The sequence below is a fragment of the Psychrobacter sp. AOP7-B1-25 genome (assembly GCF_052376195.1).
Lineage (GTDB): Bacteria > Pseudomonadota > Gammaproteobacteria > Pseudomonadales > Moraxellaceae > Psychrobacter.
Genome location: NZ_JBQSVK010000008.1, coordinates 1 through 57671 on the forward strand (window position 1 = coordinate 1; position 57671 = coordinate 57671).

General features: G+C 41.7%; 43 protein-coding genes and 1 tRNA gene (1 of these 44 running past the window's edge). 23 read left to right on the forward strand and 21 right to left on the reverse strand.

Features of this window, described 5'->3' with window-relative positions:
- The first annotated feature begins 112 nt into the window (after positions 1-112).
- The 6 genes from ACT3QR_RS08110 to ACT3QR_RS08135 all read left to right on the forward strand — a co-directional run bounded on the left by ACT3QR_RS08110 (position 113) and on the right by ACT3QR_RS08135 (position 7491).
- Positions 113-1069, forward strand: a complete 957-nt coding sequence (locus ACT3QR_RS08110) for a helix-turn-helix domain-containing protein (protein ID WP_444520842.1) — start codon at positions 113-115, stop codon at positions 1067-1069.
- Positions 1070-1410: 341 nt separating this feature from the next.
- Positions 1411-2349 (forward strand): ABC transporter permease, encoded by a 939-nt coding sequence (locus ACT3QR_RS08115; RefSeq protein WP_444520843.1) that lies wholly within the window; start codon positions 1411-1413, stop codon positions 2347-2349.
- Positions 2346-3296, forward strand: a complete 951-nt coding sequence (locus ACT3QR_RS08120) for an iron chelate uptake ABC transporter family permease subunit (RefSeq protein ID WP_444520844.1) — start codon at positions 2346-2348, stop codon at positions 3294-3296. Before ACT3QR_RS08115 ends, ACT3QR_RS08120 begins: the two co-directional genes overlap by 4 nt.
- Positions 3293-4069, forward strand: coding sequence for an iron ABC transporter ATP-binding protein (locus ACT3QR_RS08125; protein ID WP_444520845.1), 777 nt, complete (start codon positions 3293-3295; stop codon positions 4067-4069). Before ACT3QR_RS08120 ends, ACT3QR_RS08125 begins: the two co-directional genes overlap by 4 nt.
- Positions 4066-5043, forward strand: coding sequence for a siderophore ABC transporter substrate-binding protein (locus ACT3QR_RS08130; protein WP_444520846.1), 978 nt, complete (start codon positions 4066-4068; stop codon positions 5041-5043). Before ACT3QR_RS08125 ends, ACT3QR_RS08130 begins: the two co-directional genes overlap by 4 nt.
- A 147-nt stretch (positions 5044-5190) precedes the next feature.
- A complete protein-coding gene (locus ACT3QR_RS08135; RefSeq protein WP_444520847.1) occupies positions 5191-7491 on the forward strand; it encodes a TonB-dependent receptor in 2301 nt (766 codons plus the stop codon).
- A 1414-nt stretch (positions 7492-8905) separates the two neighbouring features.
- On the opposite strand, the gene ACT3QR_RS08140 is transcribed toward ACT3QR_RS08135, so the two are convergent.
- Together ACT3QR_RS08140 and ACT3QR_RS08145 are read right to left on the reverse strand one after the other, a co-directional pair.
- Positions 8906-9778, reverse strand: coding sequence for a helix-turn-helix transcriptional regulator (locus ACT3QR_RS08140; protein WP_444520848.1), 873 nt, complete (start codon positions 9776-9778; stop codon positions 8906-8908).
- A 174-nt stretch (positions 9779-9952) separates the two neighbouring features.
- Positions 9953-11167 (reverse strand): MFS transporter, encoded by a 1215-nt coding sequence (locus ACT3QR_RS08145; RefSeq protein WP_444520849.1) that lies wholly within the window; start codon positions 11165-11167, stop codon positions 9953-9955.
- Positions 11168-11488: 321 nt separating this feature from the next.
- Here ACT3QR_RS08145 and ACT3QR_RS08150 point away from each other — a divergent pair, with 321 nt between their 5' ends.
- Entirely contained in the window at positions 11489-12589 is a 1101-nt protein-coding gene (locus ACT3QR_RS08150) for a class II histone deacetylase (RefSeq protein WP_444520850.1), read from the forward strand.
- Positions 12590-12736: 147 nt separating this feature from the next.
- Here ACT3QR_RS08150 and argE read toward each other — a convergent pair whose 3' ends face one another.
- The 4 genes from argE to ACT3QR_RS08170 form a co-directional block, all read right to left on the reverse strand.
- On the reverse strand, positions 12737-13882 hold the full coding sequence (gene argE, locus ACT3QR_RS08155; RefSeq protein WP_444520851.1) for an acetylornithine deacetylase: 1146 nt from the start codon (positions 13880-13882) through the stop codon (positions 12737-12739).
- Between the two features lie 36 nt (positions 13883-13918).
- Positions 13919-14851 carry a LysR family transcriptional regulator gene (locus ACT3QR_RS08160; RefSeq protein ID WP_444520852.1) on the reverse strand — a complete coding sequence of 311 codons (933 nt, stop codon included), beginning with the start codon at positions 14849-14851 and terminating at the stop codon, positions 13919-13921.
- Between the two features lie 83 nt (positions 14852-14934).
- Positions 14935-15609, reverse strand: coding sequence for a DUF1028 domain-containing protein (locus ACT3QR_RS08165; protein ID WP_444520853.1), 675 nt, complete (start codon positions 15607-15609; stop codon positions 14935-14937).
- A gap of 47 nt (positions 15610-15656) precedes the next feature.
- Positions 15657-16070, reverse strand: a complete 414-nt coding sequence (locus tag ACT3QR_RS08170; RefSeq protein ID WP_444520854.1) for a RidA family protein — start codon at positions 16068-16070, stop codon at positions 15657-15659.
- Positions 16071-16325: 255 nt separating this feature from the next.
- Here ACT3QR_RS08170 and ACT3QR_RS08175 point away from each other — a divergent pair, with 255 nt between their 5' ends.
- The 9 genes from ACT3QR_RS08175 to hisD all read left to right on the forward strand — a co-directional run bounded on the left by ACT3QR_RS08175 (position 16326) and on the right by hisD (position 28060).
- Positions 16326-17558 (forward strand): flavin-containing monooxygenase, encoded by a 1233-nt coding sequence (locus ACT3QR_RS08175; protein ID WP_444520855.1) that lies wholly within the window; start codon positions 16326-16328, stop codon positions 17556-17558.
- A 45-nt stretch (positions 17559-17603) separates the two neighbouring features.
- Positions 17604-19085 (forward strand): aldehyde dehydrogenase family protein, encoded by a 1482-nt coding sequence (locus ACT3QR_RS08180; RefSeq protein WP_444520856.1) that lies wholly within the window; start codon positions 17604-17606, stop codon positions 19083-19085.
- 204 nt (positions 19086-19289) lie between these two features.
- Entirely contained in the window at positions 19290-20738 is a 1449-nt protein-coding gene (locus ACT3QR_RS08185; RefSeq protein WP_444520857.1) for a Na+/H+ antiporter NhaC family protein, read from the forward strand.
- An 82-nt stretch (positions 20739-20820) separates the two neighbouring features.
- Positions 20821-21621 (forward strand): helix-turn-helix domain-containing protein, encoded by an 801-nt coding sequence (locus ACT3QR_RS08190; RefSeq protein WP_444520858.1) that lies wholly within the window; start codon positions 20821-20823, stop codon positions 21619-21621.
- Between the two features lie 331 nt (positions 21622-21952).
- Positions 21953-23101 (forward strand): tyramine oxidase subunit B, encoded by a 1149-nt coding sequence (locus ACT3QR_RS08195; RefSeq protein ID WP_444520859.1) that lies wholly within the window; start codon positions 21953-21955, stop codon positions 23099-23101.
- A gap of 131 nt (positions 23102-23232) precedes the next feature.
- Positions 23233-23658 carry a RidA family protein gene (locus ACT3QR_RS08200; RefSeq protein ID WP_444520860.1) on the forward strand — a complete coding sequence of 142 codons (426 nt, stop codon included), beginning with the start codon at positions 23233-23235 and terminating at the stop codon, positions 23656-23658.
- A 21-nt stretch (positions 23659-23679) separates the two neighbouring features.
- Positions 23680-24978, forward strand: a complete 1299-nt coding sequence (locus tag ACT3QR_RS08205) for an NAD(P)/FAD-dependent oxidoreductase (protein WP_444520861.1) — start codon at positions 23680-23682, stop codon at positions 24976-24978.
- A 147-nt stretch (positions 24979-25125) separates the two neighbouring features.
- Positions 25126-26538: an aspartate ammonia-lyase gene (locus ACT3QR_RS08210; protein ID WP_444520862.1), complete on the forward strand. Its 1413-nt coding sequence runs from the start codon at positions 25126-25128 to the stop codon at positions 26536-26538.
- Between the two features lie 226 nt (positions 26539-26764).
- Complete coding sequence (gene hisD, locus ACT3QR_RS08215) at positions 26765-28060, forward strand: histidinol dehydrogenase (protein WP_444520863.1); 1296 nt, start codon at positions 26765-26767, stop codon at positions 28058-28060.
- 243 nt (positions 28061-28303) lie between these two features.
- Here the strand turns inward: hisD and ACT3QR_RS08220 are convergent.
- The 7 genes from ACT3QR_RS08220 to ACT3QR_RS08250 form a co-directional block, all read right to left on the reverse strand.
- Positions 28304-28380: transfer RNA gene (locus ACT3QR_RS08220), tRNA-Ile, on the reverse strand.
- 94 nt (positions 28381-28474) lie between these two features.
- Positions 28475-29287, reverse strand: a complete 813-nt coding sequence (locus tag ACT3QR_RS08225) for a pteridine reductase (protein WP_444520864.1) — start codon at positions 29285-29287, stop codon at positions 28475-28477.
- A 37-nt stretch (positions 29288-29324) separates the two neighbouring features.
- Positions 29325-30506 carry a tRNA nucleotidyltransferase gene (locus tag ACT3QR_RS08230; protein WP_444520865.1) on the reverse strand — a complete coding sequence of 394 codons (1182 nt, stop codon included), beginning with the start codon at positions 30504-30506 and terminating at the stop codon, positions 29325-29327.
- Between the two features lie 169 nt (positions 30507-30675).
- Positions 30676-32994 (reverse strand): NADP-dependent malic enzyme, encoded by a 2319-nt coding sequence (locus ACT3QR_RS08235; protein WP_444520866.1) that lies wholly within the window; start codon positions 32992-32994, stop codon positions 30676-30678.
- Positions 32995-33344: 350 nt separating this feature from the next.
- Complete coding sequence (locus ACT3QR_RS08240) at positions 33345-34811, reverse strand: protein adenylyltransferase SelO (RefSeq protein WP_444520867.1); 1467 nt, start codon at positions 34809-34811, stop codon at positions 33345-33347.
- 334 nt (positions 34812-35145) lie between these two features.
- The gene (locus ACT3QR_RS08245) at positions 35146-36324 is read right to left on the reverse strand and encodes an acyl-CoA desaturase (protein WP_444520951.1); all 1179 of its coding nucleotides are present in this window, start codon (positions 36322-36324) and stop codon (positions 35146-35148) included.
- A 471-nt stretch (positions 36325-36795) separates the two neighbouring features.
- Entirely contained in the window at positions 36796-37524 is a 729-nt protein-coding gene (locus ACT3QR_RS08250; RefSeq protein ID WP_444520868.1) for a glycerophosphodiester phosphodiesterase, read from the reverse strand.
- Between the two features lie 330 nt (positions 37525-37854).
- On the opposite strand from ACT3QR_RS08250, the gene ACT3QR_RS08255 reads away from it, so the two are divergent.
- Positions 37855-38784: a hypothetical protein gene (locus ACT3QR_RS08255; protein WP_444520869.1), complete on the forward strand. Its 930-nt coding sequence runs from the start codon at positions 37855-37857 to the stop codon at positions 38782-38784.
- 129 nt (positions 38785-38913) lie between these two features.
- Here the strand turns inward: ACT3QR_RS08255 and ACT3QR_RS08260 are convergent, their stop codons facing one another.
- On the reverse strand, positions 38914-39510 hold the full coding sequence (locus ACT3QR_RS08260; RefSeq protein ID WP_444520870.1) for a cob(I)yrinic acid a,c-diamide adenosyltransferase: 597 nt from the start codon (positions 39508-39510) through the stop codon (positions 38914-38916).
- A 230-nt stretch (positions 39511-39740) separates the two neighbouring features.
- Between ACT3QR_RS08260 and cysS the strand changes: the two genes are divergently transcribed.
- The 5 genes from cysS to pdxH all read left to right on the forward strand — a co-directional run bounded on the left by cysS (position 39741) and on the right by pdxH (position 47423).
- A complete protein-coding gene (gene cysS / locus ACT3QR_RS08265; RefSeq protein ID WP_444520871.1) occupies positions 39741-41201 on the forward strand; it encodes a cysteine--tRNA ligase in 1461 nt (486 codons plus the stop codon).
- A 164-nt stretch (positions 41202-41365) separates the two neighbouring features.
- Positions 41366-43360, forward strand: coding sequence for a mechanosensitive ion channel family protein (locus tag ACT3QR_RS08270; RefSeq protein ID WP_444520872.1), 1995 nt, complete (start codon positions 41366-41368; stop codon positions 43358-43360).
- A 267-nt stretch (positions 43361-43627) separates the two neighbouring features.
- Positions 43628-45100: an IMP dehydrogenase gene (gene guaB, locus ACT3QR_RS08275; protein WP_444520873.1), complete on the forward strand. Its 1473-nt coding sequence runs from the start codon at positions 43628-43630 to the stop codon at positions 45098-45100.
- A 212-nt stretch (positions 45101-45312) separates the two neighbouring features.
- On the forward strand, positions 45313-46680 hold the full coding sequence (glmM, locus tag ACT3QR_RS08280; RefSeq protein ID WP_444520874.1) for a phosphoglucosamine mutase: 1368 nt from the start codon (positions 45313-45315) through the stop codon (positions 46678-46680).
- A 71-nt stretch (positions 46681-46751) separates the two neighbouring features.
- On the forward strand, positions 46752-47423 hold the full coding sequence (gene pdxH / locus ACT3QR_RS08285) for a pyridoxamine 5'-phosphate oxidase (protein WP_444520952.1): 672 nt from the start codon (positions 46752-46754) through the stop codon (positions 47421-47423).
- Positions 47424-47552: 129 nt separating this feature from the next.
- Here pdxH and ACT3QR_RS08290 read toward each other — a convergent pair whose 3' ends face one another.
- From ACT3QR_RS08290 to ACT3QR_RS08320, 7 genes are all read right to left on the reverse strand, one after another.
- On the reverse strand, positions 47553-48815 hold the full coding sequence (locus tag ACT3QR_RS08290) for an HlyD family secretion protein (protein WP_444520875.1): 1263 nt from the start codon (positions 48813-48815) through the stop codon (positions 47553-47555).
- 85 nt (positions 48816-48900) lie between these two features.
- On the reverse strand, positions 48901-50589 hold the full coding sequence (locus ACT3QR_RS08295; RefSeq protein ID WP_444520876.1) for an MFS transporter: 1689 nt from the start codon (positions 50587-50589) through the stop codon (positions 48901-48903).
- Between the two features lie 390 nt (positions 50590-50979).
- Entirely contained in the window at positions 50980-51609 is a 630-nt protein-coding gene (locus ACT3QR_RS08300; protein ID WP_444520877.1) for a glutathione S-transferase family protein, read from the reverse strand.
- A gap of 30 nt (positions 51610-51639) precedes the next feature.
- On the reverse strand, positions 51640-52317 hold the full coding sequence (locus ACT3QR_RS08305) for a type 1 glutamine amidotransferase domain-containing protein (protein ID WP_444520878.1): 678 nt from the start codon (positions 52315-52317) through the stop codon (positions 51640-51642).
- 255 nt (positions 52318-52572) lie between these two features.
- A complete protein-coding gene (locus tag ACT3QR_RS08310; protein WP_444520879.1) occupies positions 52573-53622 on the reverse strand; it encodes an NADP-dependent oxidoreductase in 1050 nt (349 codons plus the stop codon).
- A 168-nt stretch (positions 53623-53790) separates the two neighbouring features.
- Entirely contained in the window at positions 53791-55002 is a 1212-nt protein-coding gene (locus tag ACT3QR_RS08315) for an iron-containing alcohol dehydrogenase (RefSeq protein ID WP_444520880.1), read from the reverse strand.
- Between the two features lie 359 nt (positions 55003-55361).
- Entirely contained in the window at positions 55362-55961 is a 600-nt protein-coding gene (locus ACT3QR_RS08320) for a TetR/AcrR family transcriptional regulator (RefSeq protein ID WP_444520881.1), read from the reverse strand.
- Between the two features lie 429 nt (positions 55962-56390).
- Here ACT3QR_RS08320 and ACT3QR_RS08325 point away from each other — a divergent pair, with 429 nt between their 5' ends.
- Positions 56391-57671: the 5' portion of an aldehyde dehydrogenase family protein gene (locus tag ACT3QR_RS08325; protein WP_444520882.1), read on the forward strand. 198 nt of this gene lie beyond the right edge of the window; the window shows 1281 of its 1479 coding nt (coding positions 1-1281); the start codon lies at positions 56391-56393; its stop codon lies off the right edge, out of view.

Here is a 57671-nt window from a genome sequence, read left to right on the forward strand (position 1 = left end):
TAGTTAATAACTAACTACTCATTCAAGTAAACCTGTTTTATCTGGATATGTAATAAAACGTCTATTCTCTACTCACTTAAACCACATACTAAAGCATCGTGATTATATTTTTATGGCAGACTTGAACACATTTTATGACCACTATCAGACCAAATATTGGAATTTTGATCGCCCTGATTCTGATTATTTGATTAAACGTCCAATTTACGATGGTAGCTCTGGTTACGGTGACTTGCTGAGCTTGCATAACGGTATTGTGCTTGGTCGAAACTGCATCACTGATCAGCAACCTGTGGTTGAACCCGCTGCACCATTTTCTTGTGATGTTGGCATGCATTTGATTGTAGATGCGAACTATACTTTACATGCTAGTAATTTACCTACCGATACATACATTCGCTCGCAGCAAATTTGGCGACGATCAGGAGATTTTGGTGATATAAACTCTACTACCGATACTGAGTATTTGCAGAAACCATCCATAAATAGCCATGTGGTATCAATCGATTTTAATCAAGAGCTACTGTCACGTTGGGCAGAAAGCTTCGATTTGCCGGCTTGGTTATTGCCAACTGACGATCAAGACCCTGAAATGATTCAAGTTCGTTTATCAAACCAGTCAAGGCTACTTGCTCGCGCAGCTTATATTCTCTCACTGCCTTGCTACACTTTAAGTGATCGCCTGATTTTAGAGAGTCAAGCGCTGCTTCTCTGTCAAGATATGCTTGGTATTCAGGACAAATCTGGCCGACTAATAAACCAAAAAAGTCCAATTGATCACGCCGTTGATATTATTCGCCAAGAGTACCAGCATAAGCTAACAATCTCCTTGCTGGCTCAACGAGTGGGTATAAACGAATGCTATCTAAAACAACAGTTCAAACAACAAACGGGCAGAACAATAGGCTGCTTTATTCGTGAATTACGTATGCAGGAAGCAATGCGTTTATTGTTAGATGAATATAAAAGTGTTCAAGAGACGGCATGGTATGTTGGCTATCATGATCCTAGTAATTTCAGCAAAGCATTCGCCAAATTTTATGGCGTCACACCCACACAACTTATCTAGTCAGACTATTTATGTCAAGCTGCTACTATTCTCTAAAACACGCTAAATAAGCCTTGATTAAAGGTGAGTAATTTACGCCAATCTCAAGCTGTGTTTGAGTTTATCTAACTTTTTAACTTTAGAAAATGGTTAGATGCTATTCTGAATAAGTTCCCTTATTCACCGTACAATTTCCCAGTTTCACCCTATATTCAACGTATCTATTCAAACAAGCATAGTATGATTGACTCTCATTTATACTTTAATGAAAAAATTCCTAGCAAATCATTTTATAGACTTGTGATGGTATTTCGCAGAGTAAAAAGTCATTCGTATTTATATAAGTTAGAAGAGTTTCAATAATGCGCTCACTATTTTTGTTACTCATTTTGCTCTGTGCTGCTTCTCTAATGCTGGGCTCAAAGCAGGTGTCAATTGTAGCGCTCTTTAATTTTTCAAGCGATGCGTGGTTAACTTTAACGGCGAGCCGTATACCACGGCTTATTGCTCTAATACTGACAGGGGTAGGGTTGTCTGTCAGTGGCGTTATTTTACAACACATTGTGCGCAATAAGTTCGTCGAACCTGCCACATCAGGTGGTTTGGATGCAGCCAAGCTTGGTATTTTAGTCTCACTAACGCTACTTCCTAGTGCTAGCACCAGCTATAAAATGCTATTTTCCATGCTCTTTTGTTTTGCAGCGAGCCTGCTCTTCATTTTTATCATTAGTCGTATTACTTTCAAAAACTCTGTACTAATTCCTGTACTTGGGTTGATGTATGGCAGTGTACTGAGTTCGATAGCTGAGTTTTACGCCTATCAGCATAATATTTTACAAAGTATGCAAGGCTGGTTGTTAGGAGATTTTTCAAGGGTTGTACAAGGTCAATATGAGCTTATTTATATTATTTTACCCATCATTGTATTGGCTTATTTTTATGCGCATCGTTTCACGGTAATGGGCATGGGTGAGGAAATGGCGGCCAGTTTGGGATTGCGTTATGCTGCGACAGCCACATTGGGGCTTATTTTAGTGTCGGTGACCGTCGCGGCATCGGTTATTACTATCGGCGCGATACCTTTTGTTGGCCTTGTTATTCCTAATTTAGTCGCTTTGAAATATGGAGAGAATTTATCACGAACATTACCTGTCGTTGCACTGGCCGGTGCTTGTTTGCTTCTTATTTGTGATATTTTTGGGCGAGTCATTATTTATCCTTTCGAGGTCCCTATTGGGCTTACTGCTGGTGGGGTGGGCGGTGTGATTTTCCTCATGTTGATTATGAGGGGTGTCAGATGAGTCAAGCGGTAAAAATGTGGACTATGCTTCTACTTATTCTCATTTTAGCAATTATTTTTTTACTGATAGGCTCAGGTTTAGATTTTGATTATTTGATTCCGAAACGCTTCATGCGTCTAGTAACTATTGTACTTGGTAGTGTCTGTTTAGCTGTTTCGTCCATTGTCTTTCAAACCATTGTAGGCAACCGTATTTTGTCGCCTTCAATTATGGGGTATGAGGCTGTTTATCTGCTATGGCAAGCGCTGTTGCTTCTGGTTATGGGTACGAACGGGCTACTGATGTTAGGCGTCAGTGGTAATTTCATCGTATCCATCATGTTGATGCTGGTGTATTCGTGGGCACTGCATCATTTGCTGTTACCTCGATGCAAAAGCGATGTCTTTATGCTTCTGCTATTTGGTCTGGTTTTGACAATGGTCATTGGTACGGTCACACAGTTTATTCAACTTCGTATCAGTCCAGGTGAGTTTTCGGTTTTTCAAGGGTTAAGCTATACCTCTTTTAATAGAGCCAATCCTGAAACGGTTTGGTGTGGCGTACTAGCAGTAGCAACGGTGTTATGGTTGAGTCGTAAGACGTTACCTGTATTAGATGTAATGGCTCTCGGTCGTGAGCAATCGATGTCACTTGGTATCAACCATACTAAATACGTCAAGTTATATTTGGCTTTGATTGCCATTCTCGTCGCTGTATCAACGAGCTTGATTGGTCCCACGGCATTTATGGGTGTGTTTATTGCCAATATAGCTTATGCGCTTGCAGGAAGTAGTAAGCATAAAGTCACATTACCTATAGGTTGTGCGGTCTCTATAGCTGTATTTTTAGTGGCTCAAATTTTTGTTGAGCATGTTTTCAACTATAAAACCAGTGTCAGTATTCTTGTCAATCTAGTGTGTGGTATCTATTTTCTAGCATTGACTGTTCGTACTAGAGGGATTACATGATTACCGTTAGTAACCTCCATAAAAGTTATGGCAAAAAATCCGTGCTATCAGATGTCTCTCTAGCGTTTCCAAAAGGGCGTGTCACCTCATTGATAGGTCCTAACGGTGCAGGTAAGTCTACTTTATTGATGATGATGGCTAGGCTATTAGAGCCCAGTAGTGGCTATGTATCACTTAATGGTCGAAAAATCAGTGAAATGCGCACTTCTGAATATGCTCATCATGTGGCCACACTGCGGCAGTCGCCGGGCTTTAATTTACGATTGACAGTGGAGGAGCTGATCTCTTTTGGACGTTTTCCGTACAGTCGTGGTTCTTTGACGATAGAGGATCGCCGAGTCATTGATGAGGCGATTGATTTTTTAGCGTTAGAGTCTTTACGTCACTCTTATTTAGATGAATTGAGTGGTGGTCAGCGTCAAATGGCTTTTTTGGCGATGACTATTGCGCAACAAACGGACGTGTTGTTATTAGATGAGCCTTTGAACAATCTAGATATGAAACATGCTGTGCAGATCATGCAAGCCTTACGTCGTTTATGTGATGAACAGGAACGCACGGTGATTTTGGTGATTCACGATATCAATTTTGCGGTCAATTATTCAGATCATATCGTAGCTCTAAAAAATGGTGCACTTAGCTTTAGTGGGACTTCTGCACAGGTTGTGACAGAAACCAATTTAAGTGAGCTATACGATCTTGATTTTGAAATTATTCGTAATGAACGTGGTTGCTTGTGCAACTACTTCAATTTATCAGGGGTAAGAGTATGAGTTTGAAAAAAAGCTTTTGGGTCTGTGTAGTGGCTATTTCGGTAGCTATTCCACTGCAAGGATGTGAAAAATCATCTACGCAATCTGTGCAGACGGTACAAGCACTAGAAACACCTATCATCGTCGAGCATGAGATGGGCACGACTATTATTACAAATCGCCCGCAACGTGTCGCTGTACTGGATATGAACGAAGCGGATTTTTTAGATCAGCTTGATGTACCAATTGCAGGCATGGTGAAAGATTATGTACCTCACTTTCTTGCTCAGTATAAAGATGATGCTAGCGTAGAAGATTTAGGCGCTATTGTGCAACCGAATATGGAACATATCCATGCACTGCACCCTGATCTTATTTTGATGACGCCACTTCATGCCGCTCATTATCAAGAGCTGTCAGAGATTGCACCAACCCTACATTTTGATGTGAATTTTAAGAACAGCCATCAGCAACATATAGCCAATGTCAAAAATCACCTGTTAACACTGGGTCATATTTTTGATAAGGAAGCGCTGGCGGAAGATAAGGCCATGCAATTAGATACAAGAGTCAAAGAGATTCAGGACTTCACAAAAAACCGTCCAGAAAAAGCATTGGTTGTTTTACATAACAACGGCGCTTTTAGCAATTTTGGTGTGCAGTCACGCTATGGTTTTATCTTTAATGATTTGGGTGTTAAACCTGCAAGTACCGTGGTAGAAACTAGCCTACATGGGCAGCCTATTTCTAGCGAGTTCATACAGCAGGCAGATCCAGATATTATTTATATTGTGGACCGTACCGCTGTTATGGAGCGCCGCTCTGTTATAAGCCCTGATGACATTAGCAATCCTTTATTACGTCAAACAAAAGCATGGAAAAATGGTCATGTCGTTTTTGTTGATGCAGACGTGTGGTATATAGCAGCAGCTAGTCCAACCTCATTAAACATCATCATGGACGATGTCCTCAAAGGTTATCCGTCAATTTCATAGATGTATTCTAAGACGAAAGAGGTTTTGAACGTAGAGCCAGTAAATAATTAAATGAAAAATAGGATATTTTTTTATCCAAAATTATTAATGATTATCATTTGTGTTTTTATTCGTATTTGTACCTTACTAAAATAAGAGGATGTTTTTATGTATCAACTTCAGCAGCTAAATCATAAAAGTAGTGTTAAACGATGGACGACACAGACTAAACCGTCTTTCGCTCTTAATCATATTATATCGGCAAAGCTTGCGATGTCTTTAGGTATAGCTGCTGGGACAGTATTTATCTGCGTGCCATCGGCCTATGCACAGGAAGGTAGCAACCTGACCAGCAGCCAGCAAGTTAATGAGCTAGAGATCGAACAGCAAAGTAGAGATTCAGGAAGAAACCAAGAAATACCAACTGCTACACTACCAGCGATAACAGTAGTGGCTGAAGGCAACGATAATCAAACCTATTCTGGAGGGCAAGTAACCTATACCAACCATGCTGGGTTTTTGGGAAATAAGGACTTTTTAGAGACGCCATTTAGTGCCATTAGTTATACTGAGAAATTTATTGAGGATCAGCAATCCGCAGATATCAGTGAGATTATTACAGCAACAGATCCATCTGTTTATACCAGTGGTGCAGGTGGGCAAAACCTTGAAAGCTATTCTATCCGTGGTTTTGCTTCGAATAGTAACGATGTGACAGTGAATGGATTGTCTGGTATGGCACCTTATTACCGTAGTTCACCTGAGATGTTTGAGCGTGTTGAGGTGTTGAAAGGTCCATCAGCGATGCTTAATGGCATGTCACCTAACGGCTCCGTAGGAGGCTCTGTGAATCTAGTGACTAAGCGAGCAGATGATGAACCACTCACTCGATTGACAACTAAGTACATATCAGACTCACAGCTTGGTGGGAGCCTGGATATCGGTCGCCGATTCGGTGAAGATAAGCAGTTTGGTGTTCGGGTAAACGGTGCTTATAGAGATGGTGAAAGTGCGGTTAATGACCAAGATAAAGAGGCTAAAGTAGGCTCTCTTGCATTAGACTGGAAAGGCGAACGTACGCGAATTTCAGCTGACCTTTATGCTACGACAGAACATGTCGATGGGCCGACTCGAGGTATCACGGTAGCATCAGGAGTTGATATTCCTAGTGCACCAGATCCAGATACGTTATTGAACCCAAGTTGGGCTTTTTATGATACTAAAACAAAAGGCGCAATCACACGCGGTGAGTTCGATGTGACTGGTCAAACGACTGTCTATGCCGCCTTAGGTGCTAATAAAATGGAGTTTAAAGGACTCAGTGCAGCAAAAGCGCAGGTATATAATTCTGACGGAGATATAAATACGACGATTGGATACGTTGCTGATGATAATGAAAGAGTCTCTATGGAAGTAGGGCTGAACAGCAATTTTTCGACAGGAGCTATTGAGCATCAGCTTGCGTCGAATGTTACCCGTTACAATGAAGAGTACAATTTAAATGCTAAGTACTTTGACGCCACTTATACATATGACACTAATATTTATAATCCAGTATGGGAAACTCCTAGCCTAAATTTTGACGTACCGCTGTTATTGACGACTGACACAAGTTTAACTAGCTACGGAATTGCAGATACTTTATCGTTTGATCAGGATAAATATCAACTCACCTTAGGTGCTCGGTATCAGCAGCTAGAAACAGAACAAACGGGAGGTATCTTATTCTCAGGTACTAAGTATGATGAAAGCGCTATAACGCCGTCAGTGGCATTTCTTATAAAGATGACGGATCAGGCTTCTTTGTATGCGAACTATATAGAAGGGCTAAGTAAAGGCGCTACAGCACCAACAAGTGCAGAAAACGCAGGTGAAATATTTGCTCCTTATAAAACCAAACAAAAAGAAATAGGAATAAAAATGGATCTTGGCGAGTTTGCTCATAGCCTTAGTCTCTACGAAATTGAAAAACCCAATAGTTATACCGACACAGATACTAATGTTTTCTCTTATGCTGGTGAACAGCGTAATCGAGGTGTAGAGTGGGGGTTCTTTGGGTCGCCTGCTGAAAGTGTACGCTTGATGGGTGGTATTACCTATATTGATGCGAAGTTAACTAAAACAAATGATGGTGTTAATGAAGGCAATCAAGCCGCAGGTGTTCCAAAGTGGTACTCGAAAATTGGGGCAGAGTGGGATTTGCCTTTTATAGAAAACTTAACACTAACAGCGAATGCAAATGCTGTGTCTAAACAATACCTTGAAAATGATAATATACAGTCGTTACCAGGTCACACCACATACGATCTTGGCGCACGTTATATCACTTCTATTAATCAAACGCCTCTCACCATTCGAGCACGCGTCGATAACGTGATGAATAAAGCCTATTGGACAACGGCACATTATAATGATCTTGCTTTAGGTGAGCCGCGCACATTTATGCTTTCAGCAACGATGGATTTTTGATTTCGGATTAGAGTATATTTTATATAGTCAGTCCTAAATAAAAGAGGTACAACTACGCGATATGGGTTACATTCTTCTTGCTTGCTGTGCCTACGCAGACAGAGGCGGCACAAAATGTACCTCGTATCGCTGTATTTACTTTATAGTGGATCGACTATAGTGTTGGGAGGGTTTTTTATGTCTAAAATCATACTAACTATTTAATAAGATTGATTATTTACGATTTCAACTTCTACAAAACTAAAACGTTTGATAGCTGGATTGTCATTAGGCAATAGGAATGATAGTCACTAAATATTCTTCTTCAATATGTTTTGTAGATGGTTTAATTCTATTCCAGTTTTTCAGATAAAGTAGTCATAAGCTTCTTTCAGCGCTGGTATGTTATTAATCTTGTCTCTAGACTTTTTCAAGTTCTCATGAAGTCCATCGTAAACATGCATACATTTTTTTATATTCGTTATCATTATTCTTGCTTTTTCACGTGCTTCAGTTAGCGTAATAAGATGCGTTTCTTCTACTTCGGCTCAATACAGGTTTCCATTAATGCGCTTACGCAATGTAAAGCGCTTAGATTACTTACCTACACGTAGCGGAAATCCAGTCAATATATCATCCATATGAATATCAAAACCTTTAGTAGTCATCATACTTCAATCGTATCAGTACACCTGTATGAAATTTAAGCAAATTCAAACCCTTACAAGCTAATGCCTGTAAGGGTTTGAATTTGGTGGCCCCAATAGGACTTGAACCTGCGGCCAAGGGATTATGAGTCCTTGTTCTTACAACAACAATACACAATATATAGCTGTAACTTCCGGATATAGGACAATAGTAATAAGGGTTTAGAGTTTAATATAAATATACCTATCAACAAGTAGATATATTTATCAATAAATTCAGAGTATCACAAACAGTAGTATTAGCTGTTCTTTGAAAGATAATAGTCTACAGATAAAACTCTTCAATGATTAGCAATAAAGAATATATTTGTCGTTCAGTATATGAAGAAAGTTAGTAGCTAGGTGGTTCTATTTTTATATGTGGCTTAGCTAAGCTTAAAGAGTATGACGTTTATAACGCTATGATTAGTTGTTAAGTAGATACATGCAACTTGCTGATTTCGTATGCCATTTTTTAACAGTATCTGCTTTAAATTGCATGCTGTAGCTCGCACTTTCTTAGTGATAACAAACTTAGTCTTGGAACGTCAGTTGACTAAATTCAGTTATACAATTTTTTCAGCATAACTTACAGGTCGAAGCGGAGAGTATGAAGTATATTCTGATTAAAGAGGGATAAGTTATTTTAGTCGAAAGTTTTTACCAAGTGTTCTAAGTTAGCGGACTTATACAGAGAAGTGATAGATGAAAGCTGTAGTGTATACAATGATGCTTTTAAGTTTTGTGAGTTAGCAGGGAGCACTGCTCGTTATGTCACAAGTCTTAGATAAAAATATTTGGAGAGGGTCCTTATTAGGGTATATTTCTATATAGGGAATAGACTCAAGCCCCAGTGAAAACAGTTCAGCTTGAGAGGAAATATTTAGCTTGGCATAAGCATTTTTACGATGCATCTTGACCGTATCGAAAGAGATATCTAACTGTTTTGAGATGGTTTTTGAAGAGTGACCAAGCAATATATATTGAATCATATCTTGCTCACGCAATGTCAAAATAGATGTACCAAAATTCTTAATACCAGCTTGGAGTTGATTATGAAGTTTGACTTGTCTTTTACTACCTACTATTTGATGCTTGATGAAGTGCTTATTCAACGCGTTCAGGATAATAGAGGATAGGGAACGCAAAGACATTAATTCTTGGGTACTAAAACCACGATCGTCTTGTACCCTTGCGACCGAAAGACTAATTCTTAAGTCTTTATGGATATGAGCTATAAAGCAGACTTCATCTTTACATTGCGTCATTGAGTAGTATAATTGGTAATACTCAGAAGTCAGAAACCCTTCAGGAACTAAGTCTAGCAGGTGATACGCCCCTTGAGGGGAGTCATCAAAGCACTTGATATAAAATGGATCAAGTAAATAAGCACCTGAAACCCAGTCACTAGTATTTATTTTACGAATAGACTCAGGGTAATTATCAAACAAACATTGAGGTTGTTGGTTTTTAGGTACAGAAAAAACGATAACAGATGCATCTGGTATGAAAAATTTGATAGTATCAGAAAGCGTATGTAAAAAGTTATTTATGCCTATCGCCTCGATAAGATTCCCTACTTTATCATTCCATAATGTCATTCTTTCTATATCATGCTTCATTAAGAGTTGTCCTTTCCTATATCAAAACAAGCATCCTAAAAGGCATGCGGACTCAACAAGCTTATATAACTATAATACCAAAACTACTCTATCAGTATATGTGCACCTAACCATAATTTTTGAAATAAGGTTAGGTATAACATGACCTAGTATCTCTACAAGGATACCCTTGCACTACGACTCCTTAAGTTTTAGCTGAGCTTGTCCAGACTTGCGACTTGTAGCCTTTGTCCGATTTTTGAGGTATATGCTCAGACCAGCGAAAACAAGTGTCGCTAGAATAGCAATGACAACACTTATCGTGAATAAGTTTAGACCTCCGCTTTCCATAGCATAGCCAGCAATAGCTGGTGCCACTGCTGTTCCACCCATAACTGCGGAGCCTGCTACCGCAGCTACTATTCCCTTTGAATCTGCAGCAGCAGCTATTCCCATAATACAGCTATAGGTAAAAAAATGAGCAGTAGACCAGATGATAACCATTAACGAATATACAAACACACTTTGGGTCTGACTTACCACAAGAGAGATGATGCCAGTGACTACGACGCCTAATAGTAAAAGCTTATCTTTGCCATATCTACGCATCATCCATATCAATAATAAAGGTCCGAGCAATGAGGTTGCGCCATGAATGCTAAATAATAGTCCGACGCTTTCAGGCTCAATACTTAAACGGTTGGTCGCTATATTTTCAGCGAACACCCATAGCATCGTATCTCTAATAAAATAGCAAAACATCATTAATATAATAAAGACTGATAAAGGTTTGAATAGCACCTTATATTGAGACCTATCATTTTCATTGGAACCAGAATTTATCTTTGTAGATGGTATTGAGAGCAGTGCCGGTATCAGTAGACAGTGAAGGGTAATTAAACCTATAAGCGCACCTGGAAGAGACCATTGGATAATGAGACGTGGAAACACATTGAGTAGTACAATCATTAACAAAGTACCCAAAAGAACCACTCTATTAAATATCTCAGCCGACCGTGATCCTAATGCAGCTACTGATGAATTGCCAGCTGCCAGTGCAAAACCATATCCTAAACCTGACATCGCAAGGTAACCATAAGAGGTGGTCAAGCTATCAGATGATATGAAAAGTAGATTACCTATAATAGCTAATGCGGTACCAAGCAAGGCGAAATATTTTTTGGGAAAACGATGGATGATAGGGGCGATTAATAAAGAGCCGAGACACATAGCTCCAAGCTGTACGCTGACTAACATGCCAGCTTCGGCCTCAGATATAGAAAAGTAATTGATTATGGCAGTGAATAGAAAAGGTAATATTAGTAAGGGCGCAAAGCCGACACCATATATAGCAGCAAATGGGCCTATCACTTCTCGATTGAGATAAAGCTGGCGAGATCCTTTGAACATAGAGCACCTTCCTTGAGTTGGTACGGTTGACTATCTGTTACATCCTATTTAGATACTATACTGTGGTTTTACAGGTAGGTATTACCCATAAGGGTGCATTTAGTCCATACAGTGATACAACACAGTTGCTATATATCCACTCGTAGCTTGTCAAAAGCTTTTTAATGATGATTTAAAAAAAGATTATAAAAAATAGCTTTCAAAAATTTTTATGAAAATACACACTTAAGGGTAATACCTTATAGTTATTGCCATATGTAATCATGTTTGAACAGAAAATTTGTTTTGTGTTTAAATATTTTTATTTAAAAGGAATGAGTGATGACGACAGGTATAGTTTTTGACGAAACGTATTTTTGGTATGATAGCCTAAATCAAGCATTCCCTCCTTTTCAGATTGAGCCGGGTGGCAACCCTGACAGGCCTGACATCAAACGCCGTTTTTATAACCTGCTTAATTATTCTGGTATGTTCAAAAAACTCACTCACTTAGAACCTCGTATCGCCACAGAGAGCGAAATTCTGCGCGTACATGGCACAGCATATTACCATTCACTGGTTGAGCAAAATTTATTGCCTGCTGGCCAAGGTGGTCCAGGTGCTGTATTTGCACAGGGTGGTATCGATATCGCTAAACTATCTGCTGGAGGCGCACTAGTCGCTGTAGAAAAAGTGTGCTCAGGAGAGGTCGATAACGCCTATGCGCTAATAAGACCACCTGGTCATCATGCCGAAACCAACAGCGGTGCAGGGTTTTGTATTTTCAATAATGTAGCGTTAGCCGCTAAGCATGCATTAGAAGTTGGTGGATTTCAACGTATTGCCATTGTCGATTGGGATGTTCATCATGGTAACGGCGCCCAAGAGATATTTTGGAATGACCCTGCTGTTCTTACGATATCCATTCATCAGCATTATAGTTTTCTTGAAGTAGATACAGGCACAGCTTTATATAATGGGGCAGGCGAGGGGGAAGGTTACAATATTAATATCCCATTACCTCCAGGTTCTGGTGATGCTGCTTATGAATCTGCTTTTGAAAGAGCCATTATTCCTGCTCTTGGAGCGTTTCAGCCAGATATGATTATTGTGGCTAGCGGCTTAGATGCTGGTTGTTATGACCCTCTCGGACGTATGGCACTGACCCCTCAAGGTTTTAGATCTATGGCCACATCTATCAGAGAGGCCGCTGAACGACTATGCGGTGGGCGATTAGTGATGTGTCAAGAAGGGGGATATGATTTAGCGTCGACACCTTACATGGGGCTTGGCGTTATTGAAGGTTTGAGTGGTATAACACTTGATTTAGAAAACCCTTTTCAAGTTTTTGGTGATTCTCTTGGCTACACTAAAGAGGTATTACCTCATCAAGCAGCTGTTATTGAAGTCGCTGAAAAGCAAGTCAAAAATATAAGTATCTAGTATAGAACTAACGGTCTTAGCCAAATAAAAGTACGAGACAGTGGTTATATGATTCTCAGAATTTAAGTAAAGTTCTGAGAATCATATAACCACTATTTAATCTATCTTAACAGCAACACCTGCCATTTTTACTGGCAGGGTTTTACGCTATTTCAATTGCTCTAATAAGTTCTCTAAAAACAAGTCACACTTGTTCATTTCAGAGATTTCTACATACTCATTGGGTTTATGACCTTGTTCCATTGAACCTGGACCACAGACAAAAATAGGGCTGTCAAAGGTTTGAGAAAACAAACCACCTTCTGTACCAAAAGATATTTTCCCAACGGTGGTATCATCTGACAGTAATGACTTTAAGAACTTTAATTCAGGATGTTCATGACTGGTACTCAATCCTGGATAAGCATTCATAAATTGGATATTGGCATACTGACTGTCAGCCTGTTTTTGTAAGTTTGTATTGATGATATCGTTAATCGTGTCAAGACTGTCTTCTGCTATGTGGCGTATCTCATAATCTATGGTACAGCTGTCTGAAACCACATTTAACGCTGTGCCACCTTGGATTTTGCCAACATGAATAGTGGTGTAAGGAATATCATACTCTTCATCACGTTTTCCGCTACGAGCCAATTCATTCTGACTGTCTACCAAAGATGTTACTACTTGTGTGGCAACATGAATCGCATTGCGGTAATTGGGTGCCATAGAAGAATGACCATTCTCTCCACTACAGTGCGCTTGATACACGGCTTTGCCTTTATGCCCTAATGCTATTTGCATAGAAGTCGGTTCACCGATCACGCAAAACCTTGGTGTCTTCATTAAATCCGGTAACTTAGGTAAGATATTTCTAACGCCCAAGCAGCCAATCTCCTCATCAAAAGATAGACATACATGCAGTGGGATAGACAGTTTCTGCTGACTGGCTTGGCACATTATTTTAATAATACAGGCGATAAAGCCTTTCATATCTGTCGAACCGCGCCCATAAATTTTATCATCACGTTCTTCTGCGATGAAAGGATCACTGTTCCAGTGATCTTTATTAGCAGGAACCACATCGGTATGTCCTGATAGTAAGACACCATGTTCTTCTATCGGACCAGTAGAGGCGAATAAATTGGCTTTGTTGCCTTCTTCATTGTAATCGACAACCACAACAATGCCGTGGCTTTCGAATAGATTTTTAACAGCTTCAATTAAAGATAAATTGCTTTTATAAGACGTGGTGTCAAAACTAATCAATGTTTTTAATATATCTATACTACTTTCTATATTTATTAGTGTCATAAATCATCTCCTAAATTCGAATGTGGTTGATTGTTATTATAAGGTGTTCATTCCAGGGACATTGCCATCAGCAAAACAGCGCTGACAGTGCTGGATAAATGATTTAACCAATAGAGTGTTATGTGCATTGATTGGCGTCATAACACCTACTTTCATAGGTCTCAAATTTCCCTTGATTGGTATTCGTACTAGCTCTTTACCATCCATAGCAGTATTTACTTTAGGTCTAGTATTGAGAATGCTGTATCCCAACTCATTGGCGACCATTGTTTTAACAATTTCAACATAATGACTTTGGGTATGAATATTTGGGGTTAGACCCTGCTGTTCAAAAAGTGATAAAAAATACTCATAACTGTAGGGGATATCTAATAAAACCATAGGCAGTTTAGACAGGGTTTTTAGAGTTACGGACTTCTCTGATGCTAAAGGATGGTTCGCAGACACCAAAGCATAAGGTGGCAAGCTCGCTAGTGGCTGAAAATTCACCTGTTTCTCATCAATTTCTAAATCGAAGGTTAGTGCTAAGTCCAATTTATTAGAGAGTACAGCCATCATCAGCATGCGAGGTGTATCTAGGCTTAAATCAATCTCAACTTGTTCAAAGGTTTGTGAATAATGCTGTATGACTTCAGAATATAAAGTTGGGGCTGCTCCAACATAACAACCTAGCTTGAGCTTGCCTTTTACCTCACTAGAAATCTCAGCAGCCCAATCATACAAATCTGACGCTTCATCTAAAATTCTTTGGCATTTTTTTTTGAGTATTTCGCCTACTGGCGTTAGCTGTAAACCTTTCGCATGTTGGCGAATAAACAACTGCACATCTAACTCTTGCTCAATATGAGTAATAGCGGCCGAAATCGATGGCGACGAGATATACAATTCTTCTGAAGCGGCTAAAATGCTGCAATGTTTGGCAGCACCAACGAAATATTCCATCTGACGTAAAGAGATTCGGCGGTTCATGTATATACTCATATATTTAATAAAAGGGTACTTTCACTGTACCGCAATTATTAAATATAATGTGTCGTATTACACTATTTTATTCATAAATCGCCAGGGACGCCGTAACTTGGTGCAGTCGTTGGATCAACCGCTCTTGTTATGTAGTCATTCATTTGTGGCGCGTAAACCTCCCAAGCAGTCGATAGGTCGTCAATCGGGTTCTCTGACCAGTCTATCCGCAAGTCGACGATAGGCCACTGTATGTCTTTAGCCATGACCATCAATCCAACCGAATGGACTGGTCCAGCTTCGCCGCCAGCAGCCAAACCAGATTTCATAGCGACCAATAGTCGCTCTGCTAGAGGTCCATCAGCTTGTTCAAACGTTTCAACAATCGCTTGTGGTACCGAGGTATTGTCGAGTAAATTTCCCGCACTAACAACATCTTCACCAATAAAATGCCCATGAACGCCTAACGTATGTTCTCCACTGAATACCGCGCCTTTGTCTTCATTATTTAAGGCAACCAATTGGCGATACTGTATAAATTCTTCATTTTCAACCAAACGCTGAATCGCTTTCTCTGATGTATTATCTTGCTGTAACATATCAAGAATTTTTTTACCTAGCATAGGGTCTGTAATGTTCTGACTCATTACCATGCCAACCCCAGCGCGACCATGCAAACATCGTGATGCAACTGCAGGTGAAGAAGATGATACGGCACCTCCAATTTGTCCTGTTTTTTTACAGCGAGCGATAATAGAAAAAGTCATGTTAATCTCCAAATGCAATAATGTTTACCTGATGGTTTAAGTTTACGTTAGTCAGGAATGACAGCGGTGGCATCTACTTCTACTAACCATTCAGGTCTTGCTAACGCAGTGACTACGATACCTGTAGAGACAGGGTATACGCCTTTTAGCCATTTGCCAACCACACGATAAACCTCTTCACGATAGCGCGGGTCAATGATATAAATCGTGATTTTGCAGATATCTTCTAATTCACCACCTGCTTCTTTTAATAGCATATCAATGTTGTACATCGCTCTTTCTGTTTGTCCTGCTGCATCAGCCAGACAAACGCTTTCTGTGGTTTCAAGATTCTGACCAATTTGACCACGAAGAAAAACAGTACGTCCTCTCGCCACAACTGCCTGACATAGATCATTATCTATATTTTGTTCGGGATAAGTTTTTTTGGTGTTGAAGCAGCGAATCCTTTCATGTTTCATGTTCTGTACCCTTTAATTCGATGAATGAAGAAAATTTAGTATAAGTAAACTCTGAAACCTTATCTATTTTGATTTTTTGCACTGCTGATTCAGAAATAGTAAACCAAAGAAGGTTTCTATTTTTTTGATTAGCATCACCCAATTATTCCCTTTTATTGATTCTGTTTTCCTGAAGCAATAGTTATTAAAAGAGTTATTTAAATTGTTGTTGTTTCACATAGGATGTAGTTAGACATAAATCTACTGGAGAAAATAATGCAGACGACGGATACGTTAGTAATTGGGGGCGGACAAGCTGGTATTGCAATGAGTGAGCACCTATCAAAAGAAGGTATTGAGCACATTGTCTTAGAAAAAAATCGTATTGCAGAAGCATGGCGTACTCGCCGTTGGGACTCTTTAGTTGCTAACGGACCTTGTTGGCATGATCGCTTTCCTAGCATGCTGTTTGAGGATGACCAAGAAGGGTTTATTCATCATAATAAGGTTGCTGATTACTTCCAAAAATACGCTGAACACATCAACGCACCCGTTCAAACAGGTGTTGCGGTGACTAAAGTTACGCCTTTACAGGGTAGACAAGGCTATCACGTCACTACCTCAGAGGGTGAACTAGAAGCCAAGCGTATCGTGGTAGCAACAGGGGCGTTCCAAGTACCTTCTATCCCACCGATTATCCCTTCCACTGCTAACGTGCAACAAATCCACTCAGATAGTTATAAAAATCCTGAACAGTTACCAGAGGGTGCTGTATTGGTGATTGGTAGTGGCTCATCAGGCGTGCAGATTGCAAAAGAACTAAATGCTGCTGGAAAAAAAGTCTATTTGTCTGTAGGTGCACATGAACGCCCACCACGACGCTACAGAGGTCGTGACAATGTTTGGTGGTTAGGTGTGTTAGGCGGTTGGGACAGAGAAAAACCAAATGATGGGCCATTAAAAGGCTTTGCTGTCAGTGGTATGAACGGCGGAGAAACAGTTGATTTCCGTAAATTAGCTCATGACGGTATTCATTTATTAGGTTTAACAAAGTCATTTTCTAATGGCACCTTAACATTCAACGATGATCTATTCGACAACGTTAATGAAGCAGAACAGAACTACTTGGCGCTTTTGGATGTGGCAGATAAATATGTTGAGGACAATGGTCTAGACTTACCTGAAGATCCAGAAGCTCGTGAGTTCTTAGAGCTACCTGAATCTATCAATAATCCAACTTTATCAATAGACTTTAGTGAAAATAACATCACTAGCGTTATCTGGGCCACCGGTTTTAAGTATGACTACAGCTGGTTAGAAGTTGATGTGTTGGACGATGTCGGTCGCCCACTGCATAACCGCGGTGTTACTTCAGTAACTGGTATTTATTTCGTGGGTCTACCTTTCTTGTCAGGGCAGGGGTCGTCCTTTATTTGGGGAGTTTGGCATGATGCTGGACGTATCGCTGAACATATCGCTATCAAGAAAAAGTATCACGAGTATAGTTAAGGACGCTAAATACGCTAACAAACCAAATTTCTATAGGAATAATTGATGAATACATATAACGAACTCTATATTGACGGCAAATGGGTGACACCATCAACTGGAGCCACTATCACTAATATCGACCCTAGTAATGAAAGTGTGATTGCAGAGATTGCTAGCGCCACTGTTGAAGATGCAGAAGCAGCTATTAAAGCAGCTAGAGAAGCATTCGATAACGGTAGTTGGTCTGGACTCACAGGTACACAACGTGCTGAGTATCTGCGCGCTATTGCCAAAGAGATCAGAGACAATTTGGATTTCTTGGCTCAGTTAGAAGTACAAGACAACGGCAAGCCTTTTACAGAAGCTCAGTTGGATATGAACGGTGTAATCGATTGTTTTGAGTTTTACGCTAATCTGGCAGAAGACTTTGATAACAACCAAGAGTCTGAAGTAGAGATTCATAGTGAGGGTTATAGCTGCCTAGTTCGTAAAGAGCCGTTAGGTGTCGTCAGTGCCATTATTCCATGGAATTTTCCTCTAGACATGGCTGCTTGGAAAGTCGCTCCTGCTTTGGCCGCAGGTTGTACGATGGTATTAAAGCCCGCAGAAGTCACCTCAATGACTGCTATAGAGCTTGGCCGTATCTGTCAAAAGGTTGGGTTACCTAATGGCGTATTAAACATCGTCACTGGTCATGGCTCAAAAATAGGGCCGATCTTATGCGAGCATCCTGCTGTAGACAAAGTCGCTTTTACTGGTAGTGGCCCAGTCGGCAAGCAGATCATGCGATCGGCTGCAAATACGGTGAAGAAAATTAGCCTTGAGCTTGGTGGTAAATCTCCACTGATTATTTTTGATGATGTCGATATTGAAACAGCAGTTGAATGGATCATGTTTGGTATTTTTTGGAACCAAGGCCAAGTCTGTTCTGCAACCTCAAGAGTATTAGTTCAAGACGGTATCTATGATGAATTGACAGCGCGCTTAGTACAAGAAGCTGAAAAAATTGTTATTGGTAATGGTATGGATAAAGGGGTTCAGTTGGGGCCCGTCGTCAATAAAAAACAGTATGACGCTATTATGACGACGCTTGAAAAAGGTAAGTCTGATGGTGTCAATGTCTTAACTGGCGGCAAGCGAGCCAGTGGATTTGATAAAGGTTATTTTATTGAGCCGACCGTTTTTGGAGATGTGCCTGAAGATCATCCTATCTGGACAGATGAGATTTTTGGGCCCGTTGTTGCCCTTAGACGTTTTACAGATGAAGCAGAAGCGGTTGCGAGTGCTAATAACTCGGAGTTGGGTTTGGCTGCTGGCGTTATCTCCAAAGACATTGATAGAGCCAACCGTGTCGCTCGAAATCTGCAAGCAGGTATTATCTGGGTCAATTGTTCACAGCCGCTATTTCTACAAGCGCCTTGGGGTGGTTACAAGCAAAGTGGTATAGGGCGAGAGTTGGGTACTTGGGGGCTTGATAATTATTTAGAAACCAAACAAATTACAACATATCACAGCGAAGCACCTTTGGGCTGGTACTTGACATAAAGGTTAGTTGTTACTTTTTATTTGGTAAAGAAGTCATATTCAGAAAAATTTAAGTTGGTTGGTGGCATGGATGTTATCAATCAATAAAAGTTGCTAATAATTTATTCGCTCTTATTCATAACACAGAGCGAATAAATTATTTCTAAATGTTAATACTACTGGTCTTATATTTCACATTGGCTATTAATCATATTAAGGGATTTTATGAATATGACTCTAAACCCACCCACGCCAAATTTTCTATTAAAACGGGCTCTGCCCACACTTATTATTATAGTGGCGATCTATCTTTTATCACTATTACTTGGTATTCATATCAATGCCGTCGCCCTAACCATTATATTAATGGTCACGTTTTGTCTAATCAAAATGCCGGTTCCTATTGCCCTTATTATGGCTGCTTTATTAGGTGGTCTACAATCGGGGCTTTCTTTTGGAGATTCATTAGCCGCTTTTAATGAAAATTTGCTTTCGGGTGCTCAAATTGGTATTACCTATATCATGATTGGTGCCTTTGCAGTGGCATTGGCTCGTAGTGGATTATTAGAGCTATTCGCAGCTAAAATCACCAAAAAAATGGACAGCAAAACATCCATCGCGCATAAACGTATTAAGTGGACACTGTTTATTATATTTGCAGTCGCCGCATTGATGTCACAAAACTTGGTTCCCGTACATATCGCTTTTATTCCTATTCTCATCCCACCACTGATTCATATTATGAATGAGTTGAAAATTGACCGCCGTGCCGTTGCGTGTATCTTAGCCTCTTGTATCAGTGTTGCTTACTTACTCATCCCATATGGTTTTGGTGATGTGTATCTAAAACAAATATTATTAGCAAGCGCTAATGACGTTGGTGCAAGCTTAGGTTTTGTTGCGACAGCTAGCATGGCACCCAAAGCGATGTTCTTTCCAGTGATGGGGATTATTGCCGGTATGTTGTTCGCAGTATTTATCACATATCGTAAATCCCGTGAGTATAAAGACCTTCCAGTATTAACCTCTACAGTTATATCAGAAAAACCCATCAATAAATTTCAGATTGCTATTACGCTCATCTCGATTGGTGTCGCTTTAACCTTACAAATTATGTATGACTCATTATTAGTAGGGGCGTTAATCGGTTTTGTTATCCTATCGTTTTCTCGTATTTTCCGTTGGAATGAGCAAGATGGTGTCTTTACTCAAGGTGTTGCGTTGATGGCAGAAATCAGTGTTGTCATTACACTTGCGACTGGTTTTGCCGGTGTGATTACTGCAACTGGTGAAGTAAACTCATTGATTGAACTTTTCATGAATTATATTGGTGACAACAAAGTGATGGGTGCTACTGTCATGATATTGATGGGTCTCTTCATCACCATCGGCTTTGGGGATTCATTTGCCTCTGTCGCCATTCTTGCGCCTATCTATTTGCCTTTAGCCTTATTACTCGGTTTTTCACCACTAGCCAGTTTGGCAATATTGGGGGCATCAGCAGCGTTAGGCGATGCAGGCTCGCCAGCTTCTAGTATTACGCTAGGGACCACAGCAGGCTTGAATGCGGACGGACAGCATGATCATATGGTAGATAGTGTCATTCCTACCTTTACACATATCAATATAGGAATGGTGCTATTCACTTGGGTTGCTGTAGTGTATATACTTTAATGACTCATAGAATGGTGACCAACATCGTTTTTGGTTGCCATTCCTAGCCTTTGATACCTATTACTATTTGTCAGGGAGGCTCATGAACACTCAATTAATCAGTCCAATTCAGCCATATTTTATATTAGATGCGCAAAACAGCTACCAAAAAAAAGAGATCAATCGTGATGGTATTGCCCACTTTTATTGCTTTACCTTAGACAAAGAAGGGGATGCAGTCAGTGTGGTGCCCGACGCCAGTATTGATATTATTTTTAAATTGCATAAAGACAAACCTGAAGCATGGGCTTGCGGCAGTTGGCGAAAGCTTGGAAAAACGGTATTCGAGCATGGTTGCTCATACTTTGGTATACGCTATCAAATTGGTATAGTGCCGAGTTTTTTGTCCATCAAACCAGGAGATATTATTGATCAAAGCATTCCTTTACAGGATATTTCTATACTAGGCGCTTCTTTGGTCGATAGACTTTCTAACTGTCGAAGTTTTGAACAACAAATCCGTGTATTCCAACAAGCTTGTAGTCAAAAGACGGATTTATTACAGTCTTCTAAGCTATATCATGTACTGATTAACCTGATGCTAAAACATCACGGTAATATCAGCATCACCGAGTTATGTCATCAAAGCGGCTATTCTGCCCGAACCGTCAGTAACTCTTTCAATGATTATTATGGTTTTTCTCCGAAAGCATGCAATCTAGTTTTAAGATATCAGCACGTATTAGATAGGTTAATGCAAAATGATTGTAAGCGATTAACCGACCTTGCAATTGACAGTGGCTATTCAGATCAAGCACATTTTTTTCGACAATTTAAACAATATAATGGACAAGGTCCAAGAGAGTTCCAGCATATACTAAATAAGTATATTCACAGGACTTAATAAAGTTTCAATTTTATAGTGTCTGTATTTTAGTTATTTGCTATTTTTAAGCCTCCTATTCTCATTGAATGGCATCAATCCATTGGTGACCACGTATTTCTGCATTGTCTCTCCTAAAGTAATTTATCTTCTTGGATTTAACTGCTTCTTTGATTTTGCTTGTTTCGTTTCAATTCATCACTTCTAACACCTCGCGACGTCCTTTTCAACTTACCTATAAAAAGTTGGATTTTAGGTTTCTTATTGCCGATTTATTCTATTTATAGGGTTTGTAGTGTGTGAATATTAAATGACAGCAAGCAACATAGACAAATAAGGAAGCGAGAATAAAATGACAACGGAATATGCCAATACGAAGATTGATTTTGTTTATTTATCAGAGCCAGACATGATTGCAGCTGGCGTGACCGATATGGCGCAATGCGTAGACACCATGGACGATATGTTTAAGTTGCTATACAGCGGTGACTATCGTATGGCTGGCCCTAATAATGACTCTCATGGCGCAATGATGATGTTCCCTGATGAATCTCCGTTTCCTAACATGCCAAAAAACACAGCAGATCGACGCTTTATGGCGATGCCTGCTTATCTAGGCGGTAGTTTTCAAACGACGGGTGTCAAATGGTACGGCTCAAACACAGAAAATAGAGGTAAAGGACTGCCACGCTCTATTCTTACCTTTATGCTAAATGATACTGACACTGGCGCGCCGTTGGCTTTGATGTCAGCAAACTTATTATCAGCGCATCGTACAGGGGCTATTTCTGGTGTAGGTGCAAGATACTTAGCTAAGAAAGACAGTAAAGTAGTAGGAATCTTAGGACCTGGAGTCATGGCTAAAACAGCACTAAGTGCGTTGGTTGTGACGTGTCCTCAAATTGATACCTTAAAAATTAAGGGCCGAGGCCAAAAAAGTTTAAACAAGTTTATAGACTGGGTAACTGAAGCGCATCCACAGATCAACGTGCAAATTGTCGATGAATTAGAAGACTTAGTTCGTGGCTCGGATATCGTGACTTATTGTGCTTCAAGTGTCGTTGGTGATGCGGCAACGTATCCCATCATTAAGAAAGAATGGTTAAAGCCTGGCGTATTCATGGCGATGCCAGCGGCTTGTAATATTGATGATGCGCTCGCTACCTCTGATGTCAGAAAAGTTTTGGATTGTACTGGATTATACGAAGCTTGGTTTGAGGAGTCAGACCATAAGCCTGCTCACAATTATGTGCCAATCATTGGTGTAAAATTCATGGATATGGTTGATGAAGGTGTCATAAAAAAAGAAGACATCGAAGACTTAGCCAAAATTATCAGCGGTGATGCACCTGCACGCCAAAATGACGATGAGATTATTATCTTGTCTGTTGGCGGTTTGCCTATCGAAGATGTGGCTTGGGCGACCGTTGTATATCGCAATGCGATTGAAAAAGGTATTGGTGTAAAGCTTAACTTATGGGACACCCCAGTTCTATGTTAAGTAGTGCTATTTAACTAAGCTTATTTATTTCAGGCTATTAACTTATGTACGTAGCCTGACAGCGTTATAACTTTATAACTTTCGATAAGTTATAAATTATGTTTCAACTACCTTCAACTGAGAGAGTGACAATGACGAAAATTACTAAATTAAAGACAGGTTCAGCACTAGAAGAGCACAGCAGTTATTCACGTCTAGTATGTGTGGATAATTGGATTTTTGTTTCTAACACAGCAGGCCGTTGCCCTGAAACCAAAGAAATCCCAGACGATTTGAAAGAACAGACTCTGCAGGTATTTGCCAATATTGAACGGGCGCTAAAAGCAGTGGATGCGTCATTAGCAGATGTAGTGATGTCTCGTGTTTTCATTCAAGATCCAAAAAATACGATGGATATTATGGAAATAGTCGGAGAGAAGTTTAGAGGTGTTGATCCTGCTACTACTGTGAGCTGCCCACCGTTGGGTTCTGATATCTACAAAGTAGAGATAGAAGTGACTGCGTATAAAGGCGCCTCAACCGCAGAAACAGCTATCATCAATATTGGCCAATCATAAGCCATAAGGAGTACGGTTCCAATGGCACCTATCATAAAACCGATTATCAATCCTGCGACCAGTCTGCCGCATGCTACTACTGTGGTCATCATTGGTGGCGGCATTGTGGGATTAACCGCTGCCTTAACACTTGCTGAACGCAATGTACCGGTTGTGGTATTAGAAAAAGGAAGAATCGCAGGTGAGCAGTCCTCTCGTAATTTGGGATGGATTCGAAAAACCAATCGTCTTTCTGATGATGTGCCTTTGGCGCTAGCCTCTGACAAGTTATGGGCAGAGATGTCCAAAAGAGTAGGTGCTGATGTAGGGTATAGTCAGTCTGGTATTTTATTTATTGGTAGAACACCTGCTGAAATAGCAGGGTATGAGAGTTGGCATAACTCTATACAGTCATTAAATCTTGATTCACGTATGGTCACGGCCAAACAAATTGACCAACTCGTGCCAAACGGTCGCGGCAAATGGGCGGGCGGTATTTATACGGCATCTGATGGGCGCGCAGAGCCGACATTGGCATCAAGTGCGATTGCCAATGCTGCCATTGCCAAAGGTGCTGTCATCATCGAAAATTGTGCTGTCAGAACGCTGGCTACCAAAGGTGGGCGTGTATCTGGCGTTATTACTGAACAAGGTGAGATTCTTTGCCAAGAGGTACTGTTAGCGGGCGGGATTTGGTCGCGTAGATTCTTAGGTAATTTGGGTGTCAGTTTACCGACATTACCAACGATATGCTCGGTGTTGAAAACCAAGCCAATGGATATTAAATTTGATCCCTCTGTAGGCGCACCAGATTTTTCATTCAGAAAACATAGAGATGGCGGTTATATTATTTCGCAAAGAGGTAAGTTAGATGCGCCATTAACCATAGATCATTTGTTGCTAGGGTTAAAGTTTTTGCCTGCCCTAAAAGTACAGCACAAATTCTTAAAAATTGGCTTAGGTAAATATTTTTGGGATGATTTGCGTCTAGCACGCAAATGGAAAGCGGACAGTGTATCGCCCTTTGAAAAAGTTCGAGCCATGAATCCACTGTCAAATGAGGTGTTGACGGGTAATGCCCTAGACAATTTACGTGCCTCTTGGACAGGTTTTGAAAATGCAGAAATTGAAACACAATGGGCTGGTGTGATTGATATAACGCCAGATTCTAACCCTGTCATAGATCGTATTGAGAAAATCCCAGGTTTGACTATTGCGACTGGATTTTCAGGTCATGGATTTGGTACGTCTCCTGCCGCCGGTCAGCTTGCTGCCGATAAGGTTATGCAGAGTGACACACCTTTAATTGACCCAACACCTTACCGATTTTCACGCTTTTAAAGTATTTTTATTTATGTCACACATGGATGAGACATAAATAGAAAACATTTCTTTAACCAAGTAAAGCTATCGATTGTCATTTCAAAACGAATGACAGCATAAGTACATTATCATTAGTCAGGGTTCTATAAAAAGGAGTTTTACCCGATGAATACTGCTACTCGCCAAGAGCATGACCTAATTGGCTATCGTGACGTGCCAGCTGATGCCTATTATGGCATCCAAACTTTACGTGCTTTTGAAAACTTCACCGTTAGTGGTGTGCGTTTGCATCAGTTTTCCACGTTTATTAGAGCGCTGGCCACCGTAAAAAAGGCGGCGGCAATCGCTAACAATAAAGTTGATGTACTCGATGAACGTATTAAAGACGCTATCGTCGCTGCCTGTGATGATGTGATTGATAACAAATATCATAACCAGTTTATCGTTGATATGTTTCAAGGCGGTGCAGGCACGTCAACCAATATGAATGCTAATGAAGTCATCGCCAATAGAGCATTGGAAATCTTAGGCTATCAAAAAGGCGACTATCAGCACGTCCATCCAAATAATGATGTCAATCTTTCACAATCGACTAACGATGTCTATCCGACGGCGATGAAAGTCGCTTTGGATGATTACTGTACGCGCTTGTTACAAAAAATGAAGGTACTACACGACAGTTTCATAAGTAAAAGTATTGAACTTGCTGATGAGTTAAAAATGGGTCGGACACACCTACAAGATGCAGTGCCTATGACTGCTGGTCAAGAGTTCAAGGCTTTTGCAACGATGATCAAAAAAGAGATGGATCGTATAGAATCTAGTCGTGTGTTATTTCACGAAATTAATATGGGTGGTACAGCGATTGGTACGGGATTAAATGCACCTGTTGGCTATTCAGAGCTGTGTGCACAAACACTAGGAGAGCTTACAGGTAGACCTTATTATATCGCCGAAGATTTGATTGAAGCCACGCAAGACACGAGTCCTTATGTGGCGTTGTCCGGCAACTTACGCTTACTCGCTGCACGCTTATCGAAAATTGCCAATGATTTGCGCTTACAGACGTCTGGTCCGCGGGCAGGTCTGGCTCAATACCGTCTGCCAGAAATGCAGCCTGGTAGCTCGATTATGCCAGGTAAGGTAAACCCAGTAATCCCTGAGGTAGTCAACCAAGCTTGCTTTCATGTGATGGGTGTAGACAATGCTATCGCTATGGCCTCTGAAAGCGGTCAGCTACAGTTGAACGTATTTGAACCCGTCATGGCATTCAATTTATTTACGGGCATGAGCATGCTGTCAAATGTTTGTGAGGTTTTCGCAACTCGTTGTATCGATGGCCTTATGATGAATAATGAGGCTTGCCGTGTTGAGGTATTTAATAATATAGGCTTGGTCACCGCACTAAACCCGCATTTAGGTTATGAGTCTTCGTCTTATGTGGCTAAAAAAGCGCAAGAAACGGGCGGCAGTGTTTACGACATTGTTTTAGGTGAAAAGCTAATGAATAAAGAGACTTTAGACTTTGTCTTATCTCCTGCTAATATGGTTTATCCAAAAGTGAAGCTGATGCTTTAGTGTTAGTTTTACTTTGAGTTAATAGAAAGGTCGTATTCGCATTTGCTAATACGGCTTTTCGTTGTCTGATGATTGATTCGTTAGAGTAGGTCAAAAGTTACTACATCTTTTACGCTCACAGTGATTTAAGTAGACGTGGACAGCAAAGAGAATCTAGCAGCCTGGTTTGATTTTTAGAGCTAAGGTTGTATTACCCAGTAAACTATAAACATTAAGGATTAGCATTATGCGGCAGTTAAGTACCCAAGACACAGATTTTGAGCAGCAACTTTCTACCTTGCTTGCTTTTGAAACCGTCAATGATGCCGACTTACTAAAGACAGTAGATGACATCATTGCTCAAGTCAGACTTGATGGTGATAGTGTGGTACTGGCATTAACTCAAAAGTTCGATCAACATCCAGCCAAATCGATGAATGAGCTTGAGCTGTCTAAAGCGTCTTTGGCCGAAGCGTTTGACACATTAGATGATGAAGCAAAGACTGCACTGACCACTGCGACCATAAGAGTAAAAGACTTTCATCAAAATCAAGTACAAGAAACGTGGCAGTATGAGGATGAGCTGGGCAATCGACTAGGACAAAAGGTCACACCGCTTGATCGAGTTGGTATCTATGTACCAGGTGGCCTAGCATCTTATCCCTCATCAGTTTTGATGAATGCCATTCCTGCTAAAGTTGCTGGGGTTAAAGAAGTGATTATGGTCGTGCCAGCACCTAAAGGTGTGCTCAATCAACTGGTCTTAGCAGCTGCGCACTTAGCAGAAGTTGATCGAGTATTCACGGTAGGCGGGGCGCAGGCAGTTGCAGCATTAGCTTATGGTACAAAGACTATTCCACAAGTGGATAAAATTACCGGTCCTGGTAATAAGTTCGTGGCCGCTGCAAAACGTGCGGTTTTTGGTCAAGTGGGCATTGATATGATTGCAGGGCCGTCAGAGGTGCTTGTTTATGCGGAAGGTGAAGCGGATGACCGTGCTGATTGGTTAGCGATGGACTTATTGTCTCAAGCGGAACATGATCGTGTGGCTCAAGCTATTTTTGTGACAACCTGTCCTAAACAGCTTGAGGAGGTGGCGATTGAGATTGAGAGGGCGTTGAATGATCTGCCAAAAGCTGATATCGCCAGAGAATCTCTACAACACCGTGGTGCATTAGTGCTAGTGAAAAATCGTAGTGAGGGTATGGCCGTTATAAATCGTGTTGCCCCTGAGCATTTAGAGTTATCTGTCAACAATCCAGATGCGCTACTTAATGACGTTCGTCATGCAGGTGCTATCTTTATGGGTCGTCATACACCTGAAGCTATCGGAGACTACTGTGCAGGGCCTAATCATGTGTTACCAACATCAGGAACGGCAAGATTCTCATCCCCGTTAGGTGTTTATGACTTCCAGAAGAAGTCATCATTAATCTATTGTAGTGAAAGCGGTAGCAAACCGCTAGCTGAGGCTGCTGACATTTTGGCAACACGTGAAGATTTAGATGCGCATGCTCGTTCAGCACGTTATCGTTATAAGTAGGATGTTTATACTTCAATATTAATAATATTATGACCTGTAGAGCAAATCCAGTTAATACAACATTCATATAGATATCAGTACCTTTAGCAGTACATAACCATAGTGTTAGTAGTTATCATACTTTAATTACTATAAGGGTCAAAGTATCAAGATAGTATCAAGAAATTAATCGTCTCAGTACACTTATATGAAATTTAGACAACAAAAAACTCTCACAAGTTAATACCTGTGAGGGTTTGAATTTGGTGGGCCCAGTAGGACTTGAACCTACGACCAAAGGATTATGAGTCCTCTGCTCTAACCAACTGAGCTATGGGCCCTAACGTTAGACGCACAATGATACCTGATTTTTTTAATTTTTCAAGTAGAAAATGAGTAGTAATAAAGATATTTTTACTGACATGCTATTTTTTATCAAAACTGACTACCAGCTAAGGTCAGACTACGGCCTCCATCGATTGTAATGATCTCGCCAGTGACATAATTTGCCTGCACAAGATATAGCACACTATGAGCAATTTCGTCAGGTTGGCCTATGCGCCGCATGGGTATGGCATCGATGATATTTTGTTGTTGCTCGTTATCAATAGCTTGGTCGCTAGTAGGGTCAGGTAAAATATTGACCCCAGGTGCAACCCCGTTGACACGCACTTCTGGCGCCATCTCTAGCGCTAGCGACTGCACCATCATTCGATGAGCAGCCTTTGCCATGTTATAGACAGTATAATTGCTAAACGGCCTATCATGAGCATGTATGTCCAATAAACTGACAATACAGCCTTGTCGCTGCTTAAGATATGGCAGTAACGCTTGGCTTAGTAATAAAGGGGCTTTGGCATTGGTTAAAAATAACTCATCCCACTGTGCGCGATCGATACTACCGAGCGGGCTAGGGTAAAACCGCGAGGCATTATGCACCAGCACATCAAGCTGTCCAAATGACTCTATGATATTTTTAACAAGGCTGTCTAAAGCCGTCTCATCGTTGACTATCGTTAAGTCAGCCACGATAACTTTTGCACTATTAGCACGGATGTCGTTTAACTGATTAGCTAAGTTATCCGAATCTTGTTCACTACGGTGACAATGGATGATAACGCGGTAACCTTGACTATGAGCCGCTTTAACAATAGCCGCCCCAATGCGCCTAGCACTACCTGTGACCAGCATCACGGGCGTTTGGTTACTTGTGTTTTCTGCGTGGCAGACATTAGTTTTTTGGTTCATCGCAATACTACTTTTTTCTCTAGGGTGCTTGTCTATATCATTGTTGCGCTTGCAAGTGTTCAATCCTACTTTGGCGTAAGGCGGCACCAATGGCTGGACCTTTGAGGTCTGGATCAATATCGGACATACCGATAGCGTGGAAGCTATTGAGTGCGAGCATCATTTGACGATGCTGTGTGGCCAGTTGTAAGACATGACTGCATACCAGTAATTGAGAGAGCTTATCAGGTTCCTTATGCGCACCGCAGGTTTGGATTAGATCGATTTTTTCAGCTGCACTTATACTATTTATTGCGCTTAATTTTTCAGCCTGTTGAACGAATAAAGTCGCGAACTGCGTATGTGTTTTCGGGACTTTGGCTTTATTACCGATAGTATTAATACTTTTTATAGCAGTTGATAGGTTAAAAGTAGACTCAAAGTTTTCGCTATTAAATAATGATGGGATTAAGCTAGTCATTAGTAGTGCCCAACGCTGCGATAAACTCAGCTGCATCTGACCTGTAAAATATAACGCTGTCTGCACCGTTTCCCTTATATGAACATCATTCCAAGCATGATGCAAGGGCGCGAAATACTCTGTCAGTGCACCAATTTCAAATAGTTTTTGCCAATAGACTTGCGGTGATAGTTGCAGAGTTGCACGGCTTGATTCTTGCCAGATACGCTCTGCACTCAAATGAGAAAGCTCTTCTGAATCGACTAGCTGACGCATTAACACCAAAGTGTCATTCGCAATGGTAAAGCCCAAGTCGTAGTAACGGCTATAGAAGCGTACTGTTCGAAGTACACGTAATGGGTCTTCGCTGAAAGCAGTGGACACATGACGCAACGTCTTGCTTTTTAAGTCTTGTAGTCCGCCATAATAGTCGATGACTTGTCCGTTAATGGGAGTGTCATCGGTTAAGCTGGTAACTTCAATTGCCATCGCATTGATCGTTAAATCACGACGGCGCAAATCATCCTTTAGACTAACATCAGGACTGGCATGTACGCTAAAACCTTTGTAGCCTGAGCCTTGCTTGCGCTCTGTACGTGCTAATGCATACTCTTCATGACTGGTCGGATGCAAAAACACAGGGAAGTCTGCCCCAACTTGTTGAAACCCTGCATCAATCATCTCTGCAACCGTAGCACCAACGACGACGAAGTCCTTGTCCTTAATAGGACGCTTGAGTAGTCGATCGCGTACAGCACCGCCCACAAGATAAATTTGCATAGAAGCCTCTTATTATTTAGTTTTATATCATCAGCTCAATTTTTATGAGTCAAAAAAACAGCCAATGCTTTATAAGTTGCATTGACTGGTTTTAGTATAGCAGAAGGGCTCTGTCAATGGATGACAGAGCCCTTCTTAATCGTGCAGTCACACTATGTATGATATATGACTATTTTTCGTTTTCTAGGTCTTGAGCTTCAGTGACGGCCAGAGCGGTCATATTGACGATACCACGTGCTGTCGCTGATGGCGTCAAAATATGTACCGGCTTGTTAGTACCTAATAAGATAGGTCCAATAGAAGCACTGCTAGTAGCTGTTTTAAGCAAGTTGAAGGCGATGTTTGAAGCATCGAGTGTTGGTAGGATGAGCAGGTTTGCTGCACCTTTTAGTGGGCTTGATGGCATATGATTGAGACGAATACTCTCATTTAGCGCGGCATCACCTTGTATCTCACCATCGAACTCAAAGTCGACATTCATATCTGTTAGTAGCTGATATACCTTGCGCATTTTGACAGCGCTAACGCGATCTGAAGCACCAAAGTTAGAATGAGACACTAGCGCGACACGTGGAGTAATGCCAAAGCGACGTAATTGCTCAGCTGCTAAGACTGTCATTTCAGCCAATTGTTCAGCAGTTGGATCTTCGTGGATATAAGTATCCGCAATGAAAATATTACGATCTTGCATGAGTACAGCATTCATCGCATAAAAATCGTTCATATCTTCTTTTTTACCAATGACACTTTCAACATATTTTAAGTGCAATTGATAATGACCAAATGTACCACATACCATACCATCAGCCGCACCGTTTTCGACCAGTAAAGAACCAATCAAAGTCGTCTTACGGCGCACATCACGACGCGCAAGCTCAATACTCACACCGCGGCGTTTATTTTTCTCGTAGTAGCCCTGCCAGTAGTCTTTGTAGCGTGGATCATCATCAACGTTGACAATGGTAATATTCTCGCCATCTTTGAGACGCAAGCCTAGTTTTTCGATATTCGCTGCAATGACCGAAGGACGACCAACCAGAATAGGGTCTGCCAGCTTCTCATCAACAACCACTTGCACAGCAAGTAGGATATTGTTGTCTTCACCTTCACAGTAAACAATACGTTTTGGAGCAGATTTTGCACGAGCAAAGATTGGCTTCATGACAAACGCTGAGTTGTAAACAAACTCTGATAGACGCTGACGATATACTTGCATGTCATCGATAGGCAGAGTAGCAACGCCTGAATCCATTGCTGCTTTGGCGACAGCAGATGCAATTTCAATAATTAGGTTTGGCTCTAGAGGGCCTGGGATTAGGTAGTCACGCCCAAAACTTTGCATCTTTTCAATGTTTCTAGCGCTGGTCGTTGGCGTGGCTTCAACGTGTGCCATCGCAGCGATTGCTTTTACGCAAGCGACTTTCATTTCTTCGTTGACAGTAGTCGCACCAACGTCTAATGCACCGCGGAAAATATACGGGAAGCATAGCGCGTTGTTTACTTGGTTTGGATAGTCTGAACGACCGGTTGCCATAATAACGTCTGGACGTACCGCATGTGCCAACTCTGGCATGATTTCAGGTGTTGGGTTAGCAAGTGCAAAGACGATAGGGTCTTTTGCCATACGGCGAACCATATCTTCTGATAGCGTACCTGGCATTGATAAGCCTAGGAACATATCAACATCGTCCATCACTTCTTCGATAGAAGTAGCCGTGGTATCACGAGCATAACGTTGTTTGGTTTCATCAAGGTTTTCACGGCTAGTACTGATGATACCGCGTGAGTCCGAAACAATGATGTTGTTCTTATTAACACCAAGTGCGCAAATAATATCTAAGCAAGAAATAGCTGCTGCACCTGCACCTGAACAAACAATTTTAATCTCTTCGATTTTTTTGCCAGTAATCAACAAAGCGTTTAGCATCGCTGCGGCAACGATGATTGACGTACCATGTTGATCATCATGGAATACTGGAATGTTCATACGCTCACGCAGTTCACGCTCGATTTTAAAACATTCTGGTGCTTTGATATCTTCTAAGTTGATACCACCAAAGGTGGGCTCAAGTGAAGCAACCGCTTCGATAAACTTGTCTGGATCATTTTGAGCAATTTCAATATCAAAAACGTCGATACCTGCAAACTTCTTGAATAGTACGCCTTTTCCTTCCATAACTGGTTTTGACGCCAATGGACCGATATTACCTAGACCCAGTACCGCCGTACCGTTAGTGATCACACCAACTAAGTTATTACGTGCCGTGTACTTAGAAGCAAGCTTGGGATCCTTTTGGATCTCAAGACAAGGTACAGCAACGCCTGGAGAGTATGCAAGTGCTAAATCGCGTTGGTTGGCTAGCTGCTTAGTAGGGGTTACTGAAATTTTACCTGGGCGTGGAAACTCATGGTAATGTAAGGCGGCTTGTTCAAACTGCTCTTTTTCTGTACTAAGGTTATCCGTATTCGAAGTGGTATCGTCATTCATAATAATTGCCATGGTTGGAATAAATTGGAATAAATTAAATGGTGATAAAAAATAACGTCTAACCCTCTAAAAATCATGGAATGATAATAATTAAAAGGTACAAAGACGTTAAACGACTCACGACCACCAGAATCATGGTCGGCGATCGAAGATCAAGTCAAAAAAGCAAACTGGCTAAAATATTCATTCTAGCACTATTGATAATTCACTGCCTAGTCAACAACAGAGAATTGTGCGAATAATATAATAAAATGATATTCGTTATTTATCTCGTTGATAATGCCAAATAATGCGGTTAGATATCAACCTTAATTTCATAATGTTTCAAAATATTACAGAGTTGAAAGGGGCTAAGACGAGCAGCTAATAGGCATCTGCGGTGTATCAGCTGCAGGCGCATTAGTATCTAAGTCGACTGCAATATCTTGTACGTTATAAGGATTGGCTAATAAGCGAAACACTCGATCAACTTCTTCAAACTGACCTTGCTCTGCGGCAGTAATTGCACGTTGCGCCATACTATTGCGTAGGACATAGACAGGATTATTGGTCTTCATATCATTGATTACTTGCTTAAGGGGCAGTTGCTCGGTGCTGGCAAGATAACGTGTTGACCAGTCTTGCCATACTTGCTGTGCATCACTGTTTAACTCAGTGGTCATGGTAGTCAGTAGCTTTTGCTCATAAGGATGATCTGCTTGTGCGACTAAACCGAGTAGGGCGCGGAAGCTATTGGTATAATCGAGCAAGTTATCTTCTAATAGCGTCAACCATTCAAAGGCTAAGCTGAGGCTCTCTTTTTGATGCAGTAGGCCAAGCTTACGGCACAGACCTTGTTGATAGTACTGCATGAAGGTTGCTTCATAAGGCGCTAGGCAGTCAGCGAGCGTCTCACGAGTAACGCCTTCCAGGCGCATAAAGTGTGGTAGCCAAACATTTAGATTCCAATGTCCAATAGCAGGCTGGTTTTGATAGGCATAGCGACCAGTGTGGTCAGAGTGATTATTAATCCATGCAGGATTGAATCGCTCCATAAAGCCAAACGGACCGAAATCCAAAGTACTGCCTGTGATAGATAGATTGTCTGTATTCATCACACCATGGGCAAAGCCAATCAATTGCCAATCAGCAATCATTCGCGCGGTACGCTCAACCACAGCAGTCAAAAACGCTGCTACAGATTGCTCATTATCGCGACACTCTGGGTAATAGGTATCAATCATATAATCGGTAAATTCACTGAGTAAATCAGGTGCAAAGCTAGCAATCCACTCCACATGACCGAGACGAATGTGACTGTCCGCCACACGCATCAACGCTGCACCTGCTTCGATACGCTCACGGCGCACTCTCGTATCAGATACTACAAACCCTAAAGCGTTAGACGAGGGGATGCCAAGCTGGGTCAATGCATGACCGCACAGGTACTCGCGAATGGTACTACGTAAGACTGCGCGCCCATCACCCATGCGTGAGTAGGGCGTCAAGCCAGCGCCTTTGAGATGCAAGTCCTGTGGCTGTCCATCGTTGTCGAGTACTTGTGCCATCAGTAGACCGCGACCGTCGCCTAATTGTCCAGCCCATTGTCCAAATTGGTGACCAGCATAGGCCATTGATAGTGGTTTAAAGTCAGCTGGCACGTATTGACCACCTAATATCTCAACCCAATTAGCCATCAACTCATCATCATTTGCCCAATTTAATTGCTGAGCAACTTTAGTATTGAAGTGACCAGCACGAGGGTTGTCCAGTGGCACAGGTGGCTGCTCATGATAAAGGCGCGTGTCTAGGTTGACATAAGTGTTCTGATAACGCATACAGGCCGTTTCCATTAAAATATAAAAGTGAGAATGTCACTATAGCACAGCTCTCATATGGCATCGTTGCACTCTGTCCATCTCTTGTAATATCTGGCCAAAAATGGAGTTATCGGTCTCTGATAGGTCGAATTTGAAGGACCAGATTGCCACCGTTCTTAGATTAGAGATGACAACGCATTGTCCTATATATTTAATCATTTACTATAATAATAAAATCATTAGAAGTCGGCGTAATGACACAAATGGTAAATTATGAGCAAAAAAACCCCCCTATCTAGGACAGATAAGGGGATGGAGAAGCTTCAAAATTATAAAGTAAATCAAAGACTGATTAAGCTGCTTTTTCACTTGCACCAATAGAACGGAAAGCAGTCTTTAAGTTGCTGTTGTGCTCAAGAATTTTTTGCTCAATCTTGGCATAGTCGTGCTTTAGCTTGTCATCTGCTTCATGCAAACGATCGGCAAATTCTGTCTTTTTAAGCTCGATAGTTTTAGCTTTAAGCGCCTGCCATTCTTCAACAGTTTGTGTAAAGGCATCATATTCGAACTTAATACGGTCTTGGAAGCTCTTCATTGCATGAGGGATATCGATACCACCTACTGTTGCTGTATCGATTTGCTGCTGAGCTTTCTTAAACTGCATTTGTACTTCTGCATGTTTGATAGTTGTATCATCCACTGTACGCAGCTCAGAAGCCAGACCAATCTTTGATAGACCAGCAATTAACCATTTGGTTGGATCATATTGCCACCATTTTACACCGTTACGATAATCGTATTGGAAGAAGTGATGGTAGTTATGATAACCCTCACCCCATGTAAAGATAGCCAAGAAGAAGTTGTCACGGGCCGTATTGGTATCAGTATAAGGGCGAGTACCAAGCATATGGCATAATGAATTGATAAAGAATGTGAAATGATGCGTCAATACTAGGCGCAATAAGCCTGCAATGACTAAGGTGCCCCAGACATCACCAAGCAACCAACCAATAGCGGCAACCATACCAACGTTCATAGCAACGACCCACAGGCCATAGTACTTATGCTGAATCTGTAAGACTCTATCTTTAGTCAAGTCGGGGATATTTTTGTAGTCGAACTTGCCGCTAGGGTAGTTACGTAGCATCCAACCAATATGACTGAACCAAAATCCGCGTTTCGCTGAATACGGATCATCTAAACGATCATCTACATGACGATGATGGACACGGTGGCCTGAAACCCAGTCAAACGCAGAGCCCTGGACCGCTAAAGTAGAACCTAACAACAAAAAATTTCTTACAATTGGATGAGCTTTGTACGCACGGTGTGCAAGCAAGCGATGATAGCCTGCTGTAATGCTCATACCAGTCCATACCATAAAGGCACCAAATACGCCCCAGACAGGTGCGCTTACTTCATGAGTGAATAAGTACCATGGTGTAATGATAGCAGCAGCAATTGGCGTCGCTACCAAAATAGTCGCTGGAATCCAGTTAATCGGTGCTTTGGTAAACTCAAACTCACGCATATCAATGCTTTGCTCTTTCGTCGAAAGATCTGCTTGCTCAGAAGCTTTAGCATAATTGCGTTTTGCAACAGGCTGCTCATCAAGAGCCATTTGCGCTTTTTTCTCATCAAAACGAGTTTTAAAACGCGTTACTTGAGTGCTGGCAGTCTTCACGATTGTATCACCAGATTTGATAGCGAAACGTAAGCCTTTAAGCGGTAAGCCAAGTGCTTTTTTTGCAATCATATAATATCCCTAACGGTATTAATTTAAGTCTCCATAGTACCTTAAAAAGCGTATAAAGTGAACACTTATACACTATAAAAATATTGCTAAATAACAATAACTTGTATGAATTATAGAATGTATCAGTCAAAAATACGAGTGACTTATCAGGCATGAAGGAAAAGTGTAACAAAGAGAATAAATATGTAGGAAAGAGTAGAGTCATCGAAAAAACGATTAAATATCAAAAAAGTACGGATAGATGGCTCAAGGCAACAGTAGATGACTTGGAAAATCTGTAATGATAACGTCGGTTTCCCATTTTATAAGGCGCTCAATGGTAGGAATATCATTAACCGTCCAAGCACTTACTGGTAATCCATAACGGTGACTATGTTTGATGACGGCTTGTGTTAAAAGAGGATGATAGATACCCAGCTGAATACAGCCGAGTTGCAAGGCTGTATTAGTAGCGTTTGCTAATGCTTTTGGAGTTCGAATAAGTAGCCCACGAGGTATACGAGATAATAATTTGTGACGTTGTAAACGGTTATGTAACTCTATATCGAAGCTCGTCAATACAACGGGTAAGCTAGCAATAGGTGTATCAATAAATGCATGCTGAAGCGCTCTAACCAATATCGCATAATTGGTACGGCTATGCGTTTTAATCTCAAGCTCAATAACATTAAATCCACTGAGCGCAGGCGCAATGCTTGCGAGCGTCATGATAGGTTGACCAAACTGCAGATGGCATTGAATCTCTGTCAGTTTTAACTGATCAAGACGCGATTGCCGACCGCACATCCGCTCTAGATCGTCGTCATGAAATACGATTAAGTGACCGTCCGCATTTAGCTGTATATCAAACTCTATGCCTGCTAATCCTTTTGCCTTGAGGTTTTGAGAGTATTGAAAGCCTGAAAAGGTGTTTTCTAATGCCTCACCGCGCGCACCTCGGTGTCCTAATAACAACGTATCTCTAAAATTTATCATATGCACCATCTACTGATGTTTTTTATGCCCAATAATATAGCGTCATATTAATGACGTCTAATGAAAACTGTAAAGCAATCTGTAGTTTTTTGAATACGACCATTTAGGGCTAAACCTGCCAATGTTTGTTATGTTTTTGCAACCAAACGCAGGTTTTTTCCACAATGAGGGACTCTATTTGTATGTGCATGGGCTACAATAATGACCATTTGATGTAAACACCGTATAATGATGTGGTTTTCATGTCTATAGCAGCCAGCGTTGCGATTTAAATATTGAACATTGTCAGTTAGTGGCGGTAAGAACCTGTAAATTGGGAGTAGAGTTAGTATGAGCGTAGCAAGTATAAGTTTGAGCAAGTGGCATAAAGTTGCTGGGATTGGGTTGGTATGTGGTTTGGCGCTTGCAGGCTGTGACCGCTCAGATAAAGAAGATACTACTGAGCAGGCAGAGCTAACAGAACAAGAGACTGTCGATGCTGAAAATAGCGTTTCGCCTGCGGTTACTTGTGATGACCCTATGGTACAAGATCGTCTCAAGTCAGCTCTAAAAAACACGCTCAATCAACAAGCACAGTCATTGGCTGCCAACTATGCAAATGATGCTGAAATCAGTTTAGCAAATGGTGTGGTCAGCGAAAAAATAGATGGCGTTGTCATCGACATCCAAAACGCTGCTATCTTACAACAAGCCAATGACAACGGTATGACTACCTGCCAAGCCAGTGTTAGCATGACGTTACCAAGCGAAGATTTGTATCAAGCCAGTCAGGTACAAGCCGCAAATAACCAGCCAAGCTTACAATCGCGTTTAGCGCAAGACAATATTCGCATCAATAACAACATGCTTGTTGATGACGCTTTCACGTACATCGTCGGAACTCAAGGCGGTCAAGTGCGTACGCGCATTGCGGGTCAACCTGCTTTGCTTACTGTCGTGGCAGATGTGATGGCAGGTTCTGTATTTAAGGCTGCAATTGATGAACAGCGTGCTGCTGAGCGCCGCGCAGCACAACAGAACAATGATAATACTCAAACAGCACCAACCCGTCAGCCAAGAACTGTAACGCCAGTTGAGCCGATTCGTCCGATTGAACCTACGCCGCCGCCAACTATTAATAAACCTGCTGAAAGTCAGAGCAGTTCATCTGAAAATAACCAAGCAGCAGCTGAGCCTAGCAAGCCTGCCACACCAAAAGTAGTACCTAAAGATGAAACTATCGATATGGTTATCATTGAAGATGATAGCGCTACTTATTAATTTGTCATTGTAATAAGCGATAGCAATTAACTAGTAGAGCTAACTACTATCTTTGAATAAAAAAACCTGCAACAGTAATGTTGCAGGTTTTTTTTGTATGTTTAGGCTGATTAATACGGGTCGACGGTATTATTGATTGTCAGTGAACGTTTTTAAAGCTTGACTGTCCCACAATACCTCAGAGACTTTTGCTGGATCCGTACAGAAGCGCGCAGCGACAAACAACCAATCAGATAAGCGATTAATAAAGCTCACTGCTGTATGACGAATCGCTTGTGGACGCTGCTGCTGCAATATCACGGCTTGGCGTTCAGCACGGCGACACACACTACGGGCTACGTGTAATTGACTCACTAGTATAGAACCTGTCGGCAAAATAAAGTCTTTTAGCGGCGGCAATGCCGTGTTCATCATATCTATTTGCTGCTCCAACCATTCAATATGAGTGGTATTGACCCCTTCATACTCTGGCATGGCAAGCTCGCCGCCTATATTGAATAACAAGTGCTGAATGATGACCAAGGCTTCAGAAAACTCTTTCTCTATAGATTGCCCTTCATTATGCTTTAATTGCGCGCGTACTAGGCCAATGTGTGAGTTGAGCTCATCGACGTCACCCATGACACTAAATAGATTGTCCGCTTTACTAAGGCGGCTGCCATCAGCCATACCAGTACTGCCGTCATCTCCAGTACGTGTATATATTTTGCTCAAACGATTGCCCATCTTTACATCCTCAATATTTTTTATGATTGAATAGCGCTAGTTGCACGCTCATTGTAGTATTTTATGCCCGTTTTCGCTAAGATAATGGGTTACGTTTTATATCACGATATTTTTGGTCTGAACTCTCTGTTTTTTGATTTATATTCACAGTCATTGGTATGGTTTATTCATACACGGCGGCTGAGATTTCACATTTCTCTATTTTATTTACGTTACAAGGCTTTTTTACTATGACCACACCACTTGCAGATGCGATGTCACAACTTGCCATTTATGATTCATTGACTGGCAGCAAGCGTCAATTTGTACCACTCAAAGCAGGGCAGGTTGGTATGTATGTGTGCGGCATGACCGTTTATGACTATTGTCATATTGGTCATGCGCGAGTAATGGTCGGCTTTGATATGGCCAATCGTTGGTTGGCACGCTTGGGTTATGACGTGAACTACGTACGTAATATCACTGATATTGATGATAAGATCATTGCTCGTGCCGCTGAAAATGGTGAAGAGATTGCTACATTGACGCAGCGCTTTATTGAAGCGATGCATGAAGACGCGACTGCGCTTGGTTGCGAGATGCCAAATGCTGAGCCACGCGCAACTGACCATATCGACGACATGCAGGACATGATTGAGACGTTAGTCACTGGCAACTATGCGTACGCAGGCGACAACGGTGATGTTTACTATGCTGTTGATAGCTTTGACGGTTATGGAAAACTATCTAAGCGCAATCTAGACGATATGCAGGCAGGCTCGCGAGTTGAGGTCGAGAATGATAAGCGCAATCCATTTGACTTTGTACTATGGAAAGCCGCAAAACCTGATGAGCCGCAGTGGGCATCTCCATGGGGGCAAGGGCGACCAGGTTGGCATATTGAATGCTCAGCGATGTCGACTAAGTGCTTAGGTAGTACCTTTGATATTCATGGCGGTGGTCATGACTTACAGTTCCCGCATCATGAAAACGAAATCGCGCAGTCTGAAGCGGCGACTGGTTGTGAGTATGCACGCAACTGGATGCATGTTGGTTTTATCAATGTCGATGGCGAAAAAATGTCTAAGTCATTGGGTAACTTTTTTACCATTCGCGATGTCATGGCAAAGTATTTGCCTGAGACAGTGCGTTTCTTCTTATTGTCGAGCCATTATCGCAGTCAAGTCAATTTCTCTGACAGTGCGTTAGATGAAGCGCATAATAGCTTAAGTAGATTATACAATGCGTTGAAATTGGCTGAGCAGCAAAAAGGACAGTCAATCGTAATTGATGAAGACTTAGTGGTTGAAGCTTACAACAGTACAGCTGGACAAGACTTCATTAAAGCAATGAATGATGACTTCAATAGCTCGACGGCTATCAGCGTACTATTTGGATTGGCTCGTGATATCAATAAAGCGATTAAAGCAGAAGACGTCGATACCGCATGGCAATTGGCACAGCAGCTAAAAGCATTAGCGCAGGTATTAAACATTTTACAGCAGCCAGTGCAGCAGTTTTTGCAAGCAGTAGTGGGTGAGCAAACAGAAGACGGTCTGACGGATGCCGTTATTGATAATTTAATCATTGAACGTGGAGATGCGAAAGCCAATAAAAACTTTGCCCGTGCTGATGAAATACGTGAGCAACTAAAAGCTGCTGGCATTGAGTTAGAAGACAGCCGTGCTGGCACAACATGGCGCCGCGCTTAAGATAATTTTTATCGACTATTTATCGATTATAGGTATGACGGCTACAAATCTCATAATAAATTAAGTCAGCTTCAGGCTGGCTTTTTTTTGTTTACTGAATTAGGTTAAAGCAGTGTAGTTATATTTTTTGTACTTTCCTCTTGTAGACTGATGGTTTTGAAAACATGAACACTCTTAAAGACAACCCTATGGACAATCATTGTGTCATTGTGCGCTCAGATGATAATCATCGATTAAATATAAAGAAAAATCGTTTTAAAAGTCAAATGCTACAAGTAGTAATGGGTTTTCTTATTGTGACTATGAGTATGGTCTACGCACCTGCTAATGCGGCCAGTACAGCAAATAGTGAGAGTGGAGAGAGTGCGAATGAGCCAGAAAAACAAACGCCTAGTAAGCCCGATAACTTTGCTGAATATGCGGCTCAGCAAGTCAATACGATTAAAGATGAAAATATCAGCATTTCTGGTATTACTGAAGAGGTATTTGATCCTACTGAGCGTAACGCAGTAGAGCAGGCAGGTAGACTACAAGGCGATACGGCACTGACCGGAGAATACAGCGAGAGCTACTATATAGTTGATAAACTGAATGCTGGATTGCCGCCTTTATCAGAGCCACCTAACTTAGAAACGCCGCTTGCGGCCTTAGAGTTTTTTCAGTCAGCATTAATGAAGCAGCAGTATGATTTGGCGGCTTATGCGCTAAACATGAACTTGATTGATGAGGAAAGCCAGCGCAGCCGTGCGCTTGATCTCGCAAAGCGTTTGGATTTTTTACTATCTGAAAGAGAGTTGTATGTATTCGACGATATGCCAGATCGTCCTGATGGCTTGATTGAACCACCACTTGGTAATAACAGTAGTGTAATGGGTATCGCCAGACGATCTATCCAACTCGGTTCTATTGATTATCGAGAGCGCCGCGTTCCTATTTATTTACAGCGAGTACGGGTAGGCGACGGGGCTCCTATATGGGTATTTTCGGCGCAGACAGTAGGCAATATTGATAATCTCTATGAGCAGTATCACCCAGCTGAGTTCGAACGTTATTTACCCACTTGGTTAAAACTAGATGTTTTCGGGATTGCGCTATGGGAATTCTCAGCGCTTATCGTATTTTTCTTGCTGACCATGGGTGTGGGCTGGCTACTCAGTAAAGGCACTGAAAAAATCATCAACCATTATGTCGATGATGAAAAATATAGTATGTATGTTGGCAGTACCAATGGCGTTGCAGATTTGATCAGTAAGCTAACGGTGCCATTGACCTTTACAATCAGTTTTTCACTTGTTTTTGCTCTGGTTTCAGGTGGTTTTCCTTATTTAGATGCCGTCGCCTCATCTACTCGTCCCCTTATCTGGATTGGGTTGGTATTTAGTACCATGTGGTTAGGTATTCGCATTATTAACTTTTTTGCTAATCGCTATCAAGACATGCAGATTGAGAATTTGGCTGCAGAGCATTTTGATAAAGAGCGCCGTCGCCGTACTTACGTATCGATATTTCGCCGGGTTTTTATCTTTGTAATGATTTTGGGAAGTTTTTGGATAGGCCTTAGTGAGTTTGCCAACATGGAAGGTCTGGGCAAGACCTTATTGACCTCAGCTGGTATTGCTGGTGTGGTGATAGGTATCGCTGCCCAGCCAATATTGGGCAACATCATCGCTGGGGTACAGGTTGCAGTGACGCAGCCAGTGCGGATTGGCGATAGCGTGATAATGGATGGCAATTTTAGTACGGTTGAAGACCTGCGTTACACTTACGCTGTTTTAAAAACATGGGATGAACGTCGATTAATCGTGCCGATGCGCGAACTGATTACTGAAAAGGTCGAAAACTGGTCGCATACAGAAGTACATCAAACCTGTCCTGTATTTTTGTATATTGATTATGGTGCAGATATTGACGCTATTCGAGAGAAGTTTATATCGATGGTTAAAGAGAATGAGCTTTGGGATAACAAAACAGAACCTGAAATGTATGTGGTTGATGTGACTGAAAATACCATTCAACTACGCGGTGCTGTTTCATCAATTGGGCCTATAGAGGCATGGACGCTGGCCTGTGAAATACGAGAGCAAATGCTTGGTTATCTGTATACGCAGCAAAACAAATATTTGCCCACCGAGCGTTTTACTTTGACAAAAGGCGAATAGAAGTCAGTAACAACTATGCTCTTCGCGGGCTTCCAAACTGAGTTGTTTATGGTTTGCGATAGGATGGCTATCGATAAAGACTCATTTGTGCAAAATAATCTGACAAATATAGTGTGTCAGCGAGGCGCTTATTTGTTATAATGTGGCGTTATTTTTATAGGATAACTGAGTGGTAGCGATAAGTCAGCACTGTGGATGCAGTTGTAATGATTAATCCGTTTTACCCTGAGCTCCTACCCATCAAAATAACCACCACTAGGGGTCTGTATGTTGCGAATTATCGATGAAGCCTTAACCTTTGATGACGTTTTATTATTACCAGCCTATTCTGAAGTTCTGCCAAAAACTGCTGATCTGTCTACTCGTTTGACCAAAAACATCACACTTAATCTTCCGCTAATCTCTGCGGCGATGGATACTGTGACTGAGTCTGAAATGGCTATTACTATGGCACAGCTTGGTGGCATGGGTATTTTGCATAAGAGCATGGACATCGAAAAGCAGGCTACACAAGTACGCCGTGTCAAAAAGTTTGAAGCGGGTACCGTGGTCGATCCTATTACTGTACATCCAGAAATGACCATTGGTGAGTTGCTGCGTTTGACGCAAGACAATAATATCTCAGGTGTGCCTGTGGTCGAAAAAGGTACAGATAATGTTGTGGGTATTGTTACTCATAGAGATTGGCGCTTTGAAACCAATCTGTCGTTGCCAGTTAGTCAGATTATGACGCCAAAAGAGCAGCTAGTCACTGTATACGAAGGTGAAAGCAACGAGAACATTAAAAGGTTGCTGCATGAGCACCGCATCGAAAAAGTGATCGTTATTGATGATAACTTCCGCCTACGTGGTTTGATTACGGTTAATGACTTTGCCAAAGCTGAAAACAATCCAAATGCTTGTAAAGATGAGCAAGGTCGCCTACGTGTTGGTGCAGCTGTAGGTACTGGCGCAGACACGCAGGCACGCGTTGAAGCATTAATTGCTGCTGACGTTGACGTTATCGTCGTTGATACGGCACACGGTCACTCAAAAGGCGTGATTGACAAAGTTTCTTGGATTAAAAAGAACTACCCGCACGTACAAGTAATCGGTGGCAACATCGCAACAGGTGAGGCTGCCATTGCTTTACGTGACGCAGGTGCTGATGCAGTAAAAGTTGGTATCGGCCCTGGTTCTATCTGTACTACGCGTATTATCGCAGGTATCGGTGTACCACAAATCTCAGCAATTGATAATGTCGCTAGCGCTTTGAAAGACAGCATTCCATTGATTGCTGATGGTGGTATTCGTTTCTCAGGTGATATGGCAAAAGCAATCGCTGCTGGTGCATCATGCATCATGGTTGGTTCACTCATGGCTGGTACTGAAGAAGCGCCAGGTGAAGTTGAACTGTTCCAAGGTCGCTACTATAAAGCTTATCGCGGTATGGGTAGCTTGGGTGCGATGTCAGGATCAAATGGTTCTTCAGACCGCTACTTCCAAGATGCAAAAGACGGCGTAGAGAAACTGGTACCAGAAGGTATCGAAGGCCGTGTTCCTTATAAAGGACCAGTTGCTGGTATCGTTAATCAGTTGGTTGGGGGCTTACGTTCATCAATGGGCTATACTGGCTCTGCTACGATTGAAGATATGCGCACTAAGCCGCAATTTATTAAAGTAACTTCAGCAGGTATGAAAGAATCTCACGTCCATGATGTGCAAATCACTAAAGAAGCACCAAACTATCGAGTAAACTAGATCGTTTAGTGAAATACTTTTCTTTTATAGAATTGCATCTTATTTATGTTAGCTGAGACGTAAGGCTGCAGCGAGCTTAAGATACAAACAGCCAACAATGCTCTGTTATTGTTGGCTGTTTTTTTTGTAGAATACAGAAATAGATTATTACAACAACAGTATTGCCTGCGTATACGTTTGGCCTTTTATTTTTTTGACTTGAGGAGCACATAATGAGCTATTTTGGCACTGATGGGATTCGTGGGAAATTTGGTGAATTACCAATTACACCTGATTTTATTTTGAAATTAGGCTATGTGACAGGGCTTGTTCTCATAGAAAAAAATGAAAATCCTACGCGTAAGCCAAGTGTGGTGATTGGTAAAGATACACGTTTGTCAGGCTATGTGATAGAAGGGGCGTTACAAGCAGGTTTTAATGCGGCTGGTGTTGACGTTTATATGCTTGGCCCATTACCAACTCCAGCGATTGCGCATTTAACTCGTAGCTTTAATGCAGATGCTGGTGTGGTTATCTCCGCCTCGCACAATCCTTATTATGATAATGGCATCAAGTTTTTCTCAGGCGATGGCAAAAAACTTACTGATGAGATGCAAACTGCAATCAACGATAAATTGACGGCAATTATGAATGACACTAATAGTGACGTTGCCATGATGCCTATTCTTGACCCTGCAAATTTAGGTAAGAACAACCGAATTAATGATGCAAAGGGTCGCTATATTGAATTTTGCAAAGGTAGCTTCCCTTATCAGTATGACCTCAGTCATTTGACAGTAGTGGTGGATTGCGCCAACGGTGCAGGTTATAGCGTCGCACCTAGAGTCATGCGTGAGCTAGGGGCCAATGTTATTGCCATCAATAATACGCCGGACGGTATCAATATTAATGCTGAATGTGGCTCTACTCATCCTGAAAGCTTACAAAATGCCGTGCTTGAGCACGAAGCAGATGTTGGTATTGCACTAGATGGTGATGGCGATCGTATCGTAATGGTTGATGAGACGGGTAAGCTAGTCGATGGTGATGGTATCTTATATGTGCTTGCTACCCAAGGTAAAACCAAAGCCGAAGGCGTAGTAGGTACGCTTATGAGCAACATGGGGTTAGAGCTGGCACTAAAAAATGCAGGCATTCAGTTTGCTCGCGCAAAGGTGGGTGACCGTTATGTGATGCAGGATTTAGAAGCAAATGGTTGGATATTGGGCGGTGAGCCATCTGGTCATATTCTTTGCTTAGATAAAAGTCGTACAGGGGACGCTATCATTGCTGGTTTGCAAGTACTGGCAGTCATGCAAGCTAGAGAGCGTGCGCTAAGTGAACTTGTTGAAGGTTTTGAAGTGCTGCCGCAAAAGCTAGTCAATGTACGCTTATCTCAAATGCAAGATCCATTTAAACATGAGGTGTTGGTTGCTGCTTTTAACAAGGCACAGGCAACGCTTGAAGGTCGAGGTCGTCTGTTGATACGTCAGTCAGGCACAGAGCCTATGATTCGTGTGATGGTAGAATCAGATGATGAAATAGAGTGCGATGTCATGGCTAATGACTTAGCTGATCTTATCAAGTCGGTACTAGGCTAATATGATTTCAGACAATAACTGGTATTTACAATAACAACATTATAGTTTTCAAATGAGGAACTGCCATGAGCATGGACTTTACCGACCAACGCCTCTCATACGAGAAAGGTGAGCTTGACCAACAGTCAGTACCAGCATCACCATTTGAGCTTTTTAAAGCTTGGATGAATGAAGCGTTAGCACAAAAGGTACAAGAGCCTTATGCAATGAGTTTAGCGACATGCGGCGCAGATAATAAGCCTAGCGTCCGCATCGTTTTACTACGCGAGATTACTGAGACAGGTATCATCTTTTATACCAATTACGAAAGCGCAAAAGGGCAGGATATAGCAGAAAATCCTAATGCCGAAGCATTATTCTTTTGGCATGAGCTTGAGCGTCAAGTTCGTATCAGCGGTAGTATCGCGAAGATTGATCCGGATAAGTCAGCTGCTTATTTTCAAAAACGCCCTCATGACAGTCAAGTAGGGGCTTGGGTCAGTCAACCGCAAAGTGGTGAAGTAGCCAATCGTGAAGTCATGCAGCAAACGTTTGAACAGCTGCAAAATGCACATCCTGACAGTGCTACCGTGCCAACGCCAGAGTTCTGGGGTGGGTATGAGATTACGGTTGAAAGCATTGAGTTTTGGCAAGGTCGAGCCAATCGGATGCATGACCGAATTGCGTATACGCAGAGTAGTAGCGACGATAGTGAAGGCAGTGAATGCCATACAAACTGGACAACCAAGCGTTTATTACCATAGTTGTTATCGTTTGAAATTATAGACGATACAAAACTAGAAAAGCCGCTCTAAACCCCATTTTTTGGTATCTAGAGTGGCTTTTTTACGTTAGCTGTTTATTTTATTGGGTATTATTTTTTACTTAAAATTTTACTTAATATCAGTATCGACATCCACTGAGACTGACATGCCAGGACGTAAGCGTGCCAGTTCAGGCTGATCTTGGTCTAGGTCGATGCGTACAGGAATACGTTGCGCAATTTTTATGTAGTTACCTGTCGCAGGGTTGGCTGCAGCAGCACTAAACTCGCTACCAGTCGCTGGCGAGATATTACTCACATGACCTGTAAATTTGGCACCGCCAAGTGCATCGACATGGATGGTTGCAGGCTCGCCGACTGCCATACTGGCTATTTGGGTTTCCTTAAAGTTTGCAATAATCCAGACGCCCTTTGGCACGATATACATGAGCTGAGTGCCCGCACTGACGTACTGTCCTTCCTTAACACTGACTTGGCTGAGCTGGCCAGATTCAGGTGCAGTAATAATAGTATTGTCTAGATTGATTTGCGCTTGCTTGACGCCTGCCTCAGCATTTTTGATATTTGCGTCCAGCGATGAGCGACTACCGCTAGTCTTTTCACGGTTCTCTTGGGCGGCTTGCAAATTGGCTTCTGCTTGCTGTACACCTGCTCGTGCTTGAGCTAATTGCGCCTTGATATGAGCAACTTCTGCTTTTGATACTGCACCAATAGCATCTAAACCTTGATAGCGATTTACATCTTCAAGTGTGCTTTCTACGTTGATTTTGGCACTATACAAATCAGCTCTACGTGCTTCGATTTGTGCTTGGCTGGTTTGCGTGTCTTGTTCATTAGTAGAGCGGTTAGTGACTGCCACCTCTGTATTCGCTTGCGCTTGTTCGAGCTGCTGCTGAAAGGTTCGATCGTCTATTTTTATAAGTAGGTCGCCCGCTTTTACATTGGCGAAGTCTTGCACCGCGACTTTGGTGACATAGCCAGAAACTTGCGGGCTAATGATAGTCGTCTGACCTTTGACAAAGGCATTATTGGTTTGTTGTACCGTTGGGGTAAATGGTGGAAGCTTCCATGCATACAAAATCAATGCCACACCAATGACAATCAATATGACCAATAAACCTAAATTCAAATAGGATTTTTTTTTGGGCGACCAGCGAGTAGTATCTGGTATTGGCTCTTTTGGTGGCATCGGTGTTTTATTGCTGTCTGAACTGTTTTTTGTATCGCCTTCTGTTGTCTCAGTTTCTGATTCCGAAGAGGTTACAGCAGACTCTTCTTTACTTGTGGCAGACGCTATAGTTGTGTCTGTTGCTGGAGCGCCAGTTGACGTCTGAGGTGTTTGATTAAGCTCATTTGGTTTTTCTTGGCTCACGACGTACTCCTAAGTTTTCAATAAATATTCAAATGGACTGGCTATAAACGAATGGGGTGAAACATTATTAATATAATAAGCTAAGTTATTTCTGCTCACGCATTTTTGCAATGACCGCAAGCTCTTTAGCCAGTGGATTACGCTTGTGGTAACGGTTGTAAAAATAATTAATCAATAAAATGATCGTAACGAAAGTCGCAAAACTGGCCATCAAAAAAAATAAATCGCTATAAGCGGAGACAGTTGCTTGGCGCTGAATCCCCTGCAACACTTGGCTCATTGCAGCCACATTCGCTTGGGCGACGTCCGTCGTTTGGTTTGACAACACATTACGAGTACCAGCAATTTGAGCGCTGAATGCAGGGTCACCCAAATTCAATGAGCCGACCATATCTGCATAATGTACTTGCGTACGAATGGTCGTAAATGCCTGAATAGCGGCTGCACCTGCCAATCCACCAACCGTTTGGGAAATACCAAAGATAACCGAAAAACTAATGATATAAGCAGGGCCACTGGCAATAGCTCGCAAAAATCCTTCAAAAACCAAAGGTCCCATGAAATACACTGCGGCAAATGCAATCAAAAATTGGCTAATATAAAACATGTAAGGAGCGGAATTAATAGACACTCCGACGTCCATCCAAGAACCTAAGGCAATCAGTGCCACTGCAAAAATAACGGGACGGCGTAAATCCATCGGATTGGTGCTAAAAATACTAATCACCAAAGCCAACACACTAGCAGCCACTATGACAGCATAAAAAGTAACTAACTGATCGTTGCCGTAACCCAAATTGGCAAGTAGACCTGCAGCACCAACGTTTTGTTCAGATAGCAAAATCCGCATGACTGCACCGGTAGTCATAAAGGCAATAATATTACGGCTACGCATCCAGCGGACTTGTAACATCGGGTTTTTTCGGTGAGTTTCAATCCATAGAGCGATGCTAATTCCAACAATAGCAATCATCAGTGGATAGACGAGCCAAGGCGTTGTCCACCATAAAACCCTACCTTGCACCAAAATAACCGCCAGTGCAGCCAAACCGCTCGCAAAAAAAGCAAAGCTTAAAAAATCGAGTTTCTCAAATACCTTTTCTGTATTGCCTGGTGGTAGCTCTAATATATTAATCAGCCCAAAACAAATCAGTGCTAAGCCAAGTTGAAATAAAAATAAATTTTCAAGCTGACCATCGATAGCGAGGTAGGGCGAGATAATTCGTGATAATGGAATACCAAACTGCACCAAGCCAAAACCCAGTATCAGACCACTAGTACGTTTGACGGTTGGCATACCTTGTAGGCAATAGAATAACCCTAATATGGTCATGCCACTTGCGACCATGCCGCTAAGTCCCCTTGCGACAATCTCTAGGTAATAGGGTTCAATTCTAATATTAAGTGTGTCTAATAGATGACTACTGATCAGCCACTGTAAACTTGTGGCAGCTAACAAAAAGAATAAGGTGACTTTACTGAAGAGTGACATGCCAAATTGTTGGCGAATTTTGTACAGCAGAACGGTGATACAGGCGTTGGTCATGTTGTAACTGACAGATATCCAACCACCTTCAGCTGGCGTTAAGCCCAGTTGGCCCTGAATCTGAGTAAGGTTCGCGACGAGTAGACCGTTTTGGAAGCTGGCAGTGAGACCAACGAAAATGCCAATCAGTAGATAAAATAATTTACGGCGTGCAGGATGATCAGGGTTGGCAGGAGAGCCCACCATTATCGGTTGTTCGTGGGGCTTAAACTGATATTCATTACTCATGGACGTACCGTAATCTGTATAAGGAAATAGAATGGCATAGAACAGATTCCAGACACAAAATCAGGTCAGTACGATGAAAGTTCATAGCTTATAAAGTAGGGAAGTTGCTAATAGAAATACTAGTCAAACTGGAAAGATAGCCCAAGAAATGCAGAGCGCATTTTATCATAACTTCTACAGCGTTTTTGTCATCACCGCGTAACTTATTGGCACTGCTGAATAAAAATATAATAGTGTTTTATGCAATATGACGAGTGGTACAACAGGCAAAAATTGCTATACGTATAAAAAACAGCTCTATACAGAGCTGTTTTTGTGTATCGAATAATTGTTTGATCAACTAGTACGTAGTATTGTGGCTAATACCGAGGTATCAACTAATACCAAATACTAAATCGATTCATCATATTTTGCTTCTAGCTGCATCGCACGCTGATAGCTATCAAGACTAGCCAGCTTCTCAGCATACTGTTTGATATGCGGGTAGGCGTCAAGTTTCTGACGCTTAGCAAGAATAATCAAGTCGAACGATAGCATAAAGTCGGCACCGCTTAGCTTATCACCCACGATAAACGATTTGCCTTCAACAGATGTATCCAGATACTTAAACAATCTGGTTTTTTCTGTCTCGATATAACCGTTCAAAAACTCATTATCATTGATGCCTGCTTTGTTAGTAAATAACTCAAGCATTAATGGCAACATAAGCGAGCTTTCTGCAAAATCAATCCACTGAAGATAATAGCCATAGTCTGAGCTATCTGTATCAGGGCGCAGACGCTCTGGCGCAAATCGTTCAATCAATAGCTCAGTGATAGCACCTGATTCAGCATAAATCTGTCCATCCATTTCGATAACCGGAGACTTACCGAGGGGATGTACAGCCTTTAGAGAATCTGGTGCCAAATGAGTCTTGGCATCGCGCTGATGACTAACCACTTCATAAGCAACGCCTAGCTCTTCTAAGAGCCATAGCGTACGTAATGAGCGTGATTGATTAAGATGATGTAAGCGAATCATGGTATCGACCTTATTGCGTAGTGGGTTTGACTAACCTTTAAGCTTCGCCATTAGACGCTTAGCAGCTTCTTCTGATGACGCAGGGTTTTGACCTGTGACCAGTAAACCATCTTCAACAACAAATGATTCCCAATCAGCTGCTTTTTCGTAGTTGCCGCCATTGGCCTTCAGTGCATCTTCTACCAAGAACGGTACCACATCTGTTAGGCCAACTGCGTCTTCTTCAGAGTTGGTAAAACCAGTGACTGTTTTGCCTTTTACCAAGTACTCGCCGTCAACTTTTACATTTTTAAGCGCTGCAGGAGAATGACAAACAAAAGCAACAGGCTTATCTTGCTTAACGAAAGTCTCAATCAGATTGATAGAGTTTTTATCTACTGCCAAGTCCCACAATGGGCCATGACCACCAGGATAAAATACTGAGTCAAAATCTTCAGCATTCATGTCAGCAAGTTTTTTGGTGTTAGCCAAATGCTCTTGAGCGTCTTTATCATCTTTAAAACGAGTCGTATCTTTGGTTTGCGTGTCTTCTGTATCACTACTAGGATCTAGTGGTGGTTGGCCGCCTGCTGGAGAGGCTAAAGTTACATTGACACCAGCATCTAGAAAAGCATAGTAAGGAGCAGCAAATTCTTCTAGCCAGAAACCAGTTTTCTTACCAGTATCACCTAAACGGTCATGAGAAGTTAGTACCATTAAAATATTCATAATTATCCTTGTTTATTATTTATCTGTTAGTGTCTATGTAGACAGCAATCATAATAGCCAACAGTCATGAGTTTGATGTTGCATCATTAGCTATTTTTACTTGATTAGCCTGAATGCAATCAATGACTGTTAGTATTATTCCTGCTTTGTAAGCAACTTTCAGTAGTAATATTAGCAATTTATGTTGTTAAGTAGTTATTCACAACGAATGCTAACTGTTAGTGGCTACTTAACTAGTGAATGTGTAACCAATAACTATTTAACATCAGATACTTTGATTACGGTTTTACCAAAGTTATCACCATTTAACATGCTGACAAATGCATCTGGGGCATTATCTAGACCATCAGTAATGTGCTCTTTGGTTTTTACTTCACCTGACTCTAGCCATTTGCTCATGGTTTCTAAAAACTTTGGGAAGTGGTCGCCGTACTCTTCAAAGATAATGAAACCTCTGACCGTTAGGCGCTGACTTAAGATAAGACCCATCAGCATACCTAGGCGATCTTTGCCATCAGGTAAATCAGTCGCATTGTACTGTGATACCAGACCACATACTGGAATACGAGCGTGGTCGTTAAGTAATGGCATCACTGCATCAAATACTTTGCCGCCAACGTTTTCATAGTAGATGTCAATACCATCTGGACATGCTGCTTTTAACTGCTCAGCAAAGTCATCAGCTTTGTGGTCGATACAGACATCAAAGCCTAGTTCATTGACCGCAAAGTCGCATTTCTCTTTGCCGCCTGCCACACCAACGGTGCGCAGACCATACTGGTTGCCCACTTGACCGACAGTGGCGCCTACAGGTCCAGTTGCTGCTGCTACGACCAAGGTTTCGCCTTTTTGTGGTTTACCGATATCAGTCAAACCCATATAACCAGTGAACCCTGGCATACCTAATACGCCTAAACCGTAAGAAGGGTTTGACATGTTTTTGTCCAGTTTCAGGACGCCTTCGCCATCACTGACGCTGTAGTCCTGCCAACCTGAGTTTGATACGACTAGGTCGCCTACTGCGAAGTTATCGATATTTGACTCGACCACTTGCGCCACGGTACCACCCATGATGACGTCACCGACTTCTAATGGGTCTGCATAGCTTTTTGCATCACTCATACGTCCACGCATATATGGATCTAGTGATAGGTAGACAGTGCGTAGTAGCATCTCGTTATCGTTTGGCGTTGGGATGTCGCTGGTTGCCATGTCAAAATTGTCAGCAGTAGGTTCGCCATTAGGACGGCTAGCCAATTTAATTTGACGGTTTGTTTGTTGATTCTGTTGTTTGTCGAAGCTCATTGTAGGACTCCTTTATATTTGTTAATTGTCATTATTATAGTGCGTTGATTATAGTAGTTACTTAGCACTCGACTAAGTAACTACTATAGATAGCATAACGATATGTACTTATTGTTACTGTCATGATTTTTCTTATAATTCTTCTGACAGTTCTTGCTATAGCGCTTATTAAGACGCTTTGCTAGTCACAGCACGCTGCAAGATACGACGTGACACTTCTAAGTCGTTGGTGCCATGTTCACCAAGCTTGACCATGTTATGCACTTCAAGCTGCTTGATGATTGGATCAATCGCTGATTCAGTCAAGTCAGCATCTTCTAGGCTAACTGGCAAGCCAAGCTCGCGGAAGAAATTTTCAGTGTAAACAATGGCTGTTTCGATGATAGCAGCGTCGTCTAGATCAGCATCGGTGATGTTCCATACGTTACGTGCATACTGAAGCAGTTTTTCTTTCTTGCTTTCTTTTAGCTCACGCATCACTGATGGCAATAAGATCGTTAGCGTACGCGCATGATCGATAGCGTGTAATGATGTTAGCTCATGACCAACCATGTGAGTTGTCCAGTCTTGTGGTACACCAGTACCGATCAGACCATTCAATGCCATGGTCGCCGTCCACATAATATTTTTACGTGTTTCTAGATTTTCTGGATCTTGTTTAACGACTAAGCCTTCGTCGATAAGAATCTTAAGCAAACTTTCAGCAAAGGCGTCTTGGACTTTTGCATTTACTGGATAAGTCAGATATTGCTCCATTACATGAACAAATGCATCAGCTACACCATTCATGACCTGACGTTCAGGCAAAGTAAGCGTTTTGACTGGATCTAGAATTGAGAATTTAGGGAAAGCAAGTAGGTTACCAAATGGTAGTTTTGCTTGACGTTCGCTATAGTTGATGACGCCGCCTGAGTTCATCTCAGAACCTGTTGCTGGAATAGTCAGTACAGCACCCAAGTCGATAGCAGAATCAATATTTTTGCAATAACCAATTAGGGCGTCCCAAGCCTTATCACGTGAGACAGTGCCATCCTCTTCAGTCAATGAAGAAACTAGTGCAATGAATTTACTGCCATCAATCACAGAACCACCACCAACTGCTAATAAGAAGTCGATGTTGTGTTCATTGACCATGTCAGCGGCCTTGAGTAGCGTCGTGAATTCTGGGTTGGCTTCAATACCACCAAATTCGAACACGGTACGGTTACCGCTTGCTGACAAGGCGTTTTTTACTTCGTCTAGCGTACCAGTACGCTGAGCTGAACCACCACCATAAGTAATAAGGACACGTGCATCAGTAGGGACTAAATCTGATAATTGCTCGATTTGACCTTCACCAAAAACGATACGAACTGGGTTGTAGTATTGGAAGTTATTCATAAAATGCCTATTTAGTAATAAAAATTGATTAGTAAAAACGATTCAATTAAGTTTTTTTGAAAATGGATATTGTTTGATACCAATTAATGAATGGTGAGCAATGCTCGTATAGACATTCATTCTTAATATTTGTGCGCATTGTACACCAATTAGACCAGTCGTCTAGTGATATTTACAAAACTATCGTATAACTGTTTAAGTGACATATAGATATCTTTGAGGAAATTGCTCGAGAAGAGAAAAGGGTAAGGCACACTGAGTACTTAAGCAGAGTTTTAATAACTGCTATCTATGGGTATTCAATGTGCCTTAATATTTACGTTAGAAGTGTGGTCGTCATAAATTTGAACGACTGGCTATTAGCGTCCCATTTGGGTCGTGGTCATCTGCCAAATTTCTGCCAAGGGAGTATTGGTTTGGCTAATCTTTGCAATCAAGCTTGCACCAAGCCACGCAAAATACCAACGCTTGGCCATACTCTCGGCTGAAAGGTTATCGTGGCGAGGTACAGATTCATCGAGCCAGCCAGCTTTGATCTGTGTAGCAAGCCACATGGTCGTCTGCTGATAACCAGTATCGAGTGCCTTACGCATGGTTTCTGACATATCGGCTACCTCTGCGCTGAGCTTAACCACCAAACATTTCTCGTGATCGCAGCCGTTCTGCTGGGTGTCATACCAGTTTTGAAAATAATCATATAGCTTCTGCTGCGCACTGACATCTTGTGAATCGATCACATCTAGGCGAGTCTTATATAAGCTAAAATAATGATTAATAATAGCTTCACCAAACGCTTCTTTAGAAGCAAAGTAATGGTAAAAAGAGCCCTTCGGCACACCTGCCGTATCTAAAATCTGTTTTAGACCCACAGCGGTAAAACCTTTTTTAGCAATTAATTGATAGCCAGTGGCTAGTAAATGAGCTTTAGTATCTGGTGTAGTTGCGTCTGTATTAGACATAAACAGGATTGTCTCCTTTGGTAGTCGCTTGTATTAGTATATGTATCAAATAGTCAGATGAATCGGTCAGCGGTCATTTGAAGGTCATGTTGATGGCATATTGTAATAGGATATTTTTATATATGTTACGTTTTATCAACAATATTCACTGACAAAATAGTCTTGTTTTATTAAAAGCTATGGTAGCATTAGACCAGTCGTCTAGCAAGGTAGGTTTTGTTGTTATCCGTTACCGTTAGTATTCATTGCTAAAGATCATTTTTGATTCAAGCGTCTTTGTAGTTAATAATGACTAATTGATAGTTCGATAACGATTTCAGATTTACCACTTGCCAGATATTTTCTCATTGAGATATCGCCGACTTAATAATTTTATTTTAATAACCGCAAACCAGTACTTAACATAACAAATTAAAAATAAGGATGATTATGTCAACCAATACTACTAGTGCATACAGTGACTTCCATTTGCAGTTCATCGCTGGCGAATGGCAAACCGGTAAAGATGATAGCACTAACACGGATACCAACCCATATAACGGCGATACGCTCGTAGAGATTCAGCAAGCGAACAAAGATCAGTTGAACGAAGCCTATGACGCTGCTACCAAAGCTCAAACAGCGTGGGCCAAGAAGACACCAGTAGAGCGTGCCGCAGTGTTATATAAAGTCGTAAACATACTTGATCAGCGCCAAGAGGAAATTGTTGATTGGCTAATTAAGGAGTCCGGTAGTACGCGTATCAAAGCCATGGTCGAGCTGAGTACAGCTCGTGCTATTACGTTAGAGGCCGCAACTTTCCCTAATCGTGTCCACGGTGAAATTCGTCCATCGAATACTCCTGGCAAAGAAAACTTCATTTATCGTGAGCCAATCGGTGTTGTCGCTGTCATTAGCCCATGGAACTTTCCGCTACATTTAACTCAGCGCTCTATCGCGCCAGCCTTAGCCCTTGGTAACGCAGTGGTACTCAAGCCTGCTAGTGATACCCCAGTGACAGGTGGTCTGCTATTGGCCAAAGTATTTGAAGAAGCAGGTCTACCAAAAGGTCTGTTAAACGTCGTAGTTGGCTCAGGCAGTGAGATAGGCGACGCAATCGTTGAGCACAAAGCGCCAAGTTTAGTATCGTTTACAGGTTCGACCTCAGTAGGTAAACACATCGGTGAATTGGCAAATGGTGGTGAATACATCAAACAAGTGGCACTTGAGCTAGGCGGCAACAGCCCATTTGTCGTACTAAAAGATGCTGATATCGAGCAAGCAGTAAAAGCGGCTGCTTTTGGCAAATTCCTGCACCAAGGTCAGATCTGTATTGCTATTAATAGAGTGATTGTAGAAGATGAGATATATGATGATTTTGTAGAGCGTTTCTTAGCGCACGTCAAAACATTGAATGTCGGTGATCCTAATAAGCAAGATACTGCTGTTGGCCCAATCATCAATGAAAAACAAGTTAAATCACTCAAAGAAAAAATCGCTAAAGCGCAGGAAGAAGGCGCGAAAATGATACTCAGTGGCGAGATTGAAGGTCAAGTAGTACCACCACATATCTTTACCGAAGTCACTCGCGAAATGGACTTATCACGTAATGAAGTGTTCGGACCGTTGGTTGGTATCATCCGCGCTAAAGATGAAGATGATGCACTGTCGATTGCCAATGACTCCATGTATGGTCTGTCTAGTGCAGTGTTCACTGCTGATATGCAAAAA

Coding starts and splice junctions, on each gene's coding strand:
- ACT3QR_RS08315 (WP_444520880.1), bottom strand. CDS start 55,002: ATGAATAACTTCCAATACTACAACCCAGTTCGTATCGTTTTTGGTGAA.
- ACT3QR_RS08150 (WP_444520850.1), top strand. CDS start 11,489: ATGACGACAGGTATAGTTTTTGACGAAACGTATTTTTGGTATGATAGC.
- ACT3QR_RS08295 (WP_444520876.1), bottom strand. CDS start 50,589: ATGAGTAATGAATATCAGTTTAAGCCCCACGAACAACCGATAATGGTG.
- pdxH (WP_444520952.1), top strand. CDS start 46,752: ATGGACTTTACCGACCAACGCCTCTCATACGAGAAAGGTGAGCTTGAC.
- ACT3QR_RS08175 (WP_444520855.1), top strand. CDS start 16,326: ATGCAGACGACGGATACGTTAGTAATTGGGGGCGGACAAGCTGGTATT.
- ACT3QR_RS08165 (WP_444520853.1), bottom strand. CDS start 15,609: ATGACTTTTTCTATTATCGCTCGCTGTAAAAAAACAGGACAAATTGGA.
- ACT3QR_RS08190 (WP_444520858.1), top strand. CDS start 20,821: ATGAACACTCAATTAATCAGTCCAATTCAGCCATATTTTATATTAGAT.
- ACT3QR_RS08210 (WP_444520862.1), top strand. CDS start 25,126: ATGAATACTGCTACTCGCCAAGAGCATGACCTAATTGGCTATCGTGAC.
- ACT3QR_RS08270 (WP_444520872.1), top strand. CDS start 41,366: ATGAACACTCTTAAAGACAACCCTATGGACAATCATTGTGTCATTGTG.
- ACT3QR_RS08110 (WP_444520842.1), top strand. CDS start 113: ATGGCAGACTTGAACACATTTTATGACCACTATCAGACCAAATATTGG.
- ACT3QR_RS08205 (WP_444520861.1), top strand. CDS start 23,680: ATGGCACCTATCATAAAACCGATTATCAATCCTGCGACCAGTCTGCCG.
- ACT3QR_RS08230 (WP_444520865.1), bottom strand. CDS start 30,506: ATGCAAATTTATCTTGTGGGCGGTGCTGTACGCGATCGACTACTCAAG.
- ACT3QR_RS08130 (WP_444520846.1), top strand. CDS start 4,066: ATGAGTTTGAAAAAAAGCTTTTGGGTCTGTGTAGTGGCTATTTCGGTA.
- ACT3QR_RS08180 (WP_444520856.1), top strand. CDS start 17,604: ATGAATACATATAACGAACTCTATATTGACGGCAAATGGGTGACACCA.
- ACT3QR_RS08185 (WP_444520857.1), top strand. CDS start 19,290: ATGAATATGACTCTAAACCCACCCACGCCAAATTTTCTATTAAAACGG.
- ACT3QR_RS08125 (WP_444520845.1), top strand. CDS start 3,293: ATGATTACCGTTAGTAACCTCCATAAAAGTTATGGCAAAAAATCCGTG.
- ACT3QR_RS08320 (WP_444520881.1), bottom strand. CDS start 55,961: ATGTCTAATACAGACGCAACTACACCAGATACTAAAGCTCATTTACTA.
- ACT3QR_RS08140 (WP_444520848.1), bottom strand. CDS start 9,778: ATGAAGCATGATATAGAAAGAATGACATTATGGAATGATAAAGTAGGG.
- ACT3QR_RS08200 (WP_444520860.1), top strand. CDS start 23,233: ATGACGAAAATTACTAAATTAAAGACAGGTTCAGCACTAGAAGAGCAC.
- ACT3QR_RS08245 (WP_444520951.1), bottom strand. CDS start 36,324: ATGCGTGAGTTTGAGTTTACCAAAGCACCGATTAACTGGATTCCAGCG.
- ACT3QR_RS08225 (WP_444520864.1), bottom strand. CDS start 29,287: ATGAACCAAAAAACTAATGTCTGCCACGCAGAAAACACAAGTAACCAA.
- ACT3QR_RS08145 (WP_444520849.1), bottom strand. CDS start 11,167: ATGTTCAAAGGATCTCGCCAGCTTTATCTCAATCGAGAAGTGATAGGC.
- ACT3QR_RS08310 (WP_444520879.1), bottom strand. CDS start 53,622: ATGAGCTTCGACAAACAACAGAATCAACAAACAAACCGTCAAATTAAA.
- ACT3QR_RS08305 (WP_444520878.1), bottom strand. CDS start 52,317: ATGAATATTTTAATGGTACTAACTTCTCATGACCGTTTAGGTGATACT.
- argE (WP_444520851.1), bottom strand. CDS start 13,882: ATGACACTAATAAATATAGAAAGTAGTATAGATATATTAAAAACATTG.
- ACT3QR_RS08120 (WP_444520844.1), top strand. CDS start 2,346: ATGAGTCAAGCGGTAAAAATGTGGACTATGCTTCTACTTATTCTCATT.
- guaB (WP_444520873.1), top strand. CDS start 43,628: ATGTTGCGAATTATCGATGAAGCCTTAACCTTTGATGACGTTTTATTA.
- ACT3QR_RS08160 (WP_444520852.1), bottom strand. CDS start 14,851: ATGAACCGCCGAATCTCTTTACGTCAGATGGAATATTTCGTTGGTGCT.
- ACT3QR_RS08255 (WP_444520869.1), top strand. CDS start 37,855: ATGAGCGTAGCAAGTATAAGTTTGAGCAAGTGGCATAAAGTTGCTGGG.
- ACT3QR_RS08260 (WP_444520870.1), bottom strand. CDS start 39,510: ATGGGCAATCGTTTGAGCAAAATATATACACGTACTGGAGATGACGGC.
- ACT3QR_RS08250 (WP_444520868.1), bottom strand. CDS start 37,524: ATGATAAATTTTAGAGATACGTTGTTATTAGGACACCGAGGTGCGCGC.
- ACT3QR_RS08135 (WP_444520847.1), top strand. CDS start 5,191: ATGTATCAACTTCAGCAGCTAAATCATAAAAGTAGTGTTAAACGATGG.
- hisD (WP_444520863.1), top strand. CDS start 26,765: ATGCGGCAGTTAAGTACCCAAGACACAGATTTTGAGCAGCAACTTTCT.
- ACT3QR_RS08170 (WP_444520854.1), bottom strand. CDS start 16,070: ATGAAACATGAAAGGATTCGCTGCTTCAACACCAAAAAAACTTATCCC.
- cysS (WP_444520871.1), top strand. CDS start 39,741: ATGACCACACCACTTGCAGATGCGATGTCACAACTTGCCATTTATGAT.
- glmM (WP_444520874.1), top strand. CDS start 45,313: ATGAGCTATTTTGGCACTGATGGGATTCGTGGGAAATTTGGTGAATTA.
- ACT3QR_RS08240 (WP_444520867.1), bottom strand. CDS start 34,811: ATGCGTTATCAGAACACTTATGTCAACCTAGACACGCGCCTTTATCAT.
- ACT3QR_RS08235 (WP_444520866.1), bottom strand. CDS start 32,994: ATGAATGACGATACCACTTCGAATACGGATAACCTTAGTACAGAAAAA.
- ACT3QR_RS08115 (WP_444520843.1), top strand. CDS start 1,411: ATGCGCTCACTATTTTTGTTACTCATTTTGCTCTGTGCTGCTTCTCTA.
- ACT3QR_RS08300 (WP_444520877.1), bottom strand. CDS start 51,609: ATGATTCGCTTACATCATCTTAATCAATCACGCTCATTACGTACGCTA.
- ACT3QR_RS08195 (WP_444520859.1), top strand. CDS start 21,953: ATGACAACGGAATATGCCAATACGAAGATTGATTTTGTTTATTTATCA.